The organism is Streptomyces sp. F63 (assembly GCF_018070345.1).
Taxonomy (GTDB): domain Bacteria; phylum Actinomycetota; class Actinomycetes; order Streptomycetales; family Streptomycetaceae; genus Streptomyces.
This window is the reverse complement of record NZ_JAGPXX010000031.1, coordinates 1-57,671: the sequence shown is the minus strand read 5'-3', so window position 1 is coordinate 57,671 and position 57,671 is coordinate 1. Positions and strand designations below refer to the sequence as shown.

The 57,671-nt window shown below is 73.7% G+C and carries 40 protein-coding genes and 1 other RNA gene (1 of these 41 running past the window's edge); 31 read left to right on the top strand and 10 right to left on the bottom strand.

All coding sequences use genetic code 11. The annotated features are described in order from the left end of the window. The 3 genes from KBZ10_RS24175 to KBZ10_RS24165 all read left to right on the top strand — a co-directional run. A protein-coding gene (locus KBZ10_RS24175; RefSeq protein ID WP_210989829.1) for an NAD-glutamate dehydrogenase crosses the window boundary here: on the top strand, nucleotides 1-3,956 show its 3' portion. It extends 1,084 nt beyond the left edge of the window; the window shows 3,956 of its 5,040 coding nt (coding positions 1,085-5,040); the start codon falls outside the window, past its left edge; it ends in the stop codon at nucleotides 3,954-3,956. 237 nt (nucleotides 3,957-4,193) lie between these two features. After that, nucleotides 4,194-7,103, top strand: a complete 2,910-nt coding sequence (locus KBZ10_RS24170; protein WP_247702885.1) for a CDP-glycerol glycerophosphotransferase family protein — start codon at nucleotides 4,194-4,196, stop codon at nucleotides 7,101-7,103. Between the two features lie 95 nt (nucleotides 7,104-7,198). Then, nucleotides 7,199-8,320 (top strand): glycosyltransferase, encoded by a 1,122-nt coding sequence (locus KBZ10_RS24165; protein ID WP_307847580.1) that lies wholly within the window; start codon nucleotides 7,199-7,201, stop codon nucleotides 8,318-8,320. A 105-nt stretch (nucleotides 8,321-8,425) separates the two neighbouring features. On the opposite strand, the gene KBZ10_RS24160 is transcribed toward KBZ10_RS24165, so the two are convergent. Next, nucleotides 8,426-10,195, bottom strand: coding sequence for a glycosyltransferase (locus KBZ10_RS24160; RefSeq protein ID WP_210989828.1), 1,770 nt, complete (start codon nucleotides 10,193-10,195; stop codon nucleotides 8,426-8,428). 421 nt (nucleotides 10,196-10,616) lie between these two features. Between KBZ10_RS24160 and KBZ10_RS30150 the strand changes: the two genes are divergently transcribed. Continuing rightward, nucleotides 10,617-11,141: a PepSY domain-containing protein gene (locus tag KBZ10_RS30150; RefSeq protein ID WP_210989827.1), complete on the top strand. Its 525-nt coding sequence runs from the start codon at nucleotides 10,617-10,619 to the stop codon at nucleotides 11,139-11,141. 266 nt (nucleotides 11,142-11,407) lie between these two features. Here the strand turns inward: KBZ10_RS30150 and KBZ10_RS24150 are convergent, their stop codons facing one another. From KBZ10_RS24150 to KBZ10_RS24135, 4 genes are all read right to left on the bottom strand, one after another. Then, nucleotides 11,408-12,346, bottom strand: a complete 939-nt coding sequence (locus tag KBZ10_RS24150; protein WP_374223408.1) for a carbohydrate ABC transporter permease — start codon at nucleotides 12,344-12,346, stop codon at nucleotides 11,408-11,410. Between the two features lie 98 nt (nucleotides 12,347-12,444). Further along, on the bottom strand, nucleotides 12,445-13,794 hold the full coding sequence (locus tag KBZ10_RS24145) for a carbohydrate ABC transporter permease (RefSeq protein WP_210989826.1): 1,350 nt from the start codon (nucleotides 13,792-13,794) through the stop codon (nucleotides 12,445-12,447). Between the two features lie 16 nt (nucleotides 13,795-13,810). Further along, nucleotides 13,811-15,232 carry an ABC transporter substrate-binding protein gene (locus tag KBZ10_RS24140; RefSeq protein WP_210989825.1) on the bottom strand — a complete coding sequence of 474 codons (1,422 nt, stop codon included), beginning with the start codon at nucleotides 15,230-15,232 and terminating at the stop codon, nucleotides 13,811-13,813. Nucleotides 15,233-15,622: 390 nt separating this feature from the next. After that, complete coding sequence (locus KBZ10_RS24135) at nucleotides 15,623-19,528, bottom strand: FHA domain-containing protein (protein WP_210989824.1); 3,906 nt, start codon at nucleotides 19,526-19,528, stop codon at nucleotides 15,623-15,625. 574 nt (nucleotides 19,529-20,102) lie between these two features. On the opposite strand from KBZ10_RS24135, the gene KBZ10_RS24130 reads away from it, so the two are divergent. From KBZ10_RS24130 to KBZ10_RS24115, 4 genes are all read left to right on the top strand, one after another. Continuing rightward, a complete protein-coding gene (locus KBZ10_RS24130; protein WP_210989823.1) occupies nucleotides 20,103-21,782 on the top strand; it encodes a serine/threonine-protein kinase in 1,680 nt (559 codons plus the stop codon). A gap of 176 nt (nucleotides 21,783-21,958) precedes the next feature. Beyond that, nucleotides 21,959-23,347, top strand: coding sequence for a serine/threonine-protein kinase (locus KBZ10_RS24125; RefSeq protein WP_210989822.1), 1,389 nt, complete (start codon nucleotides 21,959-21,961; stop codon nucleotides 23,345-23,347). Between the two features lie 66 nt (nucleotides 23,348-23,413). Further along, entirely contained in the window at nucleotides 23,414-24,520 is a 1,107-nt protein-coding gene (gene prfB, locus KBZ10_RS24120; protein WP_210989821.1) for a peptide chain release factor 2, read from the top strand. Between the two features lie 323 nt (nucleotides 24,521-24,843). Continuing rightward, nucleotides 24,844-25,794 (top strand): hypothetical protein, encoded by a 951-nt coding sequence (locus tag KBZ10_RS24115; RefSeq protein ID WP_210989820.1) that lies wholly within the window; start codon nucleotides 24,844-24,846, stop codon nucleotides 25,792-25,794. 189 nt (nucleotides 25,795-25,983) lie between these two features. On the opposite strand, the gene KBZ10_RS24110 is transcribed toward KBZ10_RS24115, so the two are convergent. Then, complete coding sequence (locus tag KBZ10_RS24110; protein ID WP_210989819.1) at nucleotides 25,984-26,175, bottom strand: hypothetical protein; 192 nt, start codon at nucleotides 26,173-26,175, stop codon at nucleotides 25,984-25,986. Between the two features lie 332 nt (nucleotides 26,176-26,507). Here KBZ10_RS24110 and ftsE point away from each other — a divergent pair, with 332 nt between their 5' ends. From ftsE to ssrA, 5 genes are all read left to right on the top strand, one after another. Beyond that, nucleotides 26,508-27,197 (top strand): cell division ATP-binding protein FtsE, encoded by a 690-nt coding sequence (ftsE, locus tag KBZ10_RS24105; RefSeq protein ID WP_210989818.1) that lies wholly within the window; start codon nucleotides 26,508-26,510, stop codon nucleotides 27,195-27,197. 42 nt (nucleotides 27,198-27,239) lie between these two features. Continuing rightward, entirely contained in the window at nucleotides 27,240-28,151 is a 912-nt protein-coding gene (gene ftsX / locus KBZ10_RS24100; RefSeq protein WP_210989817.1) for a permease-like cell division protein FtsX, read from the top strand. 67 nt (nucleotides 28,152-28,218) lie between these two features. Then, nucleotides 28,219-29,406 carry a S41 family peptidase gene (locus KBZ10_RS24095; protein WP_210989816.1) on the top strand — a complete coding sequence of 396 codons (1,188 nt, stop codon included), beginning with the start codon at nucleotides 28,219-28,221 and terminating at the stop codon, nucleotides 29,404-29,406. A gap of 18 nt (nucleotides 29,407-29,424) precedes the next feature. Continuing rightward, entirely contained in the window at nucleotides 29,425-29,931 is a 507-nt protein-coding gene (gene smpB / locus KBZ10_RS24090) for an SsrA-binding protein SmpB (RefSeq protein WP_210989815.1), read from the top strand. A 159-nt stretch (nucleotides 29,932-30,090) separates the two neighbouring features. Next, nucleotides 30,091-30,469: a transfer-messenger RNA gene (ssrA, locus tag KBZ10_RS24085) on the top strand. 96 nt (nucleotides 30,470-30,565) lie between these two features. On the opposite strand, the gene KBZ10_RS24080 is transcribed toward ssrA, so the two are convergent. After that, the gene (locus KBZ10_RS24080; protein WP_210989814.1) at nucleotides 30,566-31,399 is read right to left on the bottom strand and encodes an IclR family transcriptional regulator C-terminal domain-containing protein; all 834 of its coding nucleotides are present in this window, start codon (nucleotides 31,397-31,399) and stop codon (nucleotides 30,566-30,568) included. A 117-nt stretch (nucleotides 31,400-31,516) separates the two neighbouring features. Then, nucleotides 31,517-33,010 (bottom strand): amidohydrolase family protein, encoded by a 1,494-nt coding sequence (locus KBZ10_RS24075; RefSeq protein WP_210989813.1) that lies wholly within the window; start codon nucleotides 33,008-33,010, stop codon nucleotides 31,517-31,519. A 251-nt stretch (nucleotides 33,011-33,261) separates the two neighbouring features. Here KBZ10_RS24075 and KBZ10_RS24070 point away from each other — a divergent pair, with 251 nt between their 5' ends. The 5 genes from KBZ10_RS24070 (at nucleotide 33,262) to KBZ10_RS24050 (ending at nucleotide 37,760) form a co-directional block, all read left to right on the top strand. Beyond that, nucleotides 33,262-34,446, top strand: coding sequence for a CaiB/BaiF CoA-transferase family protein (locus KBZ10_RS24070; protein WP_210989812.1), 1,185 nt, complete (start codon nucleotides 33,262-33,264; stop codon nucleotides 34,444-34,446). Then, entirely contained in the window at nucleotides 34,443-35,276 is an 834-nt protein-coding gene (locus tag KBZ10_RS24065) for a citryl-CoA lyase (protein ID WP_210989811.1), read from the top strand. Before KBZ10_RS24070 ends, KBZ10_RS24065 begins: the two co-directional genes overlap by 4 nt. A gap of 27 nt (nucleotides 35,277-35,303) precedes the next feature. Continuing rightward, complete coding sequence (locus KBZ10_RS24060; RefSeq protein ID WP_210989810.1) at nucleotides 35,304-36,167, top strand: extradiol ring-cleavage dioxygenase; 864 nt, start codon at nucleotides 35,304-35,306, stop codon at nucleotides 36,165-36,167. Beyond that, nucleotides 36,164-36,523 (top strand): hypothetical protein, encoded by a 360-nt coding sequence (locus tag KBZ10_RS24055; protein WP_210989809.1) that lies wholly within the window; start codon nucleotides 36,164-36,166, stop codon nucleotides 36,521-36,523. Before KBZ10_RS24060 ends, KBZ10_RS24055 begins: the two co-directional genes overlap by 4 nt. A gap of 130 nt (nucleotides 36,524-36,653) precedes the next feature. Continuing rightward, a complete protein-coding gene (locus tag KBZ10_RS24050) occupies nucleotides 36,654-37,760 on the top strand; it encodes a PHB depolymerase family esterase (protein ID WP_247702884.1) in 1,107 nt (368 codons plus the stop codon). A gap of 167 nt (nucleotides 37,761-37,927) precedes the next feature. Here KBZ10_RS24050 and KBZ10_RS30385 read toward each other — a convergent pair whose 3' ends face one another. Next, nucleotides 37,928-39,142, bottom strand: coding sequence for an MFS transporter (locus KBZ10_RS30385; RefSeq protein WP_307847579.1), 1,215 nt, complete (start codon nucleotides 39,140-39,142; stop codon nucleotides 37,928-37,930). A gap of 209 nt (nucleotides 39,143-39,351) precedes the next feature. Here KBZ10_RS30385 and KBZ10_RS24040 point away from each other — a divergent pair, with 209 nt between their 5' ends. The 9 genes from KBZ10_RS24040 to KBZ10_RS24000 all read left to right on the top strand — a co-directional run bounded on the left by KBZ10_RS24040 (nucleotide 39,352) and on the right by KBZ10_RS24000 (nucleotide 51,407). Next, nucleotides 39,352-40,323 (top strand): LysR family transcriptional regulator, encoded by a 972-nt coding sequence (locus tag KBZ10_RS24040; RefSeq protein WP_210989807.1) that lies wholly within the window; start codon nucleotides 39,352-39,354, stop codon nucleotides 40,321-40,323. A gap of 200 nt (nucleotides 40,324-40,523) precedes the next feature. Continuing rightward, entirely contained in the window at nucleotides 40,524-41,903 is a 1,380-nt protein-coding gene (locus KBZ10_RS24035) for a NarK/NasA family nitrate transporter (RefSeq protein WP_210989806.1), read from the top strand. A gap of 215 nt (nucleotides 41,904-42,118) precedes the next feature. After that, complete coding sequence (locus KBZ10_RS24030) at nucleotides 42,119-43,348, top strand: uroporphyrinogen-III synthase (RefSeq protein WP_210989805.1); 1,230 nt, start codon at nucleotides 42,119-42,121, stop codon at nucleotides 43,346-43,348. A 370-nt stretch (nucleotides 43,349-43,718) separates the two neighbouring features. Further along, nucleotides 43,719-44,360, top strand: coding sequence for an ABATE domain-containing protein (locus KBZ10_RS24025; protein ID WP_210989804.1), 642 nt, complete (start codon nucleotides 43,719-43,721; stop codon nucleotides 44,358-44,360). A 481-nt stretch (nucleotides 44,361-44,841) separates the two neighbouring features. Next, nucleotides 44,842-45,429 carry a sigma-70 family RNA polymerase sigma factor gene (locus KBZ10_RS24020; RefSeq protein WP_210989803.1) on the top strand — a complete coding sequence of 196 codons (588 nt, stop codon included), beginning with the start codon at nucleotides 44,842-44,844 and terminating at the stop codon, nucleotides 45,427-45,429. Then, entirely contained in the window at nucleotides 45,426-46,190 is a 765-nt protein-coding gene (locus KBZ10_RS24015; protein WP_210989802.1) for a zf-HC2 domain-containing protein, read from the top strand. Before KBZ10_RS24020 ends, KBZ10_RS24015 begins: the two co-directional genes overlap by 4 nt. A gap of 246 nt (nucleotides 46,191-46,436) precedes the next feature. Further along, the gene (locus KBZ10_RS24010) at nucleotides 46,437-48,863 is read left to right on the top strand and encodes a UvrD-helicase domain-containing protein (RefSeq protein ID WP_210989801.1); all 2,427 of its coding nucleotides are present in this window, start codon (nucleotides 46,437-46,439) and stop codon (nucleotides 48,861-48,863) included. Between the two features lie 501 nt (nucleotides 48,864-49,364). Beyond that, a complete protein-coding gene (locus tag KBZ10_RS24005) occupies nucleotides 49,365-50,807 on the top strand; it encodes an NAD-dependent malic enzyme (protein WP_210989800.1) in 1,443 nt (480 codons plus the stop codon). A 318-nt stretch (nucleotides 50,808-51,125) separates the two neighbouring features. After that, complete coding sequence (locus KBZ10_RS24000; RefSeq protein ID WP_019711607.1) at nucleotides 51,126-51,407, top strand: HU family DNA-binding protein; 282 nt, start codon at nucleotides 51,126-51,128, stop codon at nucleotides 51,405-51,407. Nucleotides 51,408-51,599: 192 nt separating this feature from the next. Here the strand turns inward: KBZ10_RS24000 and murA are convergent, their stop codons facing one another. After that, nucleotides 51,600-52,940: a UDP-N-acetylglucosamine 1-carboxyvinyltransferase gene (murA, locus tag KBZ10_RS23995; protein WP_210989799.1), complete on the bottom strand. Its 1,341-nt coding sequence runs from the start codon at nucleotides 52,938-52,940 to the stop codon at nucleotides 51,600-51,602. Between the two features lie 289 nt (nucleotides 52,941-53,229). Here murA and KBZ10_RS23990 point away from each other — a divergent pair, with 289 nt between their 5' ends. The 4 genes from KBZ10_RS23990 to KBZ10_RS30135 all read left to right on the top strand — a co-directional run bounded on the left by KBZ10_RS23990 (nucleotide 53,230) and on the right by KBZ10_RS30135 (nucleotide 57,652). Then, complete coding sequence (locus tag KBZ10_RS23990) at nucleotides 53,230-53,808, top strand: YqgE/AlgH family protein (RefSeq protein WP_210989798.1); 579 nt, start codon at nucleotides 53,230-53,232, stop codon at nucleotides 53,806-53,808. A gap of 85 nt (nucleotides 53,809-53,893) precedes the next feature. Further along, entirely contained in the window at nucleotides 53,894-54,184 is a 291-nt protein-coding gene (locus KBZ10_RS23985; RefSeq protein WP_078650063.1) for a DUF3039 domain-containing protein, read from the top strand. Between the two features lie 457 nt (nucleotides 54,185-54,641). Then, nucleotides 54,642-55,538, top strand: coding sequence for a xanthine dehydrogenase family protein subunit M (locus KBZ10_RS23980; protein ID WP_210989797.1), 897 nt, complete (start codon nucleotides 54,642-54,644; stop codon nucleotides 55,536-55,538). After that, on the top strand, nucleotides 55,535-57,652 hold the full coding sequence (locus KBZ10_RS30135; RefSeq protein WP_210989796.1) for a 2Fe-2S iron-sulfur cluster-binding protein: 2,118 nt from the start codon (nucleotides 55,535-55,537) through the stop codon (nucleotides 57,650-57,652). The genes KBZ10_RS23980 and KBZ10_RS30135 overlap by 4 nt, the downstream gene beginning before the upstream one ends. The last annotated feature ends 19 nt before the right edge of the window (nucleotides 57,653-57,671 follow it).

The window sequence follows — 57,671 nt, the reverse complement described above, 5'->3', positions numbered from 1 at the left end:
TCTCCTCCGCGGCCTACACCGAGTCGGTCACCCGGGTGCCGGTGGTCCGCCGCAAGGTCGCCGAGGTGCTCTCCGGCGCGGGGGTCGACGCCGACAGCCACGACGGCCGCGACCTGCTGCAGATCCTGGAGACCTACCCGCGGGACGAGCTGTTCCAGACCCCGGTCGCCCAGCTGCGCTCCATCGCCACCAGCGTGCTCTACCTCCAGGAGCGCCGTCGGCTCCGCCTCTACCTGCGCCAGGAGGAGTACGGACGCTACTACTCGGCCCTCGTGTACCTGCCGCGGGACCGCTTCAACACCACCGTCCGGCTGAAGCTGATCGACATCCTCAAGGAGGAGCTGGGCGGCACCAGCGTCGACTTCACCGCCTGGAACACAGAATCGATTCTCTCCCGGCTGCACTTCGTCATCCGGGTACCGCAGGGCACGGAACTGCCGGACCTGACGGACGCCGACGCCGAGCGGATCGAGGCCCGCCTCGCCGAGGCCGCCCGCTCCTGGACCGACGGCTTCTCCGAGGCGCTCCACGCGGAGCTCGGCGAGGAGTACGCCGCCGAGCTGGCCCGGCGCTACGGCGACGCCTTCCCGGAGGGCTACAAGGCCGACCACTCGCCGCGCAGCGCCGTCTCGGACCTGCAGCACCTGGAGAAACTCACGCCGGGCGAGGGGGACTTCGCGCTCAGCCTGTACGAGCCGGTGGGCGCCGCCCCGGGCGAGCGCCGCTTCAAGATCTACCGCACCGGCGAGCAGGTCTCGCTGTCCGCGGTGCTGCCGGTGCTCCAGCGGCTGGGCGTCGAGGTCGTCGACGAACGCCCGTACGAGCTGCGCTGCGCCGACCGCACCACCGCCTGGATCTACGACTTCGGGCTGCGCATGCCGGCGGTCGACGGCGACTACCTCGGTGACGACGCCCGCGACCGCTTCCAGGAGGCGTTCGCCGCCGTCTGGAGGGGAGAGGCGGAGAACGACGGCTTCAACGCGCTGGTGCTGAGCGCCGGGCTGACCTGGCGGCAGGCCATGGTGCTGCGCGCCTACGCGAAGTACCTGCGGCAGGCCGGCTCGACCTTCAGCCAGGAGTACATGGAGGACACCCTCCGCCACAACGTCCACACCACCCGGCTGCTCGTGAGCCTGTTCGAGGCGCGGATGGCCCCGGAGCGGCAGCGGGCCGGCCGGGAGCTGACCGACGGGCTGCTGGAGGAACTGGAAGGCGCCCTGGACCAGGTGGCGAGCCTGGACGAGGACCGCATCCTGCGCTCCTTCCTCACCGTCATCAACGCCACGCTGCGGACCAATCACTTCCAGCATGCGGATGGTGGAAGCGGCAGGGGGGGCCGGCATGCGGATGGTGGAAGCGGCAGGGGGGTCCGCACGGCGGTCTCCGGCCGCGGCTGGCACGGCTACGTCTCGTTCAAGCTCGACCCGCAGGCCATCCCCGATCTGCCCGCGCCCCGTCCCGCGTACGAGATCTGGGTCTACTCGCCCCGCGTGGAGGGCGTCCATCTGCGCTTCGGCAAGGTGGCCCGCGGCGGGCTGCGCTGGTCCGACCGGCGCGAGGACTTCCGCACCGAGATCCTCGGCCTGGTCAAGGCACAGATGGTGAAGAACACCGTCATCGTGCCGGTCGGCGCCAAGGGCGGCTTCGTCGGCAAGCGGCTGCCGGATCCGGCCGTGGACCGCGACGCCTGGCTGGCCGAGGGCATCGCCTGCTACAAGACCTTCATCTCGGGTCTGCTCGACATCACCGACAATCTCGTCGGTGGCGAGGTCGTCCATCCCGAGGACGTCGTCCGGCACGACGAGGACGACACCTACCTCGTCGTCGCCGCGGACAAGGGCACCGCGTCCTTCTCCGACATCGCCAACGAGGTGGCCACCGCCTACGGTTTCTGGCTCGGGGACGCCTTCGCCTCCGGCGGCTCCGCGGGCTACGACCACAAGGGCATGGGCATCACCGCCCGCGGCGCCTGGGAGTCCGTCAAGCGGCACTTCCGCGAGCTGGGCCACGACACCCAGACGGAGGACTTCACGGTCGTCGGCGTCGGGGACATGTCCGGGGACGTGTTCGGCAACGGCATGCTGCTCAGCGAGCACATCCGCCTCGTCGCGGCCTTCGACCACCGGCACATCTTCCTCGATCCGACGCCGGACGCCGCCGTCTCCTACGCCGAGCGCCGCCGCCTCTTCGACCTGCCGCGCAGTTCCTGGGCGGACTACGACACCTCGCTGCTCTCGCCCGGCGGTGGCATTCACCCGCGTTCCGCGAAGTCCGTCCCCGTGAACGCGCACATCCGGGAGGCCCTCGGAATCGAGGACGGGATCACCAAGATGACCCCGGCCGAGCTGATGAAGGCCATCCTCAGCGCACCCGTCGACCTGCTGTGGAACGGCGGCATCGGCACGTACGTCAAGGCGTCCTCGGAGAGCCACGCCGATGTCGGCGACAAGGCCAACGACGCCATCCGCGTCGACGGCCGGGACGTGCGGGCCAAGGTCATCGGCGAGGGCGGGAACCTCGGAGCCACCCAGCTCGGCCGGATCGAGTTCACCGTCCACGGCGGCCCGGACCGCACCGGCGGGCGGGTCAACACCGACGCGATCGACAACAGCGCCGGCGTGGACACCTCCGACCACGAGGTGAACATCAAGATCCTGCTCAACGCGGTGGTGGCCGACGGCGACATGACCGTCAAGCAGCGCAACAAGCTGCTCGCCGCGATGACCGACGAGGTCGGCGCCCTGGTGCTGCGCAACAACTACGCCCAGAACGTCGCGCTGGCCAACGCCGTCACCCAGGCCCCGAGCCTGCTCCACGCCCACCAGCGCGCCATCCGCCGGCTGGAGAGCACCGGCGACCTCGACCGGGCGCTGGAGTTCCTGCCCGCCGACCGGCAGATCAAGGAGCGGCTGGCGAACGGCCGCGGCCTCACCCAGCCGGAGCTGGCCGTGCTGCTCGCCTACGACAAGATCACCGCGGCGGAGGAGCTCATCGGCACCAGCCTCCCCGACGACCCGTATCTCCAGCGGCTGCTGCACGCCTACTTCCCGCAGGCGCTGCGCGAACGGTTCCCGGAGCAGGTCGAGGGGCATGCGCTGCGCCGCGAGATTGTGACGACCGTGCTGGTCAACGACACGGTCAACAGCGCCGGCACCACCTTCCTGCACCGGATGCGGGAGGAGACCGGAGCCTCGACGGAGGAGGTCGTCCGAGCGCAGACCTCCGCCCGCGCGATCTTCGGCCTGGGCATGGTCTGGGACGCGGTGGAAGCGCTGGACAACCGCGTCCCGGCGGCCGTCCAGACCCGGATCCGGCTGCACTCCCGGCGGCTGGTGGAGCGCGGCACCCGCTGGCTGCTCAACAACCGGCCGCAGCCGCTGGAGATCGCCGAGACGATCGACTTCTTCGGCGAGCGCGTGGAGGCCGTCTGGTCCCAGCTGCCCAAGCTGCTCAGGGGAGCGGACCTGGAGTGGTACCAGGCCAACCTGGACGACCTGACCGCCGCGGGGGTGCCGGGTGAGCTGGCCGAGCGGGTGGCGGGCTTCTCCTCGGCCTTCCCGACGCTCGACATCGTGGCGATCGCGGACCGCACCGACAAGACACCGCTGGACGTCGCCGAGGTGTACTACGACCTCGGGGACCGGCTGCGGATCAGCCGGCTGATGGACCGGATCATCGAACTGCCGCGCTCCGACCGGTGGCAGTCGATGGCCCGTGCCGCCATCCGCGAGGACCTCTACGCGGCGCACGCGGCGCTCACGGCCGATGTGCTCGCGGCCGGCAACGGCACCTCGACGCCCGAACAGCGCTTCGGCGCCTGGCAGCGGAAGAACAGCGCGATCCTGGCCCGCGCCCGGGCCACGCTCGACGAGATCCACGGCTCGGACGCCTTCGACCTGGCCAATCTCTCCGTCGCGATGCGCACCATGCGGACGCTGCTGCACGCGCACCGCTGACCCGGACGCGCGGGCGGCGCCCCGTCTCCGCTCGGCGAGGGCGGTCCGGCTCCTGGCCCGGGCCGCCCTCGCGGCGTCGCGCCCTCGCGCCCTCGCGGCGTCGCTTCCGGGCCGCGCCGGGCCGGTACGGGAGGCCGTGCCCGTCCGTCCCCGCGCGGATCGGTCCGGGTATCCGTAGGATGGGACGGCGGTGATGCGTTCCGTCCGTTCCGTGTCCGGCCCGTCCGGAAGGCAGGGATGAGCATGACGACCGGAGAGGGGAGGCGGCCCCCGGACGTCTCGGTGGTCGTGATCGTCTACAACGACGCGGAGCGTCTTCCGGCCGCCGTGCGATCCGTCCTCGCCCAGACGCTGAACGCCGTCGAGGTCGTGATCGTCGACGACCACAGCACCGACGGAACCCACGAGACGGCCCTCCGTCTGGCCGCCGCCGACCCGGACCGGGTGCGGGTCTGCCGGCTTCCCGCGAACAGCGGCGGCTGCAGCGCCCCCCGCAACCGCGGCATCGAGGAGGCCCGGGCGCCCTGGCTGATGTTCCTCGACAGCGATGACGAACTGCCCCGGCACGCCTGCAAGTCGCTGCTGCTCACCGCCGAGCGCACCGGCGCTGACTTCGTCACCGGCGAGGTGACCCGCCTCTACGAGGAGTCCGGCACCACCGGCCTCTGGTATCCGGACCTCTTCGCGGACGAACGGGTGGTCGAGGGCATCCGGGAGGCACCGGAGTTCTTCTTCGACCACCTCTCCACCAACAAGCTGTACGCGGCCGGCTTCATCGCCCGCCACCGGCTGCGCTTCCCCGAGGGCATCCACTACGAGGACCAGCTCTTCTCCGCGCGCGCCTTCACTCTGGCCCGCCGGTTCGCCGTCGTCCCCTGGCCCGTCTACATCTGGCACCTGGCGGCCGATCCGGCTCGGCTGTCCATCTCCTCCAGCCGCCACCGCATCCGGAACGTCGCCGACCGGATCGCCGTGGCCCGGATGATCGACACCTTTCTGGAGGAGAGCGGCAACGCCGACCTGCGCCCCGCCAAGGACCGGAAGTTCCTGCAGCACGACTTCCGCCTCCATCTGGGCGATCTGGCCTTCCGCGGCCCGGAGTGGACGGGGCGCTTCGCGTCCGAGACCGTCCCCTACCTGGACGGCCTCGCGCCGGAGGCGGTGGCGTCGCTCCCGCGCGACGAACGCGTCTGCCTGCGGCTCCTCCGCGAGGGCCGGTACGCGGAGGTGCGGCAGTGCGCCCGGGGGCTGGGGCGGCCGGGCATCGCCCCGCGCCATGCCGTACGGGACGGGGCCGGACGGCTGTACTGGGGCGCACACCTTCCGGCCGCGGGGACGGAGGCGGCCGCCGATCTGGACATCACCGAGTGGCGGCTCGGGGAACAGCCGTTCGCCGGCGGCCGGATACGGCACGAGATCGAGGAACTGGCCCCCGACGGGCCGCTGCTCCGGGTCCGCCTGCGCACCCACGACCCGGCGGGACTGCTGGCGGACACCGCCGGCACGCCGGGCCGGGAGGACGGGCTGGCGGCCGAGCTGTGGCTGAGCGCGGGCGGGGCCGCCCCCCTGAAGGTGCCCTTCCGCTACCGCCGGACGAAGCCGGGGGAGCCGGGGGAGCCGGGAACGGCCGGCACCGGCACCGGCACCGGCGTCACCGGCGTCACCGGCGCGGAGTACACCGCCGAACTCCTCCTCGACCCGCGCCGCGTGCCCCTCCGGGCCAAGGGCTTCGCCGGCCGCCGCCACCCGGTGATCGTCCTCACCCGGCACGGGCTCACCCGCCGGGATCCGCTGCTGGCCCCACTCGATCTGCGGCCCCTGCGGACGGCGCTGCCCCGGGCCGGACCGCTCTGCGGCCACGAACTGCGCGTCGCCTGCGAGGAGCGGGGAGCCGGGCGGCTGGAGTTCCGCTGGCGGCGTGCCGGCGCCCTGCGCCTCGCGGCCGGGCTGGCGCCCCGGCTGGGTCCCGTCCATCGCAGGGTGCGGCGGCTGCGGCGGCGGCTGGCGAGTCCCCGGCTGAAGGCCATGGTGGAGCGCGAGCTGTGGCGGCTGCCCGTCGACCGGCGCCTCGTGCTCTTCGAGGCGATGGAGGGCGCCGGCTACACCGACAGTCCCCGCTACATCCACGAGGAGCTGGTGCGGCGCGGGCTGCCGTACCGGAGCGTGTGGTCGTACGCGGGGGACCGCTCGTCCTTCCCACCCGGGGTGCCGCTCGTCCGGCGCGGCAGCTGGGCGTACGTCCGTACGCTCGCCCGGGCCGGGTACTGGGTGGACTCGCACGGCATCCCCTCCGTCTACGCCAAGCGCCCGGAGACCCGCTATCTGCAGACCTGGCACGGCCAGGCCCTCAAGCACATGGGCTTCGACACCCCCGAACTGCGGCTGGGCGGTGAGGAACGGCGCCGGAGGCACCGGGAGATGGTGGCGCGCTGGGACGTGCTGATCGCGCCCAGCGAGGAGTTCGAGCGCACCTTCGTCCGGGCCAACCACTACACGGGTGAGCTGTTGCGCTGCGGGCTGCCCCGCAACGACGTCCTGGTGCGCTGGAACGAACCCGCGCAGCGGGACCGGGCCGCGGCCGCCCGCCACCGGCTGCAGATCCCGGACGGCCGCCGGGTGCTGCTCTACGCGCCGACCTTCCGGGACGGGCTGCGCGGCAGCGGCGACTCGATCCGGGTGGACCTGGCCGAACTGGCGGAGGGCGTGGGGGAGGAGTGGACCGTGGTGGTCCGCCCGCACGCCTACGACCGGTTCACCGTGCCGCCGGAGCTGGGACACGCGATCCGCGACGGCCGGGGCTTCACCGACGTCAACGACCTGCTGCTGGCCTCCGACGCGCTGGTGACGGACTATTCCTCGCTGATGTTCGACTACGCCGCCCTGGGCCGGCCGATCCTGCTCTTCACCGACGACTACGAGGAGTACAGCGGCGGCTCGCGTGGCACGTACTACGACCTGCCGGACATCGCCCCGGGGCCGATGCCGGCGACCACCGCGGAACTGGTGGCGGCGGTACGGGACCTCGACCGGGTGACCGAGGAATGGGCCGGGGCGTACGCCCGCTTCCGGGAGATGTTCGCCTCCCGGGACACCGGCCGGGAGAGCAAGGCCGTGGTCGACCGGTTCTTCGAAGGGGGCGCACGGTGAGCGGGGGCAGGGCCTCCGGCGCACACGGGGGCGCACACAGGGGCGTACGCGCCGGAGCCGGCGCGGCGGCGGCCCGCGCGCGCACCGTCTTCCTCGTGGGCATCGACGTCGACTCGATGGGGGGCTCCCAGCGCGTGCTGCACACCCTCGCCCAGGGGCTCGGCGAGCGCGGCCACCGCACGGAACTGATCGGCATCCGGCCGAGCCCGGAGCCGTACCGCTACCACCCCGACCCCGCCTACCGGCAGACCACGCTCTACTCCGTCCCCGCCTCGCCCCTCCGCCCGGCCCGCAGCCTCACCGAGCGCCTCGCCCCCGACCGTCTGCTGGAGACCCGGGCGCGCCGCGCGGAACGCGACCGGGCCCGGGCCCGGCTGGCCGCCCGGTTCGCCACCGCCGACCGGGGGTACGTCGTCATCGGCTCGCCCTGGGCCGTGGACTGGCTGTCCGCCGTGGACCGGCCGCAGCTCAAGAGCATCGGCCAATACCACGAATCGTTCGCGCAGGCACGCGCCTCGGCGAACCTCCGGCTGATCCTGCGGCACTACCCGAAGCTGGAGAAGGCCCTCTTCCTCAGCGAGGGCGACGCCGCCGACTTCCGCCGGCAGCGGCTGCCGAACGCCGCCGTGATGCCCAATCCGCTGCCCTTCACACCGCCCCCCACGCCCGCCCCGCTCGACACCCGCCGGATCGGCGCCGTCGGCAGGCTGGAGGAGATCAAGCGGCTGGACCGGCTGATCGACGCCTTCGCGGAGATCGCCCCGGACCGGCCCGGCTGGGAGCTGCACCTCTTCGGCGACGGGCCGCTGGGACCCGAACTGCGCGGGCGGGCCGCCCGGCTCGGCTGCGCGGGGAAGGTCGTCTTCCGCGGGAGTGTGCGCGATGTCGCCGCCGCCTACCGGGAACTGTCCGTGCTGGCACTCACGAGCGAGCGCGAAGGGCGCCCGATGGCCGTGGCGGAGGCGGCCGCCTGCGGGGTCCCCGCGGTGAGTTTCGACCTCTCGGACGGGGTGCGGGAACTGGTCGCCGACGGCCGCACGGGCAGGCTGGTGCGGCCCGGCGATCAGGAGGCGTTCACCGCCGCGCTGCGCGACCTGGTGACGGACGGAGCGCTGCGGGAGCGCCTCGGGCGCGCGGCACGGGAGCACGTCGCCCAGCTCGCGCTCCCCGCCGTGCTCGACCGCTGGGAAGCCCTGTTCGACGAGATCGACCGCTGACGGAGCGGTGGCCGGAGCGGTAACCGGAGCCGTAACCGGGAACGGGGAGCGGCGGGGGCGGGACGACGGGGCGGGCAGGAAGGGCGGGCGGCGGCGACGGCGCGCTCACGACCGTTCGGCCAGCCCCCGGCGCAGCGCCCGCCCCGCGATCCGGAGCGCGCTGCGCGGCCCGCGCGCCACCCGCAGCGCGAGCGAGCCCCCCGCCGCCTCGACCGGGTGCACCAGCAGCAGACCGTGCCGGCCCGCCGCCACCCCGCGCCGCGGCAGCGGCCCGGTGGCCCGTACGCCGGTGTAGACCGAACCGCCGCCGGCGCAGCGGATCCTGACCCGGACGTCCCAGATCTCCCGCGTTCCTCCGGGCCCCGCGGCGGAGGGCCGGCCGGCGGTGCCCAGGGCGTCGAGATCGAGCAGGACCTCGGCGGTCCAGGACGGTGCGGCGGTGTCGGCCCGGGAGAGGACGGCGTTCCGGGACTGCCCCAGCCTGCCGTCGTCGTGGTGGCGCAACTCGACATCGATGACGGCCGGGCCCCCGGCGGCCGCCAGCCGTCCGTACATCTCGTGGACGCGGAGGGCGAGCCGCAGCCGGGACCGGGCGGGGCCCGTCGCCCCTGCGGCCTCGCTGCCGCCTGCGCTCCCCGGACCGGTCCGGTCGCCGTTTCCGCCTCCGTCGTCCCTGCCGTGTCCGCTGCCCCGGGCGGCACCGCGGTCGTGTACGCGGAGCACCGCGTCGACGGTGATCGGCAGCCGGTACAGGGGCGTCTCGTCCACCTGGTCGAGGGGAACGGCCGGCAGATCGACCGCCCACACCGGCCGGCCGTCGACGCGCGCGTACGGGGGCAGCAGCCGGGGCGGGTGGACGGCGAGCCCGGCCAGCCGCTCCACATCGCGGGGGTGGCCGGAGGCCGCGATCACCCGGGCACTCCACCGTGCGGGCGGGCGGGCCGCGAGCAGGTCCTCCTCGCCGAACGACTCCAGGTGTTCCCGGGCGAGGTCCCACCAGGCCAGGCGGTGGTCCTCGTCGCGCCGGCCGAGCTCCCGCAGGTACATCCGCAGGTCGTGGTTGAGGAACTTCACCCGGGCGGCGTGCGCGAGCCGCCGCTGCCCGGCACGTTCCAGGGTGTCCACGGCCAGCCGGTGCGCCGTCAGCCGGGCCCGCCAGCCGTCCACCCGGTCCCGGTCCAGCGAGATCGACGGCCGGGCGGCGGCGCGGCGGACGTGCCAGATGTAGACGGTGCCGGGAATGACGGCGACGCGGGGGCGGGCGGCCAGCACCCGGGCGGTGAAGACGAAGTCCTCGTAGCGGAACGGTCCTTCGGGGAAGGTGATGCCGTGTTCGGTGAGGAAGGCCCGGTCGTACAGCTTGTTGACGCAGAGGGTGTCGCGGACGAGGCGCGGCTGCAGCTCCGGCGCGTCGTGGACGGCCTCCGCGAGATAGAGCGCGCGCTGCCAGCGCGTGTCGCGCCGCTGCGGCAGTTCCCGCCGGAGGCAGGCGCCCGCGACGACCGGCGCCGCGTGCCGGCGGGCTGCCGCGAGGAGGGCGTCGGCGGCGCCCGGCGGCAGCACGTCGTCGCTGTCGAGGAACATCACGTACGGGGCGGTGGCCTGCCGGAGCCCGTTGTTGCGGGGACTGCCGCAGCCACCGCTGTTGACGGCCCGGTGCAGCACGCGCAGCCGGGGCTCGCGGGCCGCCATCCGGTCGAGCACGGCGCCGGTGCCGTCGGCGGAGGCGTCGTCGACGGCGACCACCTCCCGGACGGCGGGGCCCTGGCCGAGGGCGGAGCGCACCGCACTCCTGATGTGCGCCGCGTCGTTGTAGCCGATCACGATCACACTGATCTGCCCGGCGGGCACCGGCTGCGGCATACCGTCGTCCATAGGAACAAAGATAATATTCCGGTAAAGGGTCGGTGTTGGGGCGCGCCCGGTGGCTGCCGGCGGCGACGCCCGGGCCGGGTGCCGCTCCTCGCCGCCCGGTCGCAACGGAGGCCGGGACCCCACCGGAGAGGCCGCGCGGACCGGTCGCGGCGTCGGCGCGGCGAGCGGGAGGCACGGCGCAGGTCGGGGCCGGCGCTCGCCGCCGGTGCGGAGCAGGCCCGGGCCGGGGGCGTCCCGCCGGCGCCGAGCGGTTCACCGGCGCAGAGATACCGCGATCAGCCGGTGCCGCGAGGATGCACCGCAGTGAATTCTCCCCCTGTGCGTGACTGGTTCCGCGCGAGGCGGATAGTCAGCCTGCATGGAAACGATGGGAGTCAGGTGCCGGGACGGGGTGTGGAGGCGGCTCGCCGCAGTTCTGTGCGTGCCGGTTGCCGTGGTGTCGCTGCTGGTCGGTTGCGGCCGCGACGATCCGCTGAACGAGCCCGCCGAACGGTTCGAGATGGTCGAGATCGATCAGGGGCGTGCCGTTCGCCTGTCCGCGGCCGAGGTGACCGGAGGCGAGCTGGTCGCCCTGCACCTCAGGGAACCCGAGTCGGATGCGCCCGTGTGGGAGAGCCGGATCGCGGAGCGGGACGGACGACTGCAGACGGTCCGGCTCGGGGCCACCCGCGGTGAGGTGCTGGGGAAGCGTCCCGGTCCGGCCCTGGCGGGCTCCGAGCGGCAGGAACTGAAACGGCTGCTGGAGGAGACGGTGCTGTTGCCGGACGAGGCGGCCCGCGAAGTGGCCGACACGAAGAAGGGCGAGGTCGCCACCGCCATGGAACTGGAGCGCCGTAACGGCGATCCGGTCTGGACGATCGGGGTCCTCGGCGTGACCGACGAGTCGGTGACCGTCAACGTGGTGGACGCGAGGACCGGCGAGGTCCTGGAACGCCGCCCGGCCTGACCCGGGCGGCGTTCCCGGGGCCCGGCGTCGTGGCGCGGGTCTGCACGGTCTGCCCGCTGCCGGCGTCGATCGCCACCGGAGGCGCGACGCCGTCCCCCGGACTCCCCGGACTCCCCGGGCCGTCGGGGCGTGACGGCATCCGCCGACGCGCCCTTGCGCCGGCCGGCGGGAGCACGGCCACGGGGTGCGGCGGAGCCCGGAGGCCCCGCCGCACTCCGCTGCGGCGTACGGAGCGTGTGGTTCGTTTCCGGTCCGCTCGGCCGCCGTTACTTGACGGCTCCTGCCATCACCCCGTTGACGAACTGGCGTTGGAAGGCGAAGAAGACCGCCAGTGGGATCACCATCGAGACGAAGGCTCCCGACGCCAGGACGTCGATGTTGTTGCCGAACTGGCGCACCTGCTGCTGGAGCGCCACGGTGACCGGCGGTGAGCCGGGGTCCGCGAAGATCAGCGCCACCAGCATGTCGTTCCAGACCCAGAGGAACTGGAAGATGCCCAGCGAGGCGATCGCCGGGCCGCCCAGCGGCAGCACGACCCGGGTGAACAGCCGGATCTCGCCCGCTCCGTCCAGCCGGGCCGCCTCCAGCAGTTCGCGCGGGATCTCCGCGAAGAAGTTGCGCAGCAGGAAGACGGCGAACGGCAGGCCGAAGGCGACGTGGAAGAAGACCACGCCCGCCAGCGTCTGGAAGATCCCCAGGGTGTTGAAGAGCTTCGACACCGGGATCAGCGCCACCTGCACCGGTACCACCAGCAGCCCCACGACCACCATGAACACCCAGTCCCGGCCCGGGAAGTCCAGCCAGGCGAAGGCGTAGCCCGCCAGGGCGCCGATGACGATGACGAGCACCGTGGACGGCACCGTGATCGCCACGGTCGTCCACAGCGAGGTGGTGATGTCCTCGTTCCCGAGCAGGTTGGCGTAGTTGTCCACGGTGAGCTGCGCGGGCTCGGTGAAGACCGTCCACCAGCCGCTGGTGGCGATGTCCGAGGTCTCGCGGAGGGAGGAGACCAGCAGGCCGATCGTCGGCGTCAGCCAGAACAGGGCGATCAGCAGCAGGACGGCCTGCACGAGCCCGCCGCCGGTGCGGGCCACCAGGCGTGAGCCGAACGAGGGCCTGCTCGGGCCGGAGCCGGTGGACGGGGCGGACGGGCCGGACGCACCCGCGGGCCCGCGCGGGCCGGGCACGTCCGCCGTCTTCGCCACCGCCGGGCCGCTCCGGCCACCGGGGCCGCCCGGGTCGTCCGGGCCGCCCGGACCCTTCCGTTCCGCCGTGCCCCCGGGGCCCGGATCCGTCGAGGCGCTCACGGGCGTCGCTCCCTTCGCATGCGGCGGATGTTGAACGCCATCACCGGCACCACCAGCAGCAGCAGGACCACGGCGATCGCGCTGCCGACGCCCTGTTCGGCATCGGTGCCGAAGGACAGCAGGTACAGCTGGAGGGCCAGCACGTTGGCGTCGCTCTGCGTCGCGCCGGGCGCGAGGATGTAGACGAGGTCGAAGATCTTCAGGACGTTGATCATCAGGGTGACGGTCACCACCGCCAGGACCGGTGCCAGCAGCGGCACCGTCACCTTGCGGAAGACCTGCCACTCGTTGGCCCCGTCCACCCGCGCCGCCTCCATCAGCTCGCGCGGGACGCTCGCCAGCCCCGCCCCGATGAGGACCATGGCGAAACCGGCCCACATCCAGATGTAGCTGCCGATGATGGCGGGGGTGACGAGGTTCGGGCCCAGCCAGTTGACGCCGTTGTACGCCGCCGCGAAGTTCGAGCCGGGCAGCCGCAGCTGGGCGCCGGCGGCCTTCGCGGGCAGGCTGTACCTCCCGTCCTCGCCGGACTCGGCGCTCGCGACGACCTCACCGTCCCGGACCGCCTCGACCTTCACCCCGGCCAGGGCCTTCTCGCCCCGGTCGATCACCCCGGCCTCGCCGCCCCCGCCGGGGGTGAAGTCGAGCCAGACGGTGCCGGTGACCTTGTCCCCCTCCGGCTTCGCGGCGACGGCCTGGGCCGCGTCCTCCGGCATCTCGGCCGGCGGGATGCCGACGAGCGGCAGGCCGGCCGGGTCCCCGGCCCGTACGGTCTCCTCGGTGGTGAAGGAGCCGCCCGCCGTCTTCCCGATCCCCGTGTTCGGGCGCGGCCGCGCGCCCGGATAGGCCGAGGATTCGGAGAAGGTGTCGTGGATGCCCGTCCACACGGCGTTGGCGACGCCGCGCTCCGGGTCCTGCTGGTAGACGAGGGTGAAGATGATGCCCGCCGCCAGCATGGAGATCGCCATCGGCATGAAGACGATCATCTTGAAGGCGGTGCCCCAGCGGACCCGCTCCGTCAGCACGGCGTAGATCAGGCCGAGTGCCGTGGAGACGGCCGGGGCGACGATCACCCAGACCAGGTTGTTCTTGAGCGCGGTGCGGGTGCCGGGGTCGGAGAACAGCTCGCCGTAGTTGTCCAGGCCGACGAAGGCGGTGCCGTCCGTGTCGAAGAAGCTCCGCACCACGGAGTACCCGATCGGGTAGACCACGAGCGCGCCCAGCAGCACCAGCGCGGGCAGCAGGAAGCACGCCGCGATCCACACCCGGGTGCCGGTGACGCCTTTCTTGGTGACGGGGGGCGGGGCGCCGGGTGTGGCCGCGCCCCCCGCGGTCGCTGTCGTCATCGGTGGCGGCCGCCCGTCAGTCCTTGTAGGCCTTGGCGGCTTCCGCTTCGAGCCGCTTCTGGGCCCCCGCCACGTCGTCGGGGTTCTTGAGGAAGTCCTGGAGGGCCTTCCACTCGCCCTCGCCCTTGGTGCCGCCGAAGGAGGCCGGCGCCTGGTCGGACATGTCGAAGCGGAAGTCGTCCCCGGCGTCGATCAGGGCCTTGGCGATGTCGCGCTGGACGTCGTCCGGGTAGACCTTGAGGTCCAGTTCCTTGTTGGGCGAGATGAAGCCGCCGGCCTTCGCCCAGATCTCCGCGGCGTCCGTCGAGGCGAGGAAGGTCAGCAGGGCCTGCGGGCCCTTGCCGTCCTTGAGCGCGACGGCGACGTCCCCGGCGCTGACCACCGGCGAGTCCTCGCCCACGGCCGGGAACGGGAACACCTTGGCGTCGGTGCCGATCTCCGCCTTGGTGTCGGAGGTGATGTTGACGGCCACGAAGTCGCCCTCGTAGACCATGGCGGCGTCCGGGGCGTCACCGCCCGCGAAGGTCTGGGTGACGGACTTCGGGAACTCGGTCTGCAGCGCGCCGTTCGGGCCGCCCGCGATGAGCGTCTTGTCGCCGAACAGCTCACCGAGGGTCTCCAGCGCCTCCTTCACGGAGGGGTCGGTCCACTTGATCTCGTGTTCGGCGAGCTGGTCGTACTTCTCCGGACCGGCCTGGGAGAGATACACGTTCTCGAACCAGTCGGTGAGCGTCCAGCCGTCCGCGCCGCCGACGGAGACCGGCGCCACCCCGGAGTCGGAGATGGTACGGGCGGTGTCGAGGAACTCGTCCCAGCTCCCCGGCTCCTCCACGCCCGCGTTCTCGAAGGCCGCGGTGTTGTACCAGACCAGGGACTTGTTGGCGGCCTTGAAGTAGACGCCGTACTGCTTGCCCTCGTGGGCGCCGAGATCCCGCCAGCCCTGGGAGAAGTTCTTCTCCAGCTGCTCCTGGGCCTCCTCGCCGGCCGGCTTCAGCTTGCCCTGGGCCGCGAACTGCTTGAGCGCGCCGACCTGCGGGAGCAGCGCGATGTCCGGCGGCTGTCCTCCCTCGATCTTGGTACCGAGGAAGGTGGAGATGGAGTCGCCGGTCGGGACGAACGAGACCTCGGCACCGGTCCGCTTCTCGAACTCGTCCAGCACCGCCTTGAAGTTCTTCTGCTCCGTCCCCGTCCAGACGGCGGCGACCTGGAGCTTCTCACCGGTGAGCTTCGGCAGGTCGACGGTGACGGCGCTCTTGCCGTCACCCCCGCTCTCGCCGTCCTTCCCGTCGCCTTCGCCGCCGCCGCAGCCCGCGGCGGTGAGCGCGAGCGCGCTCGCGGTGACGGCGGCCAGTACGGCCCGTGTGGTGCGTGTGGTGTTCCTGCCGGCGGAGCGTGCTCCGCGTGCCGCTCTGTTCGCGGTGGTGAGAGTTGTGCGCATCGTGCCCGACCTCTCCTGGGTCCCGCCAGGGCCCCACCCGTGAACCCCCGTGAGGGGGCCGGCCCGTGTGCGGGCACCCGGGTCCGCCGGGCGACCGCACGGGGCTCGTCCCGTACGTACTGTGCGACAGTCCTATGCCCCCGGGGAGAGCGGTCGCAATACCGGAGCGGAGATCAACGGGCTGATCGTGACCGGGCTGTGATGGGCAGTCAGGCCGGCTCGCCCAGGAGTGGGAACGCGGCCCGGAAAGCCTGTTCGGAAGAGCCGTCACGGGGTACCCGGCCTCTTCCGGGGTGGTGAACGGGCGCCGGGCGGCGGGAGGTCGTGCCCGGGCAACGGACGCCCGCGCCCGTCCGCGGCGCGCGGGCGCCGCGGCGGGTCCGGTCCCGTTCAGACCAGCGGCGGGGCCGGAGCCGCGTCGGCGGACTCGGCCGCCCGCTGCAGGGCACTGGCCAGCAGCGCCAAGTCGGTCGGCCCGTTGCCCAGTTCGCGGAGCGGGCGGCGCGCCGGGGGATCGCCCATGCGCGCCCAGTCGAGCGGCACCACCGTCGGCCGCTGGGTGGCCGTCCGCGGGATGCGGCCGGTGACCCGGCCCGCCTGGAACCAGACGACCGCGCCGTCCCGGCCGGCCAGACGGCCGCGCCCCGCCGTCGCCTCCGCCTTCTCCGGCCCGTCGGTCACGGCGGGCAGCACCTCCAGGGAGACCCGCATCCCGGCCGCCTCCGCCGCGGCGGTGCCGGCCGTGCGCTCCGGATGGCCGGTCGCCGCGATCAGATGAACCCCCAGCCGGGCACCCTCCCGGGCCACCGCCTCCAGCGCCCGCACCACGGAGCCGGCCGCCGGGCGGCCGGTGCTGCCGAGCGCGGGGGAGAGCAGGGCGTCGAAGTCGTCGACGAGCACCACCAGCCGGGGCAGCGCCTCCGGACCGGCCACCGCCCGGACCTGCGGCTCCGCCCCGGCGGCCGCCCCGCCCCGCGCACTCCGGGCCGGAGCCGGGACCGTGCCACCGGAGGAACTCCCGGACGCGGCGGGCGGGGTGAGCCCCGCTGCCGGGGTGCCGCCCGCTGCCGGGGCGCCGCCCTCCCCGGGACGGCCCCCGCCGCGGATCCGCAGCTTCAGCGTGCCGCCGGCCTCCGGCTCCAGATCACCGCTCCGCCGGTCGCCGCCCCGGCGCTCCGCGGTACGCCGCACCGGTCGCTCCGCGTGGCCCGCCCACCGGGTGTGCCACGCGGTGAAGTCCAGCCCGTCCAGCAGTTCGGCCCGCCGTTTCAGCTCCGAGCTGAGCGCCTGCGCGAAGGCCCGCATCCGCACCGGGTCGACTCCGGTCACATACGTCGTCACATGGGGGAGGTCCGTGCAGGCGCGCAACCCCTCGCCGCGCGCCTCCGGCTGCGGGGAACGCAGTCCGCCACCGTCCACCAGGGCCATCGCCAGCCGGTCCGGCCGGTCGGCCGCGGCCAGCGAGGCGGCCAGCGACCGCAGCAGCTCCGTCTTGCCGCTGCCCGCACCGCCCTCGACCAGCAGGTGCGGGCCCTCCGCGGCCACGTCCACGGTGAGCGGGCCGTGCGGTCCCGCGCCGAGCACCGCGCAGAGCCGGCCGCCCGGCGGCGTCCCGGGGTCGGCCGCGGCGGCCCAGCGGGCCGTCAGGGAGGCGGGGGTCGCACGAGCCAGCCCCAGCTCGTCCAGCAGCCGCGCCGCGCGGGGGAGCTTCACCGCCACCCGGCGCGATCCGCCCGGGCCGCTCGCACCCGACCCGGCGTCCGGCAGCCGCAGCGGCGCCAACGACCGGGCGAACCGCTCGGCCCAGGCGGCGGACACGGCGTCGGCGATCGCGGCCGTGCCGTTGTCCGGCACCCCGGGCCGGCGCCCGCCCGCGGCGTGCCGCACCGGCGCCGGGCGGGAGGACAGGCCATGGGTGTCCGCCGGACCGGCCGGACGCGGACCGCCGGATCCGGTCGTCCCCGCCGGGGTGCCGTGCGGACCCTGCTCCCCGCAGACGCCGTGGGGGGCCCCGGCGGTGTCCGCGGCGGGTGCGGCGGGACCGGCCGCCCCGTGCGCCCCGCGCCGGTCGGCCGGGAGGTGTATCAGCCGGAGCGCTGTGGCCACCTCGCCACTGAGCATCGCCACCGAGCCGCACTCCCCGAAGGCGGGGGAGACCGAGCGTGCCGTCTCGAAGTTGGCCAGCAGCGGAGCCGCGGGCGAGGCCGCGGGGGTCTCCACCGCACAGACGAGATGGACGCCGGCGGCCGGACCGGCCAGCGCCAGCCGGGCCGTGGCATCCCGTAGCTCGGGGGAACCGGGATCGCCGTCCAGGACCACCACGGTGTACGAGCCGTCCTCCCGTGCGGTCGCTCCGCCACTGCCGTGACCGCCCGTCCCGGCGCGCGGCTCCTCCTCCACCTGGCGGGCCAGCTCCGCGATCCGGGCCGCGGCCTGCTCCTGGTCGTAGGCGAGCAGCAGCCGGCAGTCCTGGCCGTGCGCCGGACGCAGCTGGGGCAGCCAGCCGAGCCAGGCCCAGGCGGCCATCCGCTCCCGGACGTCCCGCGCCGGGTCGGCGCTGATCAGGACGAGTTCCAGGGTGGCGGGGGAGTGCAGCGCCGCCAGCTGCGCGACGACGGACCGCGCCAGCCCGGCCAGCCGGGCGCGCGGACCGGCCAGGCCCAGCGAACCGGCCTGCCGCAGTCCGACGGTGACGGGGAACGAGAACACCCCCGCGCGGTCGGCCGTGCCGAGCCGGACCACCAGCGCGTCGGGGTGGCCGGAGCCGCGCTCCCACAGCCGCGGGCCGGGGCCCAGGGCGGTGAGCAGGATCTCGGACGGGTCGGGCCAGCGCCGGTGCGGCGCGGCGGCCGCGGCGGGGGACGGGCCGGGGGCGTCCGCCGGCCGGTCCGCCGCCGCGACACCGTCCTCGGCGCGTCCGCCGGCCAGGCGGCGGGCCCAGGCTCCTATGCCGCGGCCGCGGCGCCCCGCGCGGCGGTCCGGAGCCCCGTGCTCCCCGGGCCGTGTACCGGGCCGGCCGCCGCCGTGCGCCCCCGCCGGTGCCCCGGCGGGGGCGCGGAAGGCGCCGCTGCCCTCGGCGGTCCGGGTCTCACCCGCGGGGCGCCCGTACGGAAGGGGGCTGTCGCCGTGCCCGGCCACCGTGTGCTCCCGGGGGCCGTCGGGCCGCTCGCCGGGCACGGACGGAGCCGGGCTCCGGCCCGGGTTCCGCTGGCCGGGCAGCAGCGGTGCCCGGCCGGACGGACCCCGGCCGTCGTCTCCGGCGCCGCTGTACCCGGATTCGCCGTATCCGGGCTCACCGCGCCCGTGTTCGGCGTGCTCCCGTTCTGCCGCGGCGTACGGTTCCCGCGGGGCGTGGTCACCGGCCCGGCCGTACGGGCCGCCGCGCTCCTGCTCCCCGTCCCCGCGCGGGCCGCCCGGGTCCCGGGTGCCGCCCGGGTCCGCCGCTCCGGCAGCCGGGGCGGGGGCGGGGACCGCGGCAGGCGTCCGCCCGCCGGCGGCCGGGGCGCCGGGCGGGTCGACCCGCAGCCGCCCCTCGCCGTCCGGTGTCACCGGAAGGGAACCGGGCAGCACCGCCGGCCGCCGCGCCGCGCCCGGTCCCGCCGGTGCCGCCGGGGTCTCCTGCCCGGGGTCCGCGGCGGATTCGACGCGCAGCGCCGACTCGCCGACCCGGAGCAGGGCGCCCGGCGGCAGTGGCCGGGGCCGGCCGTCCACCGGCGCGCCGTCCACCGCGGTCCCGTTGGTCGAACCGAGATCTGCGACGGTCACCCGGCCGTCCTCGGCGACCGTCACCGCGCAGTGCAGCCGGGAGACGTCGGGGTCGTCGAGCGGCACGTCGGCGTCGGCGGAGCGGCCGATCCTGATCTGCCCGCCGTGCAGCAGATGGACCCCGCCCGCGTCCGGCCCGGCGACGACGTGGAGCCGGGCGGCACCGCGGGCGGCCGTCTCCTGGGCGATGCCGGGGTGGGCGCCGGGAGGGGCCGGGGCGTGCAGGGACAGCACCGCGCCGTCGACGAGCGGGGGTTCACCGAGGACGCGGTGGCGGCCGTCGAGCCGCTCGGAGCCCGCGTACAGCACGACGGAGGCCGAGCCCGGCGCCGCGCCGGCCGCGCGGGTGCCGGAGCCGCCCGGGAGGCCTGGCTCCGCGCCGCGCGCGGGCTCGTGGCCGGCGGCCACGGCAGCCGCCAGGCCGCCGGCCACCGCGGAGAGGGCCGTTCCGGCGGGGGCCGTGACGAGCACGTCGCAGGAACGCGGGGCATGGCCGCTGAGCGGCCCGAGGACGGTCAAGCGGATCTGCATCGCCGTCAGCGGTCCCTTCCGCCCGGACGCGGCGGGGACCCGGTCCGTCCCCCGCCCGTGCACGGGCGCTCGGCACGTACAGGTCACCACAGGGCGCGGAGCCCCCGCTCCCCGCTCCTCCGTGCGTGGGTGCATCCTCGCACCTGCCGACGGCGTCCCGCCCGGCGCCCGCCGTCATTCGATCTTGAATGGTCGCTGTCCGGCCAAAAAGCGCCGAGCGGAGAGCAGGTGACGGCATCCTCTGTCGCCGGAAGGGCGGCTTGCGCCCTGTTCCGGTCGGCTTCCGCCCGGCGCGCCCGGAAGCACGGGCTCCGCCCGCCCGGGACGGCCCGCCCGGGACGGCCCGCGCGGCCGGCACGGCCCGCAGGAGCCGGGCGCACCGGCCCGCCGGGCAACCATCGGCCCGGCAGCCGCGTCCTCACGGAGGGCCGCGCCGCCTCCGGCGGCGGGGGGCCGGAGAAGAGCCGTACGACCCGCCGCCGGCCCGTATCCCGGCACTAGAGTGGGCGGAACGGCCCCGTGGAGTCCCCTCCGCGGAACGAGGCCAGGTACCTGGACGTAGGGAGCGCATGACGTGCGGCCGGTAGGCAGTAAGTATCTGCTCGAAGAGCCGCTCGGCCGCGGGGCCACCGGCACCGTCTGGCGGGCCCGGCAGCGTGAGACGGCGGGCGCGGAGGCGGCCGTGGCCGGGCATCCCGGCGAGGCCGTCGCGATCAAGGTCCTCAAGGAAGAGCTGGCGCACGACCCCGATGTCGTGATGCGGTTCCTGCGTGAGCGGTCGGTCCTGCTCCGGCTCACCCACCCCAATATCGTCCGCACCCGTGACCTCGTGGTCGAGGGCGATCTGCTCGCCCTCGTCATGGACCTGATCGAGGGCCCGGACCTCTTCCGCTATCTGCGCCAGAACGGCCCGTTCACGCCGGTCGCCACGGCCCTGCTGACCGCGCAGGTCGCCGACGCGCTCGCCGCCAGCCACGCCGACGGCATCGTCCACCGCGACCTCAAGCCCGCGAACGTCCTGCTGGCCACCGGCCCGAGCGGCGAGATGCACCCGATGCTCACCGACTTCGGCATCGCCCGGCTCGCCGACTCGCCCGGCCTGACCCGGACCCACGAATTCGTCGGCACCCCCGCCTACGTCGCACCGGAGTCCGCCGAGGGCCGCCCGCAGACGTCCGCCGTCGACATCTACGGCTGCGGCATCCTCCTCTACGAACTCGTCACCGGCCGCCCGCCGTTCGGCGGAGAGACGGCCCTGGAGGTGCTGCAGAAGCACCTCAGCGAGGAGCCGCGCCGCCCCACCACCGTCCCCGAACCGCTCTGGACGGTCATCGAGCACTGCCTGCGGAAGAGCCCGGACCAGCGGCCCAGCGCCGTCAACCTCGCCCGCGGCCTCCGCACGGTCGCCGCGGGCGTCGGCGTGCACGCCACCCCGGCCCAGGCCGAGGCGGCCCTCGGTGTCGCCGCGCTGCTGGCGCCCGACCCGGCGCCCGCGCCCGTTCCCGGCACCGCCGGCCACGGCGCGGGAGCGGCCGGCGGCGGGGACGCCGACCCGACCCAGGTGCTGCCGACCGGCGCGAGCGCCTACGACCCCAACGCGCAGACGGCTTTCCTGCCCTCCGGGGGCGGGCCCGGCGGCCCGGACCACGCCGGCGCCACCCGCGCCATGCCCCCGGTGCCGCCGGGGCCGCCGGTCCAGGGTGACGGCCAGGACGGCGAGCACCCCTGGCAGACGCAGATGCGCGCGGCCCGCGACCGCAACGAGCAGACCCAGGTCCAGTACCTCGACCCGGAGGACGACCCCCTCCGCCGCCGCCCGCAGCGCCGCCCGGCCCCGCACCAGCAGCAGCCGGCGCCCTACGCGCCGCCCCCGCAGCCCCAGCCGCAGCCGCGCCGGGAGCCCCGCCGCCGGCAGGAGCCGCAGCCCCGGCGCTACGCCCCGCCGCCCCCGCCGGCCCCCGCGCCGCGCCGGGAGCCGCGCCCCCGCAGTGCCAACCCGATGCGGATCCCCGGGCTCGGCTGCCTGAAGGGCTGCCTCTTCACCATCGTGGTCTTCGTCCTGGCGGCGTGGCTCGTCTGGGAGTTCACCCCGGTCCAGAGCTGGATCGCGGAGGGCAAGAGCTTCTGGCAGGCGACGACCGACGGCATCGGCGAGGTCGTCGACTGGTTCTCGCAGCTCGGCCAGGCGTCCGAACAACTCCCCGACACGTCCGACATCGAGGTTCCCGACCCCGGCACGGGCGGCGGCCAGTGACACCGGCCGGCCCGGAACCACTCCACCACCGTGGAGACTTGTCGACTTACAGCTGCCGATTTACCGCGCAGAAGTGATGGTTGGCCCCATCCTGGGCAACGGACACCTCGGTGGCCGCGTAGCTTGGTGGCCCACGCCTGCCCTCCGCGCGGAGGGCGTGACATGTCGGAGCAGTCTTGGCACGCAAGATCGGTAGCCGGTACACCGTCCATCAGATCCTCGGGCGGGGGTCCGCCGGGACGGTGTGGCTGGGCGAGGGGCCGGAGGGCCCGGTCGCCGTCAAACTCCTGCGCGAGGACCTCGCCTCGGACGAGGACCTCGTCGAACGCTTCGTCCAGGAGCGCACCGCGCTGCTCGGCCTCGACCACCCCCGGATCGTCGGCGTCCGGGACCTCGTCGTGGACGGCAACGACCTCGCCCTCGTCATGGATCTGGTACGCGGCACCGATCTGCGCACCCGCCTCGAACGGGAGCGCCGGCTGGCCCCGGAGGCCGCCGTCGCCATCGCCGCCGACGTGGCCGACGCCCTTGCCGCCGCGCACGCCGCGGGCATCGCGCACCGCGACGTCAAGCCGGAGAACATCCTCCTCGACATGGAGGGCCGGCTCGGACCGGGCGGCGCCCACCCCGCACTGCTGACCGACTTCGGCGTCGCCCGGCTCGTCGACTCCCCCGCCCGGACCCGCGCCCTGCGCTCCACCGCCGGAGCCGGCCCGGGCCCCCGCCCCGGTCAGGGCGGCCGCTCCGGGCAGGCCGGCGTGGCGCGGAACATCATCGGCACCCCCGACTACCTGGCCCCGGAGATCGTCGAGGGACTGCCGCCCCGCGCCTCTGTCGACATCTACGCCCTGGCGACCGTTCTGTACGAACTGCTGGCCGGTTTCACCCCCTTCGGCGGCGGCCACCCCGGCGCGGTGCTGCGCCGCCATGTCACCGAGACCGTGGCCCCGCTCCCCGGCATCCCCGACGAGCTCTGGCAACTGCTCGTCCAGTGCCTGGCCAAGTCGCCCGCCTCCCGGCTGCGCGCCGCGGAGCTGGCCGGCCGGCTCCGGGAACTCCTGCCCGGCCTGGCCGGGCTCCCGCCGCTCGACGTGGACGAGCCGGACTCCGAACAGTCCGCGGACGACCCCGCCGCCGAGGAGGGGACCGAGCCCTTCCGCTCCGTCCCGGAGCAGCCCCGCCGCGGAGCCGTGCCCCTGGTCCACGGCTCCGCGCCCGACTCGGGACGCGACACCCACACCAGCATGCGCGTTCCCAGCGCCGACGAACTCGCCGGCGGCGCGCACGGCACCGCCCGGGTACCCCGCCGGACGGGCGAGCCCCGGCCCGGTTCGGCCCGCCGCCGGGCCGAGGCGCTGCGCCGCCGCCGGATCCGGCTGGGGGTGGTCGTGGCGGGCCTGGTGGCGGTGGCCGGTCTCGGCGGCTGGCTGGCGGCCTCCGCCGACGGCGCCGTCACCGGCGACGGCCCCCGGACCGGCGGTACGGAACACTCGGCTCCCCGGGCCCCCGCGGGCGGCGGACCCGCCGCACCCGCCGGAGCGGCCCCGGCGACCGGAGCCCCCTGAGCCCCCGCGGGCGCCCCGCACCCGCCTCTGCGCGGTCTCCGGCCGGAAGCCGTTAGGCTGGGGGGCGTGGCAGTCGTCGATGTATCCGAAGAGCTGAAGTCCCTCTCCTCGACCATGGAGTCGATCGAGGCCGTCCTGGACCTCGACCGGATGAGGGCCGATATCGCCGAGCTGGAGGAGCAGGCGGCGGCCCCGGACCTCTGGGACGACGTCGAGAACGCGCAGAAGGTCACCAGCAAGCTGTCCTACCTGCAGGGACAGCTCCGCCGGGCCGAGGAGTTGCGCGGCCGGATCGACGACCTCTCGGTCCTCTTCGAGCTGGCCGAGTCCGAGGACGACGCCGACACCCGCGAGGAGGCCGAGAGCGAGCTCCGCTCGGTCCGGAAGGCCGTCGAGGAGATGGAGGTCCGCACCCTCCTGTCCGGCGAGTACGACGCCCGCGAGGCGCTGGTGAACATCCGCGCCGAGGCCGGCGGCGTGGACGCCGCGGACTTCGCCGAGCAACTGCAGCGCATGTACCTGCGCTGGGCCGAGCGGCACGGATACAAGACCGAGGTCTACGAGACGTCCTACGCCGAAGAGGCCGGGATCAAGTCGACGACCTTCGCCGTCCAGGCCCCGTACGCCTACGGCACCCTCTCGGTCGAGCAGGGCACGCACCGCCTGGTGCGCATCTCCCCGTTCGACAACCAGGGCCGCCGCCAGACCTCCTTCGCGGGGGTCGAGGTGCTCCCCGTGGTCGAGCAGACCGACCACATCGACATCGACGAGTCCGACCTCCGCGTCGACGTCTACCGCTCCTCCGGGCCCGGCGGCCAGGGAGTCAACACCACCGACTCCGCGGTCCGGCTGACCCACATCCCGACCGGCATCGTCGTCTCCTGCCAGAACGAGCGCTCGCAGATCCAGAACAAGGCCAGCGCCATGAACGTCCTCCAGGCGAAGCTGCTGGAGCGCCGCCGCCAGGAGGAACAGGCCAAGATGGACGCCCTCAAGGGCGAGGGCTCGGGCTCCTGGGGCAACCAGATGCGTTCCTACGTGCTGCACCCGTACCAGATGGTCAAGGATCTGCGCACGGAGTTCGAGGTGGGCAACCCGCAGGCCGTCCTCGACGGCGACATCGACGGCTTCATCGAGTCCGGTATCCGCTGGCGCAAGCAGCGGGAGAAGTAGCCCGCCCGCCGGCATCGTCCCCGGCCCCGTTCGAGGAATGCAGTGAACGGCAACTGCCGCCGCAAGGGCGGCAGTTGCCGTTTTCGTCACAGTCCTGTGCGTGCCCGCGGTCCAAGTGGTCACGCAACGGACATAGCGCGCCCAACGCGCTTGACGCTGCTGTGAATCTTGGGAAGGGTGACGCTCGGCATGCCCATGTCTGGGCGCGGGCGCTAAGGGGGGGCGGGCGGAACGAGAGTCCCGCGTCGCTCCTACCCACTACGACCAACAGCCCATGCATGGCTGCTCCACTGACGAGATCAGCTACTGGGGGTAGCAGCTAGATGACGAAGAAGACGCGGTTGCGCGTTGCGCGCATAACCGCCGGCGCGGTGATCGCTGCCGGAGCCTCCCTGACCGCCGCGGGCGCCGCACAGGCCGTCGGCGTCGACGTCGAGATCGGCGGGCTCAGCACCAAGGCCTCCGTGGAGGAGGGGAACATCGAGGTCGGCATCCAGGCCGACGAGCCCGACCCCTGCGACGTCCTCCCCTCAGAGTGTGGCGAGGAGGACGGCGGCGCCGGCAACGGTGGCACGGACGGCGGTGCCGACGGTGGTGCTATCGGCGGTGGTGACGGCGGTGCCGATGGTGGTGCCGACGGTGGTGCTATCGGCGGTGGTGACGGCGGTGCCGACGGTGGTGCCGACGGTGGTGGCATCGGCGGCGGTATCGGCGGTGGTGACGGCGGTGCCGACGGTGGTGCCGACGGTGGTGCTATCGGCGGTGGTGACGGCGGTGCCGACGGTGGTGGCATCGGCGGCGGTATCGGTGGTGGTATCGGCGGCGGTGACGGCGGCGGTGACAACGGCGGTTCCGGTGACAACGGCGGTTCCGGCAACGGTGGGGGCACCGGCGGCGGTGACACCGGCGGTTCCGGTGACAACGGCGGTTCCGGTGACAACGGCGGTTCCGGCAACGGTGGCGGCACCGGCGGCGGTGACACCGGCGGTTCCGGTGACACGGGCGGTTCCGGCGACACCGGTGGCACCGGTGGCGGCAACAACCCCGGCCCCGACACCGGCGGCAACATCGACACCGGTATCGACGCGGGCACCGACACCAACAACATCGGTGCGCAGCCGGTCGAGCAGAGTGAGGCCAAGGAGGAGCTGGCCGAGACCGGCGCCTCCGAGACCGCGTTCCTGCTGATCGGTGCGGCGACGATGATCGCCGGTGGCATCGGCTTCCGCTTCCTGCCGCAGATCGTGGCCGGCCGCGGTGGCGCCGCTGCCTGACCGGTCCGCCCGGTCGCCGAGTACGGCACACGCCCGCCACAGGGCGTGTGAGCACAGTCGGGGGGCCCGGACCGCAGTCGCGTTCGGGGGCCCTCGTGGTCGTCCGTGCCCGAGGCGTTCAGGGCCGCGCGGCGGGCCGCGGAAGGCCGCCCGGGTCGACAGCCGGAGCGGCGTGTGATGCGCCGCCGTCTACGCGGTCTGGTGCGCCAGCAGGGCCACGGCGACGAGTGTGGCCACCAGCGCGATCAGTGCGGCCGGGGAGAGGCTCGCCAGAGGGCCGTTCTGGTGCTGGAGCCGCTCTCTGCTGGCGCGGCAGACGGCGCAGCGCCCCTCGCACACCGGGCCCGCGCAATTGGCGCACACCAGTCGGTCGCATGTCATGCGATCTCCTCCTCACCTGGGGCCAACGCCCGGGGGAGTGCGTCCGTTCCCCATCCGGGGGAGCGGTTCCGTTTCCCATACCACTGTGCCAGCTTCCCGGCGATCCGGCGCACCGGGAGGAGACCCGGAGCGGATCAGCAGGGCGCCCGGGGCGCGGCACGGCCGCTATGGCCTGGTTTATTCCCGAAGGTGCCGTGAATCAGCGCTCATACGAGGGCGACGACTGCACGACTCCGCCGGGTTCGCGTATGGTCACGCTCACCGGCGGGCGCCACAGCTGGGCTGTACGGCGTCCCGCGTCCCCTCTCTACAAGGTCGACCGTGGTGCACCCGTGATCCGATTCGACAACGTATCCAAGTCCTACCCCAAGCAGACGAGGCCCGCGCTGCGGGATGTCTCGCTGGAGGTCGAGAAGGGCGAGTTCGTCTTCCTCGTGGGCTCCTCAGGCTCGGGCAAGTCCACCTTCCTGCGGCTGCTGCTCCGCGAGGAGCGGGCGAGCAGCGGGTCGGTGCACGTCCTGGGCAAGGACCTGGCGCGGCTCTCCAACTGGAAGGTCCCGCAGATGCGGCGCCAGCTGGGCACCGTCTTCCAGGACTTCCGGCTGCTTCCCAACAAGACGGTCGGGGAGAACGTCGCCTTCGCCCTCGAAGTGATCGGCAAGCCGCGGGCGCAGATCCGCAAGACGGTCCCCGAGGTGCTCGACCTGGTCGGGCTGGGCGGCAAGGACGACCGGATGCCGGGGGAGCTGTCCGGCGGTGAGCAGCAGCGGGTGGCGATCGCCCGGGCGTTCGTCAACCGCCCGATGCTGCTGATCGCGGACGAGCCGACGGGCAACCTGGACCCGCAGACCTCGGTCGGCATCATGAAGCTGCTGGACCGGATCAACCGGACCGGTACGACCGTGGTGATGGCGACCCACGACCAGCAGATCGTCGACCAGATGCGCAAGCGCGTCATCGAGCTGGAGAAGGGCCGGCTGGTGCGCGACCAGTCGCGCGGTGTCTACGGCTACGCGCACTGAGTGACCACACCGTAGCCGCGGGCCACACCCTGAAAGGACATCATGCGCGCCCAGTTCGTCCTGTCGGAGATCAGCGTCGGTCTCCGCCGCAATCTCACGATGACCTTCGCCGTCATCGTCTCCGTCGCCCTCTCGCTCGGCCTGTTCGGCGCCTCCCTGCTGATGCGCGACCAGGTCGACACCATGAAGGGCTACTGGTACGACAAGGTCAACGTCTCGATCTTCCTCTGCAACAAGAACGACGCGGAGAGCGACCCCAACTGCGCCAAGGGCGCGGTCACGGCGGACCAGAAGAAGGAGATCGAGGCCGAGCTGCAGAGGATGCCGGTCGTCGACACCGTCCACCACGAGTCGAGCGACGAGGCGTACAAGCACTACAAGGAGCAGTTCGGCGACTCCCCGCTGGCCTCCTCGCTCACCCCGGACCAGATGCAGGAGTCGTACCGGGTCAAGCTGAAGGACCCGGAGAAGTACCAGGTCATCAAGAGCGCCTTCTCGGCCCGCCCCGGTGTGCAGGCGGTCGAGGACCAACGGGATGTGCTCGACAACCTCTTCAATCTGCTGAACGGCATGAACATCGCGGCACTCGTCGTGATGGCCCTGATGCTGATCGTGGCCCTGATGCTGATCGTCAACACGGTGCGGGTCTCGGCGTTCAGCCGCCGTCGGGAGACCGGCATCATGCGGCTGGTCGGGGCGTCGAGCTTCTACATCCAGATGCCGTTCATCATGGAGGCCGCCATCGCCGGCCTCATCGGCGCCGTCTTCGCCTGCGTCCTGCTGGTGTTCGGGAAGTTCTTCCTCGTCAACAACTGGCTGGCGGAGCGGATCGACCTCATCAACTTCATCGGCTGGGACGTGGTCCTCGCCAAACTGCCCTTGGTGCTGGCGATCGGTCTCCTCATGCCCGCGATCGCTGCTTTCTTCGCTCTGCGCAAGTACCTCAAGGTGTGATGTTCGTCCAAGGCGCCGTACGGCCAACTCCCCGTACGGCGCTTCGGTGTCGCTTAGACTCACCGGCATGTCGGGCTCGTCGATGTTCGTCCCACCCCGCCGCCTTCGCCGCGGGGTGGCCCTGACATTGGTCCTCGGCAGTGTCCTCGTCACCGGCGGCGTCTCCGGCGGCTGGCTCGACGAGGGCCCCCGGGAGCGGCCCTCGGCGCGGACGGATGCGGTGGCGGACACGGCCGGTGACGGATCCGGCGAGACCGCCCTCGCCGAGGCGGCGGCCGCCGCCATGGCCGCGGGCGAGTCCGGGACCGATGCCGCCGAGGAAGTCGTCAGCCGCAGCGGCGACCGCTGGTCCGCCGTCTACAGCGCCGGGGAGTACGAGGGGCTGCGGCAGAGCCTCGACGGCTGGTACGTCGGGGTCGGCATCTGGGTCCGGCACGATGCCGGCGGACGGATCGAGGTGGCGCGGGCCCTGCCCGGCAGCCCCGCCGACCGTGCCGGCATCAGACCCGGGGACCGGCTCCGCGCCGTCGACGGTGAGAAGACCGGCGGGCAGCCCGTCACCGAGGTCGTCTCCCTGCTCCGCGGCGACGACCGGGGCGCCGAGGCGGGCAGCACCGTCGAGCTGGACCTGCAGCGCGGCGACCGCCGCTGGCGGGAGACCCTGGTCCGGCGCAGGCTGGCCACCGAGAGCGTCACCTCGCGGACCGCGGCGGACGGTACGACCCTGATCGAGGTCGGCTCGTTCACCAAGGGGTCCGGCGAGGAGGTCGTCCGCGCGGTGCGGAAGGCCCGGGACGGCGCCGGTGTGCTGCTCGACCTGCGGGGCAACCCCGGCGGTCTGGTCGCCGAGGCGGTGACCGCGGCCTCCGCCTTCCTCGACGGCGGCCTGGTCGCCACCTACGACGTGCACGGCGAGCAGCGGGCCCTGCACGCGGAGGAGGGCGGCGCCGCCGAGGGGCTGCCGCTGGTCGTCCTGGTGGACGGCGGCACCATGAGCTCCGCCGAGTTGCTGGCCGGCGCGCTGCAGGACCGGGGCCGGGCGGTCGTCGTCGGTACGGAGACCTTCGGCAAGGGTTCCGTCCAGATGCCCGAGGAACTGCCGGACGGTTCGGTCGCCGAGCTCACCGTCGGTCACTACCGCACTCCCTCCGGGCGGACTGTGGACGGCGAGGGAATCACCCCGGACCTGGTGGCCCGGGAGGGCGTGGAGGGGCGGGCCAGGACGGTATTGACTGGCCTCGCGGGTGGTTCGTAGTGCGAGAATGGCCGCGCTATGGCAAAAACCAACAAGGCTAAAGAGAAGGCCAGGGAGTCGGGCCGCAAACTGATCGCGCAGAACAAGAAGGCGCGGCACGACTACACCATCCTGGACACCTACGAGTGCGGTCTGGTGCTGACCGGCACCGAGGTCAAATCCCTGCGGCAGGGCAGGGCCTCCCTGGTGGACGGCTTCGTCCAGCTGGACGGCGGCGAGGCCTGGCTGCACAACGTGCACATCCCCGAGTACGCCCAGGGCACCTGGACCAACCATGCGGCCCGGCGGAAGCGGAAGCTGCTGCTCCACCGGGAGGAGATCGACAAGCTGGAGCGCAAGTCGCAGGAGAGCGGGCACACCATCGTCCCGCTGCAGCTGTACTTCAAGGAGGGCCGGGCCAAGGTCGAGATCGCGCTGGCCAAGGGCAAGAAGGAGTACGACAAGCGGCAGACGCTGCGGGAGAAGCAGGACCGGCGCGAGACGGAACGGGCGATCTCGGCGGTGCGGCGGCGCCAGCGGGCCTAGCCGCAGGCGGTCCGCGCGGCCGCGACGGCCGGGGGTGGTGCGGATCACACATGGCGGGGGGCCGGCGGGAATGATCTGGCTCCCGCGTCGGTTGTTGACGTACGATGGACCACAGCGCCACCGGGTGTGCCACACCGGGTGTGCTTGTCAAATCAACATGGGGATGATCGGTTTCGACAGCGGATGTCGAGGCAGGGGAAGCGAGCCGAGGAAGCGGCAATGATCTCGTAAACCATATGTCGCAAAAAATAATCGCCAACACCAAGCGCGATTCCTTCGCCCTCGCTGCCTGATCTAACAGACAGCGACTCTGCGGAGTGTCAGCCCGGGCTTGATCCCGTCCCGGAACCTGGCATCAGCTAGGGATCTAAACCACCGGCCCCGGCCACGGGGGCCGGTGGGAAATCAAACAGTGGCTGAGCCCGTCGGAGACTTGTTCGCGTGATCTCCGGGGCCGAGAAAATCGCAGCGAACTGCGCTCGGAGAAGCCCTGTTTCCGCACCGTTGGACGCGGGTTCGATTCCCGCCATCTCCACCATCCCATGCGCCGAAGGCCCCGCTGACCCAGCGGGGCCTTCGGCGTCCCCGGACCCGGCCCGTACGCCCGGGCCCCCCGCGTTTCCGGTATGCGGTCTCAGCCGCCCGAGGCTGAGGCCGTCTCGGCGCGGTGGTCCAGTTCCCGGTGCGGGCGCGACTGCCACAGCGCCCACTCGGCACTGATGTCCCCGGCGGTGCGCAGCAGCAGCGGAAGATGCTCCCGCAGCAGCGTCTCGGTCGAGGTCTCCGCGGCGTGCACGGTGACGTTCATGGCGGCCCGGACGGTGCCGGTGCCGTCCCGCACGGGGACGGCCACCGAGCGGACGCCCGGGGCCAGTTCCTCGTCGGCCAGGGCCCAGCCGCGGGCGCGCACCTCGGTGAGTTCCCGGTGCAGTTCTTCCGGGGTGGCCCGGTCGCTCCCGGGCAGTCCGGAGCGGCTGGGCAACGCCAGCGCCGCCGCCAGCTCGGCGGGGGAGAGAGCGGCGAGCAGGACTTTGCCCTGGGAAGTCCGGGGGGCTGGGAACCTGGTGCCGATCTCCACCCGCAGGGCGATGATCTTGGGCACGGAGACCCGGGCCACATAGACGATGTCGGAGCCGTCCAGCTGCGCCATGGAGGAGGACTCCCCGGTACGGGCGACCAGTGCCTCCATGTGCGGCCGTGCGATGTCCCAGAGGCCGAGGGCCCCCACATAGGCCATGCCCAGCGTGAGCACCTTGGGTGTCAGCTGGAAGGCGCTGCCGGAGGACCGGACGAAGCCGAGCTCCTCCAGGGTCAGCAGAAGCCGGCGCGCGGTGGGCCGGGCGAGCCCGGCCGCGGCGGCCACCTCGGTGAGGGACATGCTGCGGTGGTCGGTGTCGAAGGCGGCCAGCACGTCCAGCCCGCGGGCCAGGGATTCGACGAAGTCCGGCCCCGCCCCTCGTCCAGCCATCTCCGTGCCTCCCGTGATCGTGTGGCCCGCGGTGCCCCGGCTCGGCGACCGCCCGTCCCGGGGGAGCCTACGGCCTCGGCGGGACGGTTCGGCCACCCGGGAGCGGCCACCGGCTCCTCAGCCGCCGGAGTCCGGCTCGCCGAAGACGGTGCCCCGGGCCCCGTGCGTCGACTCCGACTTGTAGGCGGTGTACTGGTAGGGGTTGTCCAGCACCTCGTCGCCGTCGGGCAGTTCCGGGTCCATACCTGCGGCCCATGCTTCCTCGCCCAGTGCCGAGCGCAGGTGCTCCACGGTCGCCTCGGTGGTGCGCCGCACGGCCGGCAGATCGGCGTCCACCAGCCGGTGCGCGTGTTTCACCACCCGGCCGTCGACCAGCACGGTGTGCACATCGCCGCGCTGCGCCTGGAAGACCACGTGCCCATAGGGGTTGAGCAGCGGGAACGACACCGGGGAGGCGTCGTTCCGGAGCAGGACGACATCGGCCTTCGCCCCCGGGGTCAGCCGCCCCAGGTCGTCCCGCCCCAGGGCACGGGCGCCTCCCCGGGTCGCCCAGTCGACGACCTGCTCGGCCCGCAGGTGGACGTGGGTCACCGTGTCGCCGCGCGTATGGGCCTCCAGATGTTCCCGTGACCGGTCGGCGCCGAGTGTGGTGCGCATGGCGGTGAAGAGGTCGCCGCTCCACCAGACGCTGGTGTCCATCGACAGCGACACGGGAATGCCGTGCCGTCGGACCTGCCAGGTGGGCGGGTAACCCTGTCCGGCGCTCTGCTCGGATTCGGTGGAGACCGACACGGAGCCGCCGGTGGCGGCGATCCGGTGGTAGGCGTCGGTGGTGAGCGTCGCCGCGTGGACGTAGACCGTCTCCGGGGTCATGAAGCCGTTCTCGTGCATGAGGCGGATGCCCGCGTCGTCGGTGGCACCCCAGACCCCCGCGTGGGTGGTGACCGGCAGTCCCAGCTCGCGGGCGGTCTCGAAGGCGGCCTGCTCCGGAAAGGCGGGATCGCCCGTGACGTCGAAGGCGAGCTGGAAGCCGAGGAGGTCGCCGGCCCCGGTGCGGCTCCGGTCGAGGAAGGAGCGGACGGCGGGGTCGGCGGTCCACTCCCACGGCGCCGCCTGGATGTTGCCGTAGGCGAGGACGAACCGGCCGGGGACCGCCCGGAGGGCGTCGACGGCGGCCTCCGCGTGGTCCACGGTCTGCAGGCCGTGGGACCAGTCGACCGTGGTGGTGACTCCCGCCTCGACGGCTTCCCAGGCGGAGAGCAGGTTCCCGGCGTACACGTCCTCCGGGCGGAAGGCCTTGCCGTGTTCCAGGTAGTACCACACGAAGTACTGCGTCAGCGTCCAGTCGGCGCCGTAGCCGCGCATGGCGGTCTGCCACATGTGCCGGTGGGTGTCGATCAGGCCCGGCATGACGATGCCGCCGCGGGCGTCGATCTCCCAGCAGCCCTCGGGGACGTCCAGGCCCCGGCCGACGGCGGCGACGCGATCGGCCACGACCAGGACGTCCGCGCCGGTCAGTACGGTGCGGGCGTCGTCCATGGTGAGCACGGTGCCGCCGCGGAACACCACCGGCCGGCCGGCCGGCGGCGCCTGCGCTTCGGAGTGGGACATCTCATCCTCCACAGTGTCGGCTCCAGGCTCCGGACGGATGTCCGTATGCCGGTCGCGGGGTCGATGCCGCCACTGTGGATCGGCCGGTGGGGCCTGTCAAGGGGCCCGGTGCCGGACGGGCCCCGATCGTGTGGGGCTCTTGACAGCTCTCACGGATCACGCCAAGACTTGGGGGGCGTTCGCGGACGGATGTCCGTACAGCGGACACCGTGAAACCGGAAGTGTGACCCGCCGAAGATCGGAGAACAGCCGTGCCCGGTACAGCCCCCCGCCGCGGCCCCCTCTCGGGGCTGCTGGTGGCCGACTTCTCGCGGATCCTCGCCGGCCCCTACGCGACGATGCTGCTGGCCGACCTCGGCGCGGAGGTGGTCAAGGTCGAGTCGCCCGGCGGCGACGACACCCGGTCCTGGCAGCCTCCGGTCCGGGACGGGGTCTCGACGTACTACCTGGGGATCAACCGCAACAAGCGCTCCGTCGCACTCGACCTCAAGGACCCCGGTGACCTCGCGGCGGCCCGGGAACTGGCCCGGCGCGCCGATGTGTTCATCGAGAACTTCAAACCCGGGAGCCTGGCCCGCTTCGGACTGGACTACGACGCGGTCGCCACCGGAAACCCGGCCGTCGTCTACGCCTCGATCAGCGGCTTCGGCAGCGGCCCGGAGGGTGCCGCCCTCCCCGGCTACGACCTGATCGTCCAGGCCGTCTCGGGGCTGATGAGCCTCACCGGTGATCCCGAGGGGCCGCCCTTCCGGGCGGGCATCTCCGTCTTCGACGTGATGGCGGGGCTCCACGCGGCCATCGGAGTGCTGTCCGCGCTGCACGCCCGCCGCGACACCGGCCGTGGCCAGCACGTGGAGGTCAGTCTGCTGTCCTCGGCCCTGTCGGGACTGGTCAACCAGACCAGCGCCCATGTCGCCGGGGGCGTCGTCCCGCACCGGATGGGCAACAGCCACCCCAGCCTCTTCCCCTACGAGCCGCTGCCCTGCTCGGACGGCGACCTGATCGTCACGGCCGGGAACAACGGCCAGTTCCGCCGGCTGACCGAGGTGCTCGGGGTTCCCGAGCTCGCCGACGACCCGCGGTTCAGCCGCAACGAGGACCGCACCGCCAACCGCGCCGAGCTCCGCCCCCTGCTGGTGGAGCGGCTCCGCACCCGCACCCGGATGGAGTGGTTCCGCGACATCATCGCGGCCGGCGTCCCCTGCGGGCCGATCAACACCATTGCCGGGGGCGTGGAGTTCGCGCAGGAGGTCGGCCTCGACCCGGTCGTGACGGCCGGAGAAGGACCGAACGCCGTTCCGTCTGTCCGCAACCCGATCACCTTCTCCGAGACGCCGCCCGAGTACCGGCTGCCGCCCCCGTCCCTCGACGAGCACGGCGCCGAGATCCGGCGCTGGCTGTCCGCACCGGCTCACGGCGAGGAGACCTCCGCATGACCGGCACCGACGGCGTCCCCGCCTTCCCGACCTCCCTCGGCACGTCGACGGCCGATGAGATCCGCCTTCTCGGTGAGGACCTCTCCGCCGACCTCATGGGCACGGTGGGCTTCGGTGAACTCGCCTTCTGGCTGGTTGCTCTGCGCCGCCCGACGCCCTCGGAGACGCGGGTTTTCGAAGCGGTACTGGTCGCCCTCGCGGACCACGGGTTCACCCCCACGGCGATCGCCGCCCGGCTGACCTATCTCTCCGCCCCGGATTCGCTGCAGGGAGCGCTCGCGGCCGGGCTGCTGGGCGGTGGCTCGCGCTTCCTCGGCGTCACCGAGGACTGCGGTGGCTATCTGCGCGAGATTCTCGACCGGCAGGAGGGGCCGCTCCCCGAGGACGAGGCCGGCTGGGACGCACTCGCTCTGGCGGCCGTCACCCGGACCCGTGAGGCCGGGCGGTACGTCCCCGGCCTCGGGCACCCGGTGCACAAGGTCCGGGATCCGCGCACCCCGGCGCTGATCCGCATCGCCGAGGAGGAAGGGCTGCGCGGGCCCCATCTGCGGCTCTTCGAAGCCATCGGCCGGATCCACGAACAGGTACTCGGCCGCAGGCTCCCGCTCAACGGGGCCGGGGTGTGCGGCGCGGCACTGGCCGACCTGGGGCTGCCGGTGGAACTGCTCCGCGGTTTCGCCCTGCTGGCCAGGACCGCCGGCCTGCTCGGGCAGATAGCCGAGGAACGCCGTCGCCCCATCGGCACGGACGTCTACCGCGCCGTCGACCGCAACGCGGTCTATACCGCTCCCTCCTCCGACTCCGCTCCCGCCCCCGACCGGACGCGCTGAGCCGCCCGGACCCAGAGGAGTACGCCCATGGCCACCGTCGCCGCGGTCATCGCCTCCACGCACCATCCCTTCTATTACCGGGCCAGCACGGCCACCGGCGACGACCGGCCGCCGTTCGCCGATGCCTGGGTCGCCAAGATCGAGGCTTTCCGGGAGACCCTCACCAGGGCGCGGCCCGATGTCCTGGTGATGGTGGGGAGCGATCACTTCCACCAGCTGTGGCTGGACAACATGCCGCAGTTCCTGGTGGGCAAGGCGCCGTTCTTTGACGCCAACTTCTACAACGAGGAGCGGGAGTTCGGGCTGCCGCGGATGACGCTGCGCGGGGATGAGCAACTGGCCGCCCATATCCTCCGCGAAGGACTGGACGCCGATTTCGACCTGGCGTTCAGCAACGAGCTGCGCATCGACCACAGCATCACGTGCCCGATCATCACGCTGCGCCCGCAGGCGGATCTGCCCATCGTCCCGATCTACACCAATATCTTCGCGCCACCCCTGCCGCGGCCGAGACGCTTCGTGCAACTGGGCCGCGCTCTGCGCGAGCTGGTCGAGTCCTGGCCCGAGGACAAGAGGGTGGCGATCATCGGCACCGGTCATCTCTCCCTGGAACTGGGCGGGCCCCGCCAGTTCGGGGAGCACGGCCCGGATCCGGAGTTCGACCGGAAGGCGGTCGAGTGGATCGCCCGCGGCGACATCGAGGGCTGCCTGTCGGAAGTGACGCTCGACAGTCTCCACCAGCCCGGCAACGCCACCCACGGCTTCATGGACTTCATGCTGATGATGGGGGTGGCCGGTGAGGGGGCCGCGGCCCATCACGTCGACACCCTTGACCTCTTTCACACGATGGAGGCCTACTTCACCTGGTATCCGAACGGAGCGCCGGCATGAGCAAGTACCTGCTCGACAAGTTCCTCTACACCGTCGACCGCGATCCCGCACTGGTCGAGCGCTACCGTGAGAACCCCGTCTCCACCGTGTCCTGGTGGGAGCGGGAGATGGCGGGCAAGCTCCTCAACTGCACCGTCGACGAGCGGACCACCTGGCTCTCCTTCACCGGGGAGGAACGCCGTGCGCTGCGCGAGCACGACCATGTGGCTCTCTTCGAGCTGGGTGCGCACCCCTTCCTCACCCTCACCCTCTTCATCGCCATGTTCGAACGCGACCACGGCCCGCTGGAATACCAGAAGGCCTATGCCAGGGCCATGAACCACATATCCCTGCCCTATCCGGACATCGCCACCTGAACCTCCGCCCGTCAGGGGCGGGTTGAGCGTTCCGTGCCCCCGGCGCGGGGACGGGGCACAGCCGGGGCGGGGAGGTTGTGGAGTACCGCCACATTCCGGGGCGCCGCCCGCGCGTCTAGGTTGCTCCGGCATGACCCCCACCCCTCGGTACCCAGCCCGCCGGGCCACCCTCCCGGCCTCCGTCCTGACCCTGCTCACTGCCTTACTCCTGCTGATGCCGTACCCCGCCTCGGCTCACGCCTCCGCCCGGGCCGATGCCACGGGCATCGCCGGCCCCTCCGGTCCGGGCCATGTCACCGCTCCGGCCCCTGCCTCCGGCGGAGCCCTGCCGGACGGGCCGGGCACGGCGGCGGCCGCCGTCGAGGAGGTGACCGGTTTTGGTTCCAACCCCGGTGCGCTGCGCATGTACCGCTACGTGCCGGAAGGTCTGCCCTCCGGCCGACCGGTGGTCGTGGCCCTGCACGGCTGCGGCCAGAACGCCGCCGGCTACGGAACCGACTCCGGATGGCTCGAACTGGCCGACCGCTGGGGCTTCTCGGTGGTCCTGCCGGGACAGACCGCCGCCAACAACCTCAGTGGCTGTTTCAACTGGTTCCAGAGCACCGACATCGCCCGCGGACAGGGGGAGGCGGCGTCCATCGCCCAGATGGTGTCACGCCAGGTCGCCGACACCGGCGCCGACCGGGCACGGGTCCACGTCACCGGCCTCTCCGCGGGCGGCGGGATGACGGCTGTGATGCTGGCCGCGTACCCGGATCTGTTCGCCGGAGGCGGGATCGTCGCCGGGCTGCCCTACGGCTGTGCGCAGGCGGCCGGTTCACCGTACGTCTGCATGTATGTCGGGGCGGACCGGACAGCGCGCCAGTGGGGTGACCGGGTGCGGGCGGCCGCCGGTTCGTACGGCGGGCCGTGGCCCGCGGTGACGGTCTTCCACGGCACCGCCGACTTCACCGTCAAGCCGGTGAACATGGCCGAGCTGGTCGAGCAGTGGACCGATGTCCACGGCACCGACCAGCAGCCCGACACGAGCGACACGGTCGCCGGCCATCCGCACCGGGTCTACGAGAACGCCGCCGGGAAGCCGGTGGTGGAGACCTACTCCCTCACCGGCATGGGGCACGGCCAGCCGGTGGACCCCGGTACGGGCACCGCACAGTGCGGCCGGACCGCCGCCTATGTGCTGGACGTCGGCCTCTGCGCCGCGTACCGCCTGGGCACGGCCTGGGCCCTGGACTGAGCGCGTCCCCGTTCCTCCTGCTCGCCGAATCCTCCGTGGCCGCGGCCCGGCCGGCGAGCAGGGGGGGGCCGGCCCGGCGCCGGTGCCGGGCCCGCCGCCCGGGGACGGTCCCGGTCCGGCCTCCGCCGTCCGGCTTCCGCTCCGTTCGCCCGGTCGCGAGGGCCTGCTCACAGCCGCCGCAGCCGGGGAAGGCCGGCCAGCGCCGCGAGCAGGGCCAGCGCACCTGCCGCCGCCGACGCCCAGTACGCGGCGGGTGTGCCGAGCCGCTCCACGAGCTGCCCGCCGGCTGCCGCGCCTGCCGCGATACCGGTCAGCAGGCCGGTGTAGGCGGTGGTCATACCCTCGTTGAGCCGGTTTCCGGGGACGAGGCGCTGAATCAGCGACATCCCGGTGACCATCGTCGGCGCGGTGGCCATGCCCGCCACGAACAGCAGCGCGGCCAGCAGCGGCAGGCTCCCGGCGGCCGTCAGCGGCAGAACGCAGACCGTCATCGCCGCCACCCCCGTGGCCAGCCGCACGGCCGGGGAGCCCGCCGGCCGGAGCGCGCCGAACGCCAGTCCCGCCACCCCGGAGCCGGCGGCCTGGAGCGCCAGGACGAGAGCGGCGGCCGCCGAGCCGCCGCCGAGCGTCTGTACGGCCGCCACCGTCGCGACCTCCATGGAGCCGAAGAGGGCGCCGGTCGCCGCGAAGACGCCGAGGACGGCCGGGAAGCCGGGCGCCCGCAGCGGTCCCCGTGAGGTGCCGGACGTTCCCGCCCGCACGGGGGGTTCGGTGTCGCGCCGGCTCGCGAAGAGCAGCATGCCCCCGGTCAGGAGCACGGCGGCGGCCAGCAGCCCGGCCTCGGGGAACACCGCCGTGCACAGCACCATCGCGAGTACCGGACCGAGCATGAAGCACACTTCGTCGACGACCTGTTCGAAGGAGTTGGCGGTGTGCCGGGCCTCGGCGTCGTCCCCGTGCAGGGCTGCCCACCGGGCCCGGGTCATCGAACCCACGCTCGGAATGCCCGCATTGCCCGCGCAGCACAGGAACAGTGCCCAGTCCGGGGCGCCGTACCGGACGCAGAGCAGCATCGCGGCCGTGCCCAGGGCGAAGACCAGGGTGGCGGGCACGGCCACCCGCGTCTGTCCGAGCCGGTCCACCAGCCGCCCGAGCAGGGGCCCGGTGACGGCGGTGACGGTGATGTTGACGGCCGAGACGGCACCGGCCAGGGCGTAGGAGTCGCGGACCAGGGCCAGCATGACGACCGTGGAGACCCCGAGCATGGAGGTGGCCAGGCGCCCCGGGAAGGCGGCGAGCGAGAAGGCGAGGGCACCGGACGGGGCGAAGAGGCGCCGGTACGGGGAGAACGGCCCGCGCCGCCGCTCCGCGGTGCTCCGCACGGCCGGGACGGGGCCACCGGCCCGGGCGCCGGTGCGGGCGGCGTGAGCGGGCGCGGTGGGAGGGGTGCCGGGCCGGGCGGCCGTCCGGCGGGGCACCACAGGGCGTGCGGCGAGGAAAAGGATCACTCCGTCACGGTGGCCGCCGGAGCCCGCGGGGGTCCAACACTTTCTCGCTCGTATTCACGCACCTTCGTTGTCAGACTGGCGGGATGCCCCGGAACATCGACCCCCGCCTGCTGCGCGCCTTCGCGACCGTCGCGGACGAACTGCACTTCACCCGTGCGGCGGCGCGGCTCTACGTCGCTCAGCAGGTGCTCAGCCGCGACGTCCGGCGGCTGGAACAGGCGCTCGGTGCCGAGCTCTTCGTCCGCACCACGCGCAGTGTCGAGCTCACCGCGGCGGGGAAGCGTCTGCTGCCGTACGCGCGGCGCGTCCTGGAGGCCCACGACGATCTGATCGCGGCCTGCTCCGAGGCGGAGGCGGACCGGCCGCTCCTCGTCGACATCGGGGAGCCGGTGTCGACCGGCAACCTGGTACTGGAGGAGGCCCGCCGGATCGCGCCGGCCGCGGGCCCGGAGTTCTACGCCTGCTGCCACTCCGGACTCACCGGCGCCGCCGCCGAGCTTCTCGCGGGCCGGCTCGACGTGTCCTTCGGCCGGATCGCGGGCCTCGACCCGGCCGTCCGCGCCCGCCTGGACCACCTGCCCGTACGGCTGGAGCCGATGGCCGTGGTGCTGCCGGCGGCCCACCGGCTCGCGGGACGGTCCGAGGTGCCGCTCGACGCGCTGGCGGGGGAGAGCGTCTACGCGGCGGCGGGCAACGACGCGACCGCCGAGTGGACCGAGCTGGCCGCGCGGCTCTTCGCGGGCCGGGGCGTCTCCGTCGCACCGCCGCTGCCGCCGATTCAGGGCCGCGACGAATTCATCCGCGTGATGGGCAAGCTGGGCCGGCCTGTCCTCGCGACGTCCCAGTTCATCGAGATGCCCGGCGCGGTGCCGCGGCCGCTCACCGACCCCGTGCCGCTGTCACCGGTCGCGATGGTGTGGCGCCGTGGACTCCGCCATCCGGGGCTGGATCTGCTGCGGACGGTGGCGGGGACGCTCGCCGGCCGGCACGGGTGGCTTCTGCGGCCCGCCGGGTCGTGGCTTCCGGAGGCGGACGAGGCCGCCATGGCGCGCTGACCGGAATCCCGCGGACGGGCACGGCCCGGTCCTCTCGGCCGGGGCGCACCCCGGGGGCGCTCACACGGAGCGTGACCGGCGGGTGAGAGCAAGGTTGCGTGACGGTCACCTGACGCCACGGCCGTGAAACGCGCCGTCCCTAGCGTCGGACGCACGGTGCCGGCTCGATCCGGCCCGGTCCCGAAACCTGTGGAGGCGTGATGACGGCCGCGACGACCGCGCACAAGGGAGGCCGCTGGATCGAGCGGTGGGATCCCGAGAACGAGCAGTTCTGGGAGGCGGAGGGCAGGCACATCGCCCGACGGAACCTGGTCTTCTCGGTGATGTCCGAGCACATCGGGTTCTCGGTGTGGAGCATGTTCTCGGTCCTGGCCCTGTTCATGGGGCCCGAGTACGGCGTCGACCCGGCCGGGAAGTTCTTCCTGGTGGCGGTCGCCAGTCTGGTCGGCGCGACGCTGCGGGTGCCCTACGGTTTCGCGGTGGCCCGGTTCGGCGGCCGCAACTGGACGGTCTTCAGCGCGGCGATGCTGCTGCTGCCCACCACCGCCCTGCTGCTCGTCATGGAGCCCGGCACGTCGTACTCGACCTTCATGCTGGTCGCGGTACTGACGGGTGTGGGCGGCGCCAACTTCGCCTCCTCCATGTCCAACATCAACAGCTTCTATCCGCTGCGCCTCAAGGGCTGGGCGCTGGGGATGAACGCGGGCGGGGGCAACATCGGGGTCGCCGTGGTCCAGCTGCTGGGCCTGCTGATCATCGCGATCGCCGGGGCGGCCAGCCCGCGCCTCCTGCTCGGCATCTACATTCCCCTGATCATCGCGGCCACCGTGTGCAGCGCGCTGTACATGGACAACCTCGGTCCGGTGAAGAACGACGGCGGAGCGGCCAGGGAAGCCGTGAGGGACCGCCACACCTGGATCATGTCCTTCCTCTACATCGGCACCTTCGGCTCCTTCATCGGCTACAGCTTCGCCTTCGGGCTGGTGCTCACCGCGCAGTTCGGCCGCACGCCCCTGCAAGCCGCCTCGCTGACCTTCATCGGCCCGCTTCTCGGCTCGCTGATCCGCCCGGTCGGCGGGCGGCTGGCCGACCGGCTCGGCGGAGCCCGGGTCACGCTGGGGAACTTCGCGTTGATGACGGCCGCGGCCTGCGTGATCGTCATCGCGTCCTTCAGGGCGTCGCTGCCGCTGTTCATCGGCGGCTTCATCGTCCTGTTCGTCCTCACCGGCATCGGCAACGGCTCCACCTACAAGATGATCCCGGGCATCTACCGGGCCAAGGCCACGGCGAAGGGCCTCACCGGCGAGGCGGCGGACGTCTACGCCCGGCGGCTGTCCGGCGCCTCCATGTCGCTGATCGGCGCGGTCGGCGCGTTCGGGGGCCTCGGGATCAACCTCGCCCTCCGCCAGTCCTTCCTCACCTCCCAGTCCGGCACCACGGCCTTCGTCTTCTTCCTCGGCTACTACGTGGTGTGCTCCGCCGTGACGTGGGCCGTATACCTCCGCAAGCCGGCGGCCGCCGCGGAGCAGGCCGGACCGGCGGAGCCGCAGCAGCGGCAGCCCGTCTACGCCGAGGTGTGAGCCCGGGCGCGCGCGGTCCGGTGACGCACCGGGCCGCGCGCCCCGCCGGCGCCGCGTAACACCGGGGACATCGCACCGAACCGACACGGACACCGGGGCTTGGGACGATGGGAGTACGGCCCGGCCGGCCGCCGCGCGCGGGCGGGCCGGGCGGCGGAAGCCCCGCCCATCCCGACCGGACCGAGCAGAAACCCCAGCTGAGCGAGGCAGATCCCATGCAGGACCCGACCCCGAGGCCCGCACCGCCGGACGCCGCCCCGGGCGGCCCGGAGCCGGACGCCCCCGGAGCCGCTTCCGGACCCGCCCCCGCCCCCGGCCCGCTGGCCGGTTTCACCGTCGGCATCACCGCCGCGCGGCGCGCCGAGGAACTGGGCGCGCTGCTGGAGCGCCGGGGCGCCGCCGTGCTGCACGCCCCGGCGATCCGCATCGTGCCGCTGCCGGACGACACCGAACTGCTCGCCGCCACCAAGGACTTGATCGCCGACGCACCGGACATCGTCGTCGCCACCACGGCCATCGGCTTCCGCGGCTGGATCGAGGCCGCCGACGGCTGGGGGCTCGGCGAGGAACTGACCGCCCGGCTGCGCGGGGTGGAACTGCTCGCCCGCGGGCCCAAGGTGCGCGGCGCGATCCGTGCCGCCGGGCTGACCGAGGCGTGGTCACCGGCGTCGGAGTCGATGGCGGAGGTCCTGGACCGGTTGCTCGCCGAGGGCGTCGCGGACCGCCGGCTGGCGGTGCAGCTGCACGGCGAGCCGCTGCCCGGCTTCGTCGAGGCGCTGCGCGAGGCGGGCGCGGAGGTCGTCGGGGTGCCCGTCTACCGCTGGCTGCCGCCGGAGGACATCGGCCCCGTCGACCGGCTGCTGGACGCGGCGGTCGCCCGCTCCCTGGACGCCGTGACGTTCACCAGTGCGCCCGCCGCCGCCGGCCTGCTGGAACGTGCCCGTGCACGGGGCCTGCTGGAGCCGCTGCTGGAGGCGCTGCGCCAGGACGTGCTGGCCGCCTGCGTGGGACCGGTGACGGCGATGCCGCTGCTGGAGCACGGCGTTCCGGCGGCCCGCCCGGAACGTTTCCGGCTCGGTCCGCTGGTGCAGCTGCTCTGCCGGGAGCTCCCGGCCCGCGCCGCGGTGCTGCCGGTCGCGGGCCGCCGGCTGGACATCAGGGGGCACGCCGTCCTGGTCGACGGCGAGCTGCGCGCCGTGCCGCCCGCCGGTATGGCGCTGCTGCGGGCGCTGGCCCGCCGCCCCGGCTGGGTCGTCTCCCGGGCGGAGCTGCTGCGCGCGCTGCCGGGCGCGGGCCGCGACGAGCACGCCGTCGAGACGGCGATGGCCCGGCTCCGCACGGCGCTGGGGGCGCCCAAACTGATCCAGACGGTGGTCAAGCGGGGCTACCGGCTGGCGCTGGACACCGCGTCCGACACCAAGTACGGGGAGAACGCGGCCGGTTGAGGCTCCGGGGGCGGCCGGGTGACGGGCTGCCCGCTTCTGGGCCGTGCCCTGCCGCGGCAGCAGCCACCCGCCGCCGACCCTCCGGGCCACACCCGGGGCCGCGGGCAGGGACGCGGCCCCGCGCCGCCCGCACCGCCGCTCGCCGCCCCGCGGCGCCGTGTCCCGGCGGCCACGGGCTCCGTGCGGCCGGCCCGGAACCGGTTCCGCAGCCGTATCCGGAGCGCCCGCGGACTTGCCCGCCTGTCGTCCGTCCGCCGATGGGTCCCGTCCCACGCCTGTGCCTGGCGGCCCCGGGCGGGCACCCTGGGGGAGGACCATCCCCCACTGGCGCCCGCGCGCGCACGGCACGCTCCGAAGGAGTGACAGGAACATGGCGGCGGCGGCCTCCGGCGACCCGCGTTTCGACACCGGTCGGCTCTGTCTCGACCTGGTGGCCACGGCCGCCGGGCGTCCGCGCGGGCCGGGGGAGCCGGTGGAACGCCTTGACGGTCCGGAGCGGCTGGGTGCCTGGCTGATCCGGTCCGGACTGGTACCGCCGGGCACCGCGCTCGCCGCCGACCACGACTGGCTCGACCGGTTCCGCGAACTCCGCGAGCTGCTCCGCCGCCTGGTCCGCGCCCAGCTGGACGGCTCCCCGGCGGACCGGGCCGGGGTGCGCGCCCTCGGCCCCGACCTGGACCGGCTGAACGCCTTCGCCGCCCCGGCGCCCTCCGCCATCCGCGCCGTACCCGGCCGCGACGGCACCCTCGTCCGCGCGCTCGCCGGCGGTCCCGGCTGCGCGGCGCTCCTCTCCGACGTCGCGCGCGACGCGATACGGCTGCTCACCGACCCCGTGGCCCGGAGCCGGCTGCGCGAGTGCGAGGGCGACTCCTGCTCCCGGGTCTATCTCGACACCTCACGGGGCCGCCGCCGGCGCTGGTGCTCCAGCGAGATCTGCGGAAACCGGGAGCGGGTCGCCCGCCACCGCCGCCGCTCGACGGCCCTCAACGCGGCGCCGCCCGGACAGAGTTGACCATCTTCCCGCGAAACGCCCGCGCTTCGGGCGGTGCCCGCCGCCTGCCGGCCGTCCGCGGAAGTTTTTTCCCGTGGGGTTGAGCAGCTCCGCCGCGGCCTCCGTAACTGTGGGGGAAGCGCAGGCCGGACGGGGGGCGGCCGGACGCAGCGGAAGGTCCGCTCAGCGCTTCGGCGGAGAACTCCCGGGGGGAGAGACGTCACATGCGCACCACAAGTCGCCACAGGCCGCCGGAAAAGGCCGGGATCGCCGTGCTCGCGCTCAGGGCGACGGGGTGCGACGCGGAACGACAAGGACGGCTATGAAAGCGGCGACATTGGAAGCTCCTCGGACCACTGATCGGTCCCCCACGCCGGTGGTCCGAGGACTGGGCGGGGTCCCGTCGCAGACGAGGGCTGCGGGTCCCCGCCCGACCGACGGGCAGTTCACAGCAGTTGGCGTAAGCGTTTCCCCTGAACAAGCTCTCGACCGGGAGGTCCGGGTGCGCAAGGATGCGGCCGTGTCCCATGATCGTCCTTCCAGGACCCGGCACCGCGCCGAGCGATCCCGCTCCGACGAGCCGGTGCCCGACGAAGAGCTGATGCGCGTCATCTACCGTGAGCACGCCGGGCCGTTGCTCGCGTACGTCCTCCGGCTGGTGGCGGGCGACCGCCACCGTGCCGAGGACGTCGTCCAGGAGACGCTGGTACGGGCGTGGAAGAATGTCCACCGCCTCAACCGTGCCACGGGTTCGGTGCGGCCCTGGCTGGTCACGGTGGCCAGGCGTATTGTCATCGACGGTCACCGGAGCCGGCAGGCCCGTCCGCAGGAGGTCGATCCGGCTCCTCTGGAAGTCATGCCCGCGGAGGACGAGATAGACAAGGCACTCTGGCTCATGACGCTCTCCGACGCTCTGGGCGATCTCAGCGACGCGCATCGCGAAGTACTTGTCGAGACCTACTTCAAGGGCCGTACCGTGAACGAGGCAGCAGAGACCCTCGGCATACCGAGCGGGACCGTGCGGTCCCGTGTCTTCTACGCGCTGCGCTCCATGAAGCTCGCACTCGAAGAACGAGGAGTTAGGGCATGACAGCGCCGCCCGAGCGCAATTCGGAGCACGAGGCCGTCGGCGCCTACGCCCTCGGCATTCTGGACCCGGGGGAGGCCGAGCGCTTCGAGCTGCACCTGGCCGGGTGCACCTACTGTGCCGCGCAGCTCGACGAGTTCATGGGGATCGAGCCCCTGCTCGCCAAGCTCGCCGAGACACCGGCAGCCATCCCCGACCCCACCGTTCTGCATTCCAAGCCGAGTCCGCAGGTCCTGCCGAAGCTGCTCGGCGAGGTCAACGCCCACCGGCGCAAGGCACGCCGGCGCGGCCGCTACCTGCTCGCCGCCGCGGCGGCCCTCGTCCTCGGTGGTCCGCCGGTCGCGGTCTGGGCCACGGCGGGCGGTTCCGACGGCGGTTCCGGCAAGCCGCCGGTGCAGGTCGCCTCGGCCCAGGCCGCCTGGGAGGCGATGGACACCAAGGTCTCGGGCACCGACCCGGTCAGCAAGGTCTCGGCCACGGTCGCGACCGAGCAGAAGCCCTACGGCACGGACGTCGTGCTGGAACTGAAGAACCTCAAGGGCCCGGAGAAGTGCAGCCTCTTCGTGATCTCCAAGAACGGCAACGAGGAGGTCGTCGGCTCCTGGTCGGTGCCCAAGTGGGGGTACGGCATCCCGGACAGCCCCGACCCCAAGGGCAAGGAGCCGCTCTACGTCCACGGCACCGCCGCCATGGACGGGAACGAGATCGATCACTTCGAGGTCCGTACCTTCGACGGGGAACGGCTGGCCACGATCAAGAACTGACCGGCCGCCCCGGCGCCACCCCCCACGCCGCCCCACCCCATCCCCCACACCGCCCCCACGCATCTCCCGCGTCACCCCGCTTCCCCCGGCCTCCCCGGCCGGTCCCCTCCCGCTCCCGCCCCGGCCCCCGGCGTCCCCCGCCGCCCTCCCGTCCGCATCCGCGCGGACCACTCGGAGAAGCAGGTGCGCGGAGCACCCCCTTCGCGTACGGTTGACGGCTGCCCAGCACGTCAGAAGGGGGCCCGGGTGGCCGCGCACGAAGCCACGGTCGATTCGGTACGGGACCGCGAGACCGGTGTCGAACAGGAACACCTCGACCAGGTGTACCGAAGGCTGGAAGAGAAGATCCACGAAGCCGAGTTCCTGATGGCCGACGCCGCCCGCCGCGGCCAGGTCGGCACCCCCGGGGCGCTCGCCGAACGGGACGCCCAGGTCTTCCGCGCCGGACTCCACCTCAACCGGCTCAACAGCGAGTTCGAGGACTTCCTCTTCGGCCGCGTCGACCTGCTGGAGGGCAAGGACGGGGAGCGCGGCCCGGACGGCGCCTTCACCTCCGTCGAACCCGCCGACGGCGCCGTGCGCACCGGCGGGGACGGCCGGACGTACGCCGAGATCGCCGAGACGCTCCACATCGGCCGGATCGGCGTCCTGGACACCGACTACACCCCGCTCGTCATCGACTGGCGCGCCCCCGCGGCCGCCCCCTTCTACCGGGCCACGCCCGTGGACCCCGGCCGCGTGGTGCGCCGCCGGGTGATCCGCAGCAAGGGACGCAGGGTGCTCGGTGTCGAGGACGACCTGCTCCGCCCGGAGATGACCGCGACCCTCGGCGGCGAGGAGCTGGCGGTGGTGGGCGACGGCGCGCTGATGGCGGCCCTCGGCCGGGCCCGCAGCCACACCATGCGGGACATCGTCTCCTCCATCCAGGCCGAGCAGGACAAGGTCATCCGGGCGCCCGCCGCCTCCGTCACCGAGGTGGGCGGCGGACCCGGCACCGGCAAGACGGCCGTAGCGCTGCACCGCGCCGCATACCTGCTCTACCAGGACCGCAGACGCTACGCCGGTGGCATCCTCGTGGTCAGCCCCACCCCGCTGCTGGTCTCCTACACGGAGGGCGTGCTGCCGTCCCTGGGGGAGGAGGGGCAGGTGGCGATCCGCGCCCTGGGCTCCCTGGTCGACGGGGCCGAGGCCACGGTCCACGACGAGCCGGCCGTGGCCCGCGTCAAGGGCTCCGCGCGGATGCAGACGGTCCTGCGCCGCGCGGCACGCGGCGCCCTGGAGCCGGCCGGGCCGGGGGCGTCCGCCGGCCCGGGCGCGGGAGGCGGCGGGGGCGGCGGCCAGTTGTCGTTCGACGACCCGGACGCCGGTCCGGGCGGTGCGGAACCGGCGGGCCCGGGGGCCGCGGCCCCCGCGGCGGACCGGCTGCGCGTCGTCGCCTTCGGGGCCCGTGTCGAGCTCGGCGCGGGGGAGCTGCGGGAGATCCGGCGCACCGTCCTCGGCGCCTCCACCCCCGTGAACCTGCTCCGTCCGCGCGCCCGCCGGCTGCTGCTGGACGCGCTGTGGGCGAGGTCCGGCGCGGCCGGCCGGCACAGCGGCGACCCGGAACTGGCGGCCGAGGCGCGCGAGGCCTTCGACGAGGACATCTCCGGCGAGCCGGAGTTCCACGCCTTCCTCGACGCCTGGTGGCCCGAGCTCACCCCGCGCGGCGTGCTGGCCGCGATGGCCGACGAGCGGCGCCTGGGCCGCTGGGCCCGGCGCGTCCTCCAGCCGGGAGAGGTCCGGCGGCTGGCCCGCTCGCTGAAGCGGCTGGGCCCGGACGGCCGTGGCCCGCTGTCGGTCCACGATGTGGCCCTCCTGGACGAACTGCAGACGCTGCTGGGGACCCCGTCCCGGCCGAGGAAGCGCGAGCTGGACCCGCTGGAGCAGCTCACCGGCCTGGAGGAGGTCACCACGTTCGCCGACCGCTCCTCCCGCCGCCGCCCCGACCGGGCCGTGGAGGAGCGCACCGAGTACGCGCACGTCATCGTCGACGAGGCGCAGGACCTCACACCCATGCAGTGGCGCATGGTCGGCCGCCGCGGCCGGCACGCCACCTGGACGGTCGTCGGCGACCCGGCGCAGAGTTCCTGGTCCGACCCGGAGGAGGCGGACGGCGCGCGGGACGAGGCGCTCGGCAGCCGGCCGCGCCGACGGTTCACGCTCACCGTCAACTACCGCAACCCGGCCGAGGTCGCCGAGGTGGCGGCGAAGGTGCTGGCGCTGGCGATGCCCGGCATGGAGCCGCCGGAGGCGGTCCGCTCCACCGGTCTCGTCCCGCGCTTCGCCGTGGCGGAGGGCGACCTGGGCACCGCCGTCCGCGACGAGGCGAGGCGGCTGCTCGCGGAGGTGGACGGCACGGTCGGCGTCGTCGTCGCCATGGAGCGCCGCGAGGACGCCCGGGTCTGGCTGGCCGGTCTGGGGGACCGGGTGGTGGCGCTGGGCAGTCTGGAGGCGAAGGGGCTGGAGTACGACGCGGCGCTGGTGGTCTCGCCGGCCGGCATCGCCGACGAGTCCCCGGCCGGGCTGCGGGTGCTGTACGTCGCCCTGACCCGGGCCACCCAGCGGCTCACCGTGCTCTCCGCCGAGCGGGACGCCCCGGACGCGGACGGGGTCCCCGACCTGCTGCGGGAGTGACGCCGCGGGCTCGGAGACGGGGCGCCGGGACACGTCCGGTGGCGTCCGGCGGCCGGGAGAACGGCCCGGGAAAAGCCGTGGCCGGAGGGAATGGCCCCGGCCGGGGGGAGTGTTACCGTGGATGTGGCACCGGCTCGATCCAAGCCCCCGGGCCCAACCTCAGTCGCTTCGAGCGACCACTTGCCGCGAGGCGAGCATGGCGGGCCGGTGTCGTACAGCTCCGTTCGCAGGGCGTCTCTCCTCCCCGGAGAGGCGCCCTGCGGTGTCTGTCAGGGGGCGTCTCCGGGGGGCTTCCCGGGGGCGTTCCCCGCCGGGGCTCCCGCTGCGCTGCGGTAGGGGTCGCGGCGCTCCCACGCCCACATCGTGGAATACTTATTTCGATTCCGCCCCTCGGTTACCGTCTACCGATCGGTAAATGGCACGATCGGGCAGCGCGCCCTCCGGCGTCCCGCCCACCCCCGGCGCGCCAGGCGAAACCAGAAAAAGCAGAGGAAGTCCGCCATGGCAACGGCGCCCAGCGTCTCCTACTCGATGACCGTCCGGCTGGAGGTTCCCGCCAGCGGGAGCGCCGTCGGCCGGCTCACCACCGCCGTGGAGACCCACGGCGGATCGGTGATCGGCCTGGACGTCACGGCCTCCGGTCACGAGAAGCTGCGCATCGACGTCACCATCGGCGCGACCTCCACCGACCACGCCCAGGAGATCGTCGAACAGCTCCGCGGGATCGAGGGCGTCACCCTCGGCAAGGTCTCCGACCGCACGTTCCTGATGCACCTCGGCGGCAAGATCGAGATGTCGTCGAAGCACCCCATTCGCAACCGCGACGACCTGTCGATGATCTACACCCCGGGGGTGGCCCGGGTCTGCACGGCCATCGCCGAGAACCCCGAGGACGCCCGCCGCCTCACCAGCAAGCGCAACAGCATCGCCGTCGTCACCGACGGCTCCGCCGTGCTCGGCCTCGGCAACATCGGCCCGATGGCCGCCCTCCCCGTCATGGAGGGCAAGGCGGCCCTCTTCAAGCGGTTCGCGGGCATCGACGCCTGGCCGCTCTGCCTGGACACCCAGGACACCGACACCATCGTCGAGGTCGTCAAGGCCATCGCCCCCGGCTTCGCGGGCATCAATCTGGAGGACATCTCCGCCCCCCGCTGCTTCGAGATCGAGGCCCGGCTCCGTGAGGCCCTGGACATCCCCGTCTTCCACGACGACCAGCACGGCACCGCCATCGTCGTCCTCGCCGCCCTCACCAACGCCCTGCGCGTGGTGGGGAAGCGGATGGGCGACGTCCGGGTGGTGATGTCCGGTGCCGGCGCGGCGGGCACGGCCATCCTCAAGCTGCTCCTCGCCGCCGGCGTGAAGCACGCGGTCGTCGCCGACATCCACGGCGTCGTCCACGCGGACCGCGAGGACCTGGTCGACGTCGACCCGGACTCCCCGCTCTGCTGGGTCGCCAACAACACCAACCCGGAGGGCGTCACCGGCACCCTGCGGGAGGCGGTCCGCGGCGCCGACGTCTTCATCGGCGTCTCCGCCCCCAACGTGCTGACCGGCGAGGACGTGGCCGCGATGGCCGACGGTGCGATCGTGTTCGCGCTCGCCAACCCCGACCCGGAAGTGGACCCGGCCGTCGCGCGCCGGACCGCGGCCGTGGTCGCCACCGGCCGCAGCGACTTCCCCAACCAGATCAACAACGTGCTGGTCTTCCCGGGTGTCTTCCGCGGACTCCTGGACGCCCAGTCGCACCGGGTGGACACCGACATGCTGCTCGCCGCCGCGGGCGCCCTCGCCGACGTCGTCGCCGAGGACGAGCTCAACCCGAACTACATCATCCCCAGCGTCTTCAACGACCGGGTCGCCGGCGCGGTCGCGGGAGCCGTCAGCCACGCCGCCAGGACCGTGGGAGCGTCCGGGACGACTGTGACAGGTGCCACGAAGGGCTAGGGGGCGGCGCGTCGCGGAGCCACCGGCTCGTACGGCATGCATAGGGTGACGGGCAGCCAAAACTGCCGCAAACACCCCGAAGCGGCCCTGCCGTGCGCGCCCGGGGGCCGAACGCGGGGCAACACCGGGGTGGAGCGCCGGCGCTCTTCGTGTGACGTCGCAGGGCACCGGATTGGCTTTACCGCCGCAGGTACGGGCAGGATGCGTAACCGGGCGCGAGGGTCTGCCAGCAGACCCGGGTCCGGGGACTGTCCGAGGGCCCTGGCAGCATCGGCTTCGATCTCACGCCTCATCGGCACGTAGAACACGGGAGTACATATGAACCGCAGTGAGCTGGTGGCCGCTCTGTCCGAGCGCGCCGAGGTGACCCGCAAGGACGCGGACGCCGTCCTCGCCGCGCTCGCCGAGACCGTCGGCGAGGTCGTGGCCAAGGGCGACGAGAAGGTCACCATCCCCGGCTTCCTGACCTTCGAGCGCACGCACCGTGCCGCTCGCACCGCGCGCAACCCGCAGACCGGCGACCCGATCGAGATCCCGGCCGGCTACAGCGTGAAGGTCTCCGCCGGTTCCAAGCTCAAGGAAGCCGCCAAGGGCAAGTAAGGACGGCAGCGCGGAGGGCGGCCGCCCCGGGAGGGGGCGGCCGCCCTCCGGCGTCTCCGGATGGTCAGTCTCTGCCGGGTGCGGTCCGGGAACTCGACGTCCGCGCCCCGCGCCGTGAGCTTCTCCATGCTGTGCCGTCCGGGGGGCGGCCCCCGGGCCTCCGGGGGGAGGATGCGGGGGTCGCCCGGGTGGTCAGCGTCTGCCGGTGCGGTTCGGGAGCTCGACGTCCGCGCCCAGGGCCTTGAGCTTCTCCATGAAGTTCTCGTAGCCGCGGTTGATCAGATCGATGCCGTGCACCCGGGAGGTGCCCTGCGCCGCCAGCGCCGCGATGAGATACGAGAAGCCGCCCCGGAGGTCCGGGATGACCAGGTCGGAGCCCTGGAGTTTGGTCGGGCCGGAGACGACCGCGGAGTGCAGGAAGTTCCGCTGGCCGAAGCGGCAGGCGGAGCCGCCCAGGCACTCCCGGTAGAGCTGGATGTGGGCGCCCATCTGGTTCAGCGCCGAGGTGAAGCCCAGCCGCGACTCGTAGACCGTCTCGTGGACGATGGAGAGCCCGGACGCCTGGGTCAGGGCGACGACCAGCGGCTGCTGCCAGTCGGTCTGGAAGCCGGGATGCACGTCCGTCTCCAGCGCGATGGCGTTGAGCGGTCCGCCCGGGTGCCAGAAGCGGATGCCCTCGTCGTCGATCTCGAAGGCGCCGCCGACCTTCCGGTAGGTGTTGAGGAAGGTCATCATCGAGCGCTGCTGGGCGCCGCGCACGTAGATGTTGCCGTCGGTGGCGAGTGCCGCGCTCGCCCAGGAGGCCGCCTCCAGGCGGTCCGGGAGCGCCGCGTGGTTGTAGCCGCCGAGCTTGTCGACGCCGGTGATCCGGATCGTCCGGTCCGTGTCCATGGAGATGATGGCGCCCATCTTCTGCAGGACGCAGATGAGGTCCTCGATCTCCGGTTCCACCGCCGCGTTCGTCAGTTCGGTGACACCCTCGGCCAGCACGGCCGTCAGCAGCACCTGCTCCGTCGAGCCGACGGACGGGTACGGCAGCCGGATCTTGGTGCCGCGCAGCCGCTGCGGGGCCTCCAGGTACTGGCCGTCCGCGCGCTTCTCGATCGTCGCGCCGAACTGCCGCAGCACCTGGAAGTGGAAGTCCACCGGCCGGCCGCCGATGTCGCAGCCGCCCAGGCCGGGGATGAAGGCGTGGCCCAGGCGGTGCAGCAGCGGGCCGCAGAAGAGGATCGGGATGCGTGACGAGCCCGCGTGGGCATCGATGTCGGCGACGTTGGCGCTCTCGACGTGGGACGGGTCGAGAACCAGCTCGCCGGCCTCGCCGGGGCGGACGGTGACGCCGTGCAGCTGAAGCAGCCCCCGGACCACTCTGACGTCGCGGATGTCCGGGACGTTGCGGAGCCGGCTCGGTTCGCTGCCGAGCAGTGCGGCGACCATGGCCTTGGGCACGAGGTTCTTCGCGCCGCGGACACGGATCTCGCCCTCCAGCGGGGTACCGCCGTGGACAAGCAGGACATCGTCGATGCCGGTCATGGATCTCGCGTTCCTGGAGTGGGACTGGGACCAAAGCCAAATGGTAAGCGCCGTCAGGCCCCCCGCCGTAGGGCCGGGAGGGGTAGTGCCAGGTCGTCCGCAGGTCAGGGGTTTGTCACAACACGTATGGTGCGTCTTCCACGTCACAGGGTTACGAAACGGGCCGGGAACGGGCCCGCGACGCCCGGCCGGGGGGCGCGCCCCCGCTGCCGCCGTACGCCCCCGCGGGCCCCGTCCCCGTCGCATTGTGGACTCCCCGCGGGGCCCTCCGGTGCGGGATCATGTGGGCATGACGGAGGTGTCCTCGCTCACCGGGCGGCTGCTGGTCGCGACACCGGCGCTGGCCGACCCCAACTTCGACCGCGCGGTGGTGCTGCTCCTCGACCACGACGAGGAGGGCTCGCTCGGCGTGGTCCTCAACCGGCCGACACCGGTCGATGTCGTCGACATTCTGGAGAACTGGGCGGGGCTGGCCGGTGAGCCCGGAGTCGTCTTCCAGGGCGGTCCCGTCTCGCTCGACTCCGCGCTCGGCGTGGCCGTCGTGCCGGGCGAGGGCGGATCGGCGGCCGGCGGGGGGCCGCTGGGCTGGCGGCGGGTGCACGGCGCGATCGGCCTCGTCGACCTGGAGACCCCGCCCGAACTGCTGGCCGCGGCCGTGGGCAGCCTCCGGATCTTCGCCGGGTACGCCGGCTGGGGACCGGGCCAGCTGGAGGAGGAACTGGCGGAGGGCGCCTGGTACGTCGTGGAGTCCGAACCCGGCGACGTCTCCTCGCCCGCGCCCGAGCGGCTGTGGCGGTCGGTGCTGCGCCGGCAGCGCAGCGGGCTGGCGATGGTCGCCACCTACCCGGACGACCCGACCCTCAACTGACGCCCGCCGCGTCCCGGTCCCACACCGGTTTTCACCGGGCGTCGGGCATGGGGCTCTCCGGCCCGTCCCAGTACCCTGGGGACCCATGAGCACTCTTGAGCCCGAGCGCGGGACAGGGACCGGCACCCTCGTAGAACCGACACCCCAGGTGTCGAACGGCGACGGCGACCACGAGCGCTTCGCCCATTACGTCCAGAAGGACAAGATCATGGCGAGCGCGCTCGACGGCACCCCCGTCGTGGCGCTCTGCGGCAAGGTCTGGGTTCCCGGCCGCGATCCGAAGAAGTACCCGGTCTGCCCCATGTGCAAGGAGATCTACGAGTCCATGGGCGCGGGCGGCGACAAGGGCAAGGGCGGCAAGGGCGACGGCAAGTAGCCGTCCCGCCGCGCCCCCGTCCTCCACGGCCCGGCGGACGTGCCCCGTGCACGCCCGCCGGGCCGCGCGCACCCGCGGGCGGCCCGGCAGGGCCCGGAGTCCGGTCGACCGGCCTGCCCCTCCTCTCCCCGCACCGGAACCGGCGGCCCCTCCCGGACATCCGGTCGACCGGCCTGCCCGATCGTGTGAGCCGCGGACGGAACACGAACGCGAGCGGAACGCTGCGGAAGCGTTGATCCGATCAAGGCGTCGGCACCGTAAAGTTCCGCGTGAGTGCTGAGCCACTCACGCGGGTGACAGCTCCTGCACGCGGGCCGGCACCCGCCAGAGGTGGGGACCGGCCCTTCGCCGCCCCCCGCGCAGCGGGACCGCGAAGATGTGCCAGAGTTGCCACGTCCGGGCTGTGAGCACGTACCGTACGGCGGAACAGGCGGGACACCGGGAAGGGGCAGCTGGGTTGACCACGCACGCACCGCGGGCGGCGCGCACGGTAACGCTGCCGTCCTCGCTCGACGAGGCCGTGGCGGCGCTCTCCGCCATGCCGGCCGCCGTGCCCGTCGCGGGCGGCACGGACCTCATGGCCTCGGTCAACTCCGGACTGCTGCGCCCCGCGGCGCTGGTCGGCCTCGGCCGGATCAACGAGACCCGCGGCTGGCAGTACCAGGACGGCCACGCCCTGCTCGGTGCCGGACTCACCCACGCCCGCATGGGCCGCCCCGACTTCGCCGCCCTCATCCCCGCCCTCGCCGCCGCCGCACGCGCCGCCGGCCCGCCGCAGATCCGCAACGCGGGCACCCTCGGCGGCAACATCGTCACCGCCGCGCCCACCGGCGACTCCCTGCCCGTGCTGGCGGCCCTGGAGGCCACCCTGGTCATCGCGGGTCCGGAGCACGGCCGCCGCGAGATCCCGGTCAGCCATCTGCTCGCGGGAATGGAGATGCTGCGCCCCGGTGAACTCGTCGGCTGGGTGCGGGTACCGCTGCTGCACGCACCGCAGACGTTCCTCAAGGCCACCGGCCGCACCGGTCCCGGCAGGGCCACCGCGTCCGTCGCCCTCGTCCTCGACCCGGCCCGGCGGAGTGTCCGCTGCGCCGTCGGCGCCGTCGCGCCGATGCCGCTGCGGCCGCTGGAGGCCGAACGCTGGGTCGCCGGGCTCATCGACTGGGACGGCGAGCGCGGTCTGGCGCCCGAAGCGTGCGCGGCCTTCGGCGAGTACGTCGCCGGCGCCTGCATCCCGGACCCGGCACCGGGCGAGGACGGCTCCGAGCCGCCCGCCCTGCCGCCGGCCGTTCTGCACCTGCGGCGTACGGTGGCCGCACTGGCCCGCCGAGCTCTGGGGAGGGCGCTCGCATGACCAACGACCAGCCTCAGCACCCGCAGGGGCCGTACTCCGACGAGGAGGAGCGGCCGGCGGGAGGCTGGCGGCCGACCGCGCAGAGCGGCGAGTTCGACTCCGAGGCCACGGCCTTCGTCCAGCTCCCGGAGGGGCTGCTCGACCCGTCGGCGGGCCGCGAGCCGCTGGCCGCGCCCGGCCAGGGCTACGCGCCCCCGCCCGTGGAGGCCGCGTACGGCGAGCCCCCGGAGGGCGGCCAGTGGACGATGCCGTACACCGATCCGGGTGCCGGACCGCAGTACCCGTGGCAGCAGCAGCCGCAGCAGCCGCCGCAGCAGCAGCAGGGCCACGGGCACGGCGGCCACGAGCAGGGCCGGGAGACCGGCTGGCCGCCCGAGGAGAGCACCGGGCACGGCGGCGAACAGCACACCGGCGCATGGAGCGTGCCCCCGGCGGCGGACGACGCCCCCGACGAGTCGGGGGAGTATCTGGTCGGCGGTGCCGCGGCCCCCGCGCCCGGACCGTGGAGCGCCACCGGAGCCGCCGCGGGCGACGGCTGGGACCAGCACGGCGGAGCCGCCGGCGAGCAGGGCGGGCCCGGCGCCGGCGGTCCGCCGGCCGGGGACACCGGCCCGCAGCAGTGGGGGTACGCACCGGGCGGGCAGCAGCCGCCCGCGCACCGGCAGGACCAGCCGGCCAACGTCCCCGCGCCGGGCGACACCTGGTCCGACGCGTGGGAACGGCCGGCCCCCGCGAACGCCCCCGGCCCGGCTCGGGACACCGGCGGCGCCTGGGGAACTCCCGCACCCGGCACGGCCGGTGACCCCGGAGACGGCTCCGGTTCCGCTCCGCCCGAGCAGTGGACCGCGCACGGCGCGCGGGAGGCCGCCCCGGCGGGCGGCCCGGTGCCGTACGGCGACGACAGCGACAGCCGCGACGACAGCGACGGCCGCGGCGTCCGCACGGACACCGGCGCCGCCCCCGGCACCACCGCACCCGCCGGCCCCGGGGAGGAGGCCCGGTCCGCCCCTTCCGGCGACTGGCGGCCCGGCGCCGCCGACGGCACCCCGGCCGGGGGGGACGGCGCCGACCGGGTCCGCGGCGAGACCGGCGAGCCGCCCCGGACCGGTGAGCACGCCCCCGGGCAGCGGACCACAGCCGGGCACCCCTCCGGCGACGGCGCCGGCGACGGCGACGGCTCCCGAGACGGCGGCGGCAGCGACACCGCGCCGGACGGCCCGGCCGGGCCCGGGGAGGCCGGCGCGGAGGAGCCGGACGGGCCGGACACGCCCCCCGAGATCATCCTCGACGCGCACAGCGAACACCCCTACGCGTCCTACGTCCTGAGGGTCAACGGCATCGACCGCCCCGTCGCCGACGCCTGGATCGGTGAATCCCTGCTGTACGTCCTCCGGGAGCGGCTGGGCCTGGCGGGAGCCAAGGACGGCTGCTCCCAGGGCGAGTGCGGGGCCTGCTCCGTCCAGGTCGACGGCCGGCTCGTCGCCTCCTGCCTGGTGCCGGCCGCGACCACCGCCGGCTCGGAGGTGCGCACCGTCGAAGGGCTGGCCGCGGAGGGCACCCCCTCCGACGTCCAGCGGGCGCTCGTCGCGGGCGGCGCCGTGCAGTGCGGATTCTGCGTACCGGGCCTGGCGATGACCGTCCACGACCTGCTGGAGGGCAACCACGCCCCGACCGAACTGGAGACCCGCCAGGCGCTCTGCGGCAACCTGTGCCGCTGCACCGGCTACCGGGGTGTGCTCGACGCGGTCCGCGAAGTCGTCGCCTCCCGCGCGGAGTCGGCGGAGGCGGCGGCACAGACGGCGGCCGACGCGGAAGCCGCGGCAGCGGACGCGGAGGCACGGGCCGCCGAGGAGACGGCAGCGGAGCAGACCGCCGGCGGCCTCCCGCAGGGCCCGCACCCGGGACAGCCCCACGAGGCGCAGTCCTACGGCGGGCAGCCCTACGACGAGCGGGCCCACGGCCCGGCGGGCCACGGCATCGGCGCCCACGGCAGCGGCGACTACGGCAACGGCAACGGCCACATCCCCGCGCAGGCGCCGCACGGCGGCCCCCACATCCCCCATCAGCCGGGCCCGCCCGGCAACGGCACCCCCCCGCCCCGAGGCCGCGCGTGAACCCCGGTCTCTTATACAC

Bases quoted from the DNA above. Each gene is read 5' to 3' on its own strand.
- KBZ10_RS24170 (WP_247702885.1), top strand. From the start codon at position 4,194: ATGAGCATGACGACCGGAGAGGGGAGGCGGCCCCCGGACGTCTCGGTG.
- KBZ10_RS24160 (WP_210989828.1), bottom strand. From the start codon at position 10,195: ATGGACGACGGTATGCCGCAGCCGGTGCCCGCCGGGCAGATCAGTGTG.
- KBZ10_RS24145 (WP_210989826.1), bottom strand. From the start codon at position 13,794: ATGACGACAGCGACCGCGGGGGGCGCGGCCACACCCGGCGCCCCGCCC.
- KBZ10_RS24140 (WP_210989825.1), bottom strand. From the start codon at position 15,232: ATGCGCACAACTCTCACCACCGCGAACAGAGCGGCACGCGGAGCACGC.
- KBZ10_RS24135 (WP_210989824.1), bottom strand. From the start codon at position 19,528: ATGCAGATCCGCTTGACCGTCCTCGGGCCGCTCAGCGGCCATGCCCCG.
- KBZ10_RS24115 (WP_210989820.1), top strand. From the start codon at position 24,844: ATGACGAAGAAGACGCGGTTGCGCGTTGCGCGCATAACCGCCGGCGCG.
- KBZ10_RS24110 (WP_210989819.1), bottom strand. From the start codon at position 26,175: ATGACATGCGACCGACTGGTGTGCGCCAATTGCGCGGGCCCGGTGTGC.
- ftsX (WP_210989817.1), top strand. From the start codon at position 27,240: ATGCGCGCCCAGTTCGTCCTGTCGGAGATCAGCGTCGGTCTCCGCCGC.
- KBZ10_RS24095 (WP_210989816.1), top strand. From the start codon at position 28,219: ATGTCGGGCTCGTCGATGTTCGTCCCACCCCGCCGCCTTCGCCGCGGG.
- smpB (WP_210989815.1), top strand. From the start codon at position 29,425: ATGGCAAAAACCAACAAGGCTAAAGAGAAGGCCAGGGAGTCGGGCCGC.
- KBZ10_RS24080 (WP_210989814.1), bottom strand. From the start codon at position 31,399: ATGGCTGGACGAGGGGCGGGGCCGGACTTCGTCGAATCCCTGGCCCGC.
- KBZ10_RS24075 (WP_210989813.1), bottom strand. From the start codon at position 33,010: ATGTCCCACTCCGAAGCGCAGGCGCCGCCGGCCGGCCGGCCGGTGGTG.
- KBZ10_RS24065 (WP_210989811.1), top strand. From the start codon at position 34,443: ATGACCGGCACCGACGGCGTCCCCGCCTTCCCGACCTCCCTCGGCACG.
- KBZ10_RS24060 (WP_210989810.1), top strand. From the start codon at position 35,304: ATGGCCACCGTCGCCGCGGTCATCGCCTCCACGCACCATCCCTTCTAT.
- KBZ10_RS24055 (WP_210989809.1), top strand. From the start codon at position 36,164: ATGAGCAAGTACCTGCTCGACAAGTTCCTCTACACCGTCGACCGCGAT.
- KBZ10_RS24050 (WP_247702884.1), top strand. From the start codon at position 36,654: ATGACCCCCACCCCTCGGTACCCAGCCCGCCGGGCCACCCTCCCGGCC.
- KBZ10_RS24040 (WP_210989807.1), top strand. From the start codon at position 39,352: ATGCCCCGGAACATCGACCCCCGCCTGCTGCGCGCCTTCGCGACCGTC.
- KBZ10_RS24035 (WP_210989806.1), top strand. From the start codon at position 40,524: ATGACGGCCGCGACGACCGCGCACAAGGGAGGCCGCTGGATCGAGCGG.
- KBZ10_RS24030 (WP_210989805.1), top strand. From the start codon at position 42,119: ATGCAGGACCCGACCCCGAGGCCCGCACCGCCGGACGCCGCCCCGGGC.
- KBZ10_RS24025 (WP_210989804.1), top strand. From the start codon at position 43,719: ATGGCGGCGGCGGCCTCCGGCGACCCGCGTTTCGACACCGGTCGGCTC.
- KBZ10_RS24015 (WP_210989802.1), top strand. From the start codon at position 45,426: ATGACAGCGCCGCCCGAGCGCAATTCGGAGCACGAGGCCGTCGGCGCC.
- KBZ10_RS24005 (WP_210989800.1), top strand. From the start codon at position 49,365: ATGGCAACGGCGCCCAGCGTCTCCTACTCGATGACCGTCCGGCTGGAG.
- KBZ10_RS24000 (WP_019711607.1), top strand. From the start codon at position 51,126: ATGAACCGCAGTGAGCTGGTGGCCGCTCTGTCCGAGCGCGCCGAGGTG.
- murA (WP_210989799.1), bottom strand. From the start codon at position 52,940: ATGACCGGCATCGACGATGTCCTGCTTGTCCACGGCGGTACCCCGCTG.
- KBZ10_RS23990 (WP_210989798.1), top strand. From the start codon at position 53,230: ATGACGGAGGTGTCCTCGCTCACCGGGCGGCTGCTGGTCGCGACACCG.
- KBZ10_RS23985 (WP_078650063.1), top strand. From the start codon at position 53,894: ATGAGCACTCTTGAGCCCGAGCGCGGGACAGGGACCGGCACCCTCGTA.
- KBZ10_RS30135 (WP_210989796.1), top strand. From the start codon at position 55,535: ATGACCAACGACCAGCCTCAGCACCCGCAGGGGCCGTACTCCGACGAG.